Source organism: Falsochrobactrum ovis, from assembly GCF_003259955.1.
Classification (GTDB): Bacteria; Pseudomonadota; Alphaproteobacteria; order Rhizobiales; family Rhizobiaceae; genus Brucella; species Brucella ovis_A.
In genome coordinates this window covers 230,686-288,356 of record NZ_QLMK01000002.1, presented here as the reverse complement: position 1 = coordinate 288,356, position 57,671 = coordinate 230,686, and the positions used below count along the sequence as shown (strand labels likewise).

Sequence of the window (57,671 nt, the reverse complement as noted above, 5' to 3'; positions counted from 1 at the left end):
ATAGGAATTTCATCACCTGGGAAGTCGTAGTTCGACAGAAGTTCACGAACTTCCATATCGACCAGTTCCAGCAATTCCTCATCGTCAACCTGATCGCATTTGTTCAGGAATACGACAAGCGAAGGAACACCAACCTGACGTGCAAGCAGAATGTGCTCGCGGGTCTGCGGCATTGGGCCATCAGCAGCCGAAACCACCAGAATAGCACCATCCATCTGCGCCGCACCGGTGATCATGTTCTTAACATAGTCAGCGTGACCTGGGCAGTCGACGTGCGCGTAGTGACGGTTTTCCGTTTCATATTCAACGTGGGACGTTGAAATGGTGATACCACGAGCCTTTTCTTCCGGTGCAGCATCAATCTGATCATATGCACGGAAGTCACCGAAAAACTTGGTGATCGCAGCCGTCGTCGTGGTCTTACCGTGGTCAACGTGACCAATGGTGCCAATGTTAACGTGGGGCTTAGTACGTTCAAACTTGCTCTTTGCCATCTGAGCTCTCCTAATATCTAGCCTGCTCAGGCTTATTTTACTATTTGGCGCAACCGAAAGTTACGCGAATTTCTTCTGGATTTCCTGTGCAACCGCAGTCGGAACCGGCTCATAATGGTCGAACTGCATCGTGTACTGCGCACGGCCCTGTGACATCGAACGCAGGCTGTTCACATAACCAAACATATTGGCCAGCGGAACCATTGCGTTGACTACCGTGGCGATACCGCGAGCTTCAGTGCCGGAAATCTGACCGCGACGCGAATTCAGATCACCAATCACGTCACCCACATAATCTTCTGGTGTAACAACCTCGACCTTCATAATTGGCTCAAGAAGCTGTGCACCAGCCTTCTGCGCACCTTCACGGAATGCTGCGCGAGCAGCGATTTCGAAAGCGAGCACAGAGGAGTCAACATCGTGGTAAGCACCGTCAACCAGGGTAGCTTTCACGCCGAGCATCGGGAAGCCAGCAAGTGGACCCGCACCCATGACGCTTTCAATACCCTTCTGAACGCCTGGAATATATTCTTTCGGAACTGCACCACCAACGATCTTTGAATCAAAGATGAAATCGTCGCCTTCATGCGGTTCGAATATAATCTTGACGCGTGCAAACTGACCCGAACCACCGGACTGCTTCTTGTGGGTGTAGTCTACTTCTGCCTGACGCGTGATCGTCTCACGGTATGCAACCTGTGGAGCACCAACGTTTGCTTCAACCTTGAATTCACGCTTCATGCGATCAACAAGGATGTCCAAGTGAAGTTCGCCCATACCTGCGATGATGGTCTGACCAGATTCTTCGTCAGACTTAACGCGGAAGGATGGATCTTCAGCCGCCAGACGATTGAGCGCAATGCCCATCTTTTCTTGGTCAGCTTTGGTCTTTGGTTCAATCGCGATTTCGATAACCGGATCTGGGAATTCCATGCGCTCAAGGATAACCGGCTTCAGCGGATCACAAAGCGTGTCACCCGTTGTGGTTTCCTTCAGACCAGCCAGAGCAACGATGTCGCCAGCAAAAGCTTCATCAATGTCTTCACGGCTGTTTGAGTGCATTTGCAGCATACGGCCAATACGTTCACGCTTTCCTTTTACGGTGTTTTCAAGCGAAACACCTTTGGTCAGCTTACCCGAATAAATACGAGCGAACGTCAACGAACCCACAAAAGGATCGTTCATGATTTTAAAGGCCAGCAAGGAAAGCGGTGCCTCATCCGAAGATTCACGCGTGGTTTCTTCTTCGGTCTTTACATCGATGCCCTTGATCGCTGGAACTTCGTTCGGAGCCGGAAGATAATCAACAACTGCATCAAGCAGAGGCTGAACACCACGGTTCTTAAACGCAGTACCGCACAGAACTGGGTGGAACTGAACAGAAATCGTTCCTTTACGGATCAGAGCGCGCAGCTCATCATTCGAAGGCATATTGCCTTCCAGATAAGCTTCCATTGCGGTTTCATCGACTTCAACGGCAGTTTCGATCAGCTTTTCACGGAATTCTTCAGCTTTAGCCTGAAGGTCCGTAGGAACTTCACCAACGACCGTGTCTGCACCGATTGAACCGTCCCAAGTATAGGATTTCATCTCGATCAGATCGACAACGCCTTCGAATTCGTTCTCGGCACCGATTGGCAGCTGGATCACAAGCGGAACAGCACCAAGACGGGTCTTGATCATATCAACGCAGCGATAGAAATCTGCGCCGATCTTATCCATTTTGTTGACGAAAACCATGCGCGGTACATGATATTTCTCAGCCTGACGCCAAACAGTCTCTGTCTGCGGCTCCACGCCAGCATTCGCATCAAGAAGCGCAATTGCACCGTCAAGGACACGGAGCGAACGTTCTACTTCAATCGTGAAGTCAACGTGGCCCGGAGTGTCGATGATGTTAAAACGGCGCTTCTTACCGTCGCGACCGGTCCAAAACGTAGTCGTCGCAGCAGAGGTAATCGTGATGCCACGCTCCTGCTCCTGCGCCATCCAGTCCATCGTGGCAGAACCATCATGGGTTTCACCAACCTTATGGCTCTTGCCCGTGTAGTACAGAATACGCTCTGACGTCGTAGTCTTACCGGCGTCAATATGCGCCATAATACCGAAATTACGGTAGTCTTCGATTTTATATTCGCGGGCCATGTTCTTGCTCTTTGAATAGGGTTCGACGATTACCAGCGGTAATGCGAGAATGCGCGGTTGGCCTCAGCCATGCGGTGCGTGTCTTCACGCTTCTTCACAGCAGAACCACGGTTGTTAGCTGCATCAAGCAGTTCACCCGCCAAACGATCAATCATCGTGGTTTCGTTACGACCGCGCGCGGCATTAATCAGCCAGCGGATAGCGAGCGCCTGACGACGTTCTGCACGAACATCAACCGGAACCTGATAGGTTGCACCACCGACGCGACGCGAACGAACTTCCACGTGCGGAGCCACATTATCGAGCGCCTGATGAAACAGCGCAAGAGGATCGGACTTTGCTTTGGCTTCGATTGAATCAAAAGCACCATAAACGATACCTTCGGCAACCGACTTTTTGCCATGAAGCATGATCGCATTCATGAACTTAGTTATGACGAGATCACCGAACTTTGGATCCGGATTAATCTCACGCTTTTCTGCTCTATGGCGTCTGGACATTTCGTCTCAACTTTCAATTACATCGGGCTCAACTCGCCATTTTGGCGGCCGGTATCCCCGGAAAATTCTTACTTCGGACGCTTTGCACCGTACTTGGAACGGCGCTGTTTACGGTTTTTGACACCCTGCGTATCAAGAACACCACGAACAATGTGATAACGCACACCTGGCAAGTCCTTTACGCGACCGCCACGGATCATAACCACAGAGTGCTCCTGAAGGTTGTGCCCTTCACCTGGAATATAACCAATAACTTCAAAGCCATTAGTCAAACGAATTTTGGCAACCTTACGAAGAGCCGAGTTCGGCTTCTTTGGGGTTGTCGTATAAACGCGGGTGCAAACGCCGCGCTTCTGCGGGTTGGCCTGCAGAGCAGGAACCTTATTACGCTTCACCGGGGCAGTGCGCGGCTTGCGGATCAGCTGGTTTACGGTAGGCATCCAAACCTTCCTCTATATAAAATCTCGTATCAGCGCCCCAGAAGGGCCGTTTCACCGGAGTGCTCATGCACAAAATTCGGGACCAGCCACACCATCTGCGGCCACCCCGAACAAAAGCAGAGGAAGCTATTGCTTCATGCGAACGGCAAGTTGCATTTCGATCGTAAAACGAACCCTGTTTGAGGCGAACTTCAGAACGTGTCGCTCCGAAAAAGCCAGCCTCACATCGGCTCAGATGAGGTGCTGATACGTGTTTCTCGGCTTTTCGTCAAGGGCTACGGGTTAAGTTTCTGCTTGCTAGCGCCAGATCGACGTATTTTAGCTTCGTTCTGAGAGCTTCATAGGCTAGTTTCGCAGCATATTTGCATTATTTAGTATCAAATCTGCGAATTTTGCAGCTATTCATGGTCTCTTGCGACTAGCAGGCACTATTTAATCAAAACTGAGTCGACACTCAACACAATGTTAAGGAATCATCAATGTCTTCTTCCACCCAATCCACAGACAACGATTCGCAATCGGTCCACCTCGTCATAGCCGAGGTTTGGAACGAGGGAGAAGAAGAATCTGTTGAAGTTCATTTGCTACTACAATCAGATGAAAACGAAGATCTTGTTCAAACAGTTCTCAATATCCTAGCAGACGAAGGATATGACCAGGCTGAGCTTCTCGAAATGGCGATCCTTACCGATCAACCAGAAGAAGAACCACACAAGAGTGCTTGGCAAACCGCCCTATCGGGGCAAGTCGCCTTGATAGAATTCGATGGCGACGAGACCGAATAGTTTCAGACAGCCAAATCGTTTGACTAGCCGAAACTGCGCCTCTTCTCATTTCGTCAGACACTAGCAGTCATAAAAAAAGCCGCCTCGACAGGCGGCTTTTTGTTTCGCTAACAGCAGTTTTATTCCGCTGCACTATTGGTCATATCCGTCAACATCGCATTTGCTTCGGACGAACCGGCTGATTTGCGACGCTCGTCGATGATCAGCTCGTCGCGAGCGGTTGCAATACGACGAATCTGGTTCGTCATGCCGCCAGTACCTGCCGGGATAAGACGTCCAACGATGACGTTTTCCTTGAGACCCTGCAACGTATCGACCTTGCCTGCAACTGCGGCTTCGGTAAGTACGCGTGTCGTCTCCTGGAAAGAGGCCGCCGAGATGAATGAAGGCGTTTGAAGCGAAGCTTTTGTGATACCCAACAATACGGGATTGCCGGCACCTGGCTTTTTGCCTTCTTCAATAAGACGATCATTAATTTCATCAAGTTCGATACGATCAACATGATCGCCCGGGATATAACCCGTGTCACCGGATTCGGTGATTTCGACCTTCTGAAGCATCTGACGAACGATGACTTCAATGTGCTTATCGTTGATCAGAACACCCTGCAGACGATAGACTTCCTGGATTTCATTAACGAGGTAAGACGCAAGTGCCTCTACACCCTTAATCGCCAGAATGTCATGCGGTGCCGGGTTGCCATCGAGGATATATTCACCCTTTTCGATAACGTCACCATCCTGAAGATGGAACGGCTTACCTTTCGGGATCAGATATTCAGCGGGTTCGATCGTCTCGTCATTTGGTTCAATAATGATACGACGCTTGTTCTTATAGTCGCGGCCAAAGCGTACGGTACCATCAATTTCCGCGATAACTGCATGATCCTTTGGACGACGAGCTTCAAACAGCTCGGCAACGCGTGGCAGACCACCGGTAATATCCTTGGTCTTCGCGCTTTCCATTGGCAGACGTGCAATCACGTCACCGGCCTTCACATGCGCACCGGGTTCAAACGACAGAATCGTTTCAACCGAAAGCATGAAGCGTGCTTCGCCACCCTTCGACAGCTTGGCGATCTTACCGTTCTTATCCTTAATGACCATAGCAGGCTTGAGATCCGCCCCACGTGGAGTGGAACGCCAATCTATGACCACGCGCTTGGTAATACCGGTAGACTCATCTGTGGTTTCCGAAACCGAAATACCATCAACGAGATCTTCAAATTCGATAGTACCTTCGACTTCCGTCAGGATCGGACGGGTATATGGATCCCATTCCGCAATACGCTGACCACGTTTGACGATATCGCCATCATCAACAAAGAGACGCGAACCATAGGTGACGCGATGGACTGCACGTTCCTTACCGGTTTCATCGATAATGAGAACAGCCATATTGCGGCCCATGACAACCAAGTTGCCATCAGAGTTGCGAACCACATTGCGGTTACGCAGCGTCACCTTACCTTCATAGGAAGCTTCAAGGTAAGAGGAATCGACGACCTGCGCTGTTCCACCAAGGTGGAAAGTACGCATTGTCAGCTGAGTACCGGGCTCCCCGATCGACTGCGCTGCGATAACGCCCACAGCTTCACCCTGGTTAACCGGTGTACCGCGTGCAAGGTCACGACCATAGCACTTCGCGCAAACGCCGTTACGGGTTTCACATGTCAGAGCCGAGCGAATACGGATCGACTGAATTCCGGCTTTCTCGATGATTTCGACGTCTTTTTCTTCAATCAAGCGACCCGCTTCGACGATAACATCTCCCGTTTGCGGATGCAGGATAGGATCAAGCGCCGTACGGCCCAGAACACGCTGTCCAATTGGAGCAACGATCTGACCAGCATCAACGATCGGCTGCATGGTTAGACCAACTTCGGCACCGCAATCGACTTCCGAAATAATCGCATCCTGTGCCACGTCAACCAGACGGCGTGTCAGATAACCCGAGTTAGCCGTCTTCAACGCCGTATCAGCCAGACCCTTACGGGCACCGTGTGTCGAGTTAAAGTACTCGTTAACGGTGAGACCTTCCTTAAAGTTGGAAATGATCGGGGTTTCAATAATTTCACCCGACGGCTTGGCCATAAGACCACGCATACCGCCAAGCTGACGCATCTGGTTGACCGACCCACGGGCACCCGAATGCGACATCATGTAGACCGAGTTCATCTGCTTCTGACGACCAGTCACCGGATCGAATTCAACAGCCTTGATGCGGGCCATCATTTCTTCAGTGATCTTGTCAGTCGCCTTACCCCAGGCATCAACAACCTTATTGTACTTTTCGCCCTGAGTAATCAGACCGTCATTGTACTGCTGTTCATATTCCGTCGTAAGCGCTTCAGTTTCGGCAACGATCTTTGCCTTTGTGTCTGGAATGACCATGTCATCCTTACCAAAGGAAATACCTGCCTTACACGCATGGGCAAAGCCAAGCTGCATGATCCGGTCACAGAAAATGACCGTCTCTTTCTGGCCGCAATGACGATAAACGTGATCGATCATCTTGGAGATGTTTTTCTTCGTCATCTCCTGATTACAGATATCGAACGACACTGCCGCATTTTTTGGCAATAATTCACCAATGATCATACGACCCGGAGTGGTTTCGTAGATCTTGGAAACTGGATTGCCATCGGCATCAATCGTCTTGAACCGACCTTTAATCTTGGCGTGCAGTGTAACAACTTTATGTTCCAGCGCGTGCTGCAATTCACCCATATCGGCGAACGCCATGCCCTGCCCTGGCTCATTCTCTGCTTCAATCGACAGATAATAAAGACCAAGAACCATATCCTGCGAAGGCACGATAATAGGCGCACCATTTGCCGGATGCAGGATGTTGTTCGTTGACATCATCAGCACACGCGCTTCAAGCTGTGCTTCCAGCGAAAGCGGCACGTGGACAGCCATCTGGTCACCGTCAAAGTCTGCGTTAAACGCAGTACAAACGAGCGGGTGCAGCTGAATGGCCTTACCTTCAATCAGTACAGGTTCAAACGCCTGAATACCAAGACGGTGAAGCGTTGGCGCACGGTTCAGTAGAACTGGGTGCTCACGAATAACTTCGTCGAGAATATCCCAAACTTCCGGACGTTCTTTTTCAACGAGTTTCTTCGCCTGTTTAACAGTCGACGAGAACCCCTTGGCATCAAGACGCGCATAGATAAATGGCTTGAACAGTTCCAGAGCCATCTTCTTTGGCAAGCCGCACTGGTGCAATTTCAACTCAGGACCTGTCACGATAACCGAACGACCGGAATAGTCGACGCGCTTACCAAGCAAGTTCTGACGGAAACGACCCTGCTTACCTTTAAGCATGTCGGACAGTGATTTCAGCGGACGTTTATTCGCACCGGTGATCACACGGCCACGACGACCATTATCGAACAGCGCATCAACAGCTTCCTGAAGCATACGCTTTTCGTTACGGATAATGATGCCAGGCGCCCGCAGCTCAATCAAACGCTTCAAGCGATTGTTACGGTTGATCACGCGACGATAGAGATCGTTAAGATCCGAAGTCGCAAAGCGACCGCCGTCTAGCGGAACAAGTGGGCGAAGATCCGGCGGAATAACTGGGACGATCTTCATGATCATCCATTCCGGACGGTTACCGGATTCAATGAAGTTCTCAACGACCTTGAGACGCCTCATCAGCTTTTTAGTCTTGAGTTCCGATGTAGTTTCGGCCAACTCAACGCGCAGATCAGCCGCGATCGATTCAAGCTCCATCGACGCCAGCAGCTCAAAAATCGCTTCCGCGCCGATCAGCGCTGTGAACTGATCTTCACCAAACTCATCAACCGCGATCATATATTCTTCTTCCGAAAGAAGTTGATGTTCTTTCAGTGAAGTCAGACCGGGTTCGGTAACGATATAGTTTTCGAAGTAAAGGACGCGCTCAATATCCTTGAGCGTCATATCCAGCAATGTTCCAATACGGCTCGGAAGCGACTTCAAAAACCAAATATGCGCAACTGGTGCTGCCAGTTCAATATGGCCCATACGCTCGCGGCGGACGCGCGACAAGGTCACTTCGACGCCGCACTTTTCGCAGATGATGCCTTTATATTTCATGCGCTTGTACTTGCCGCACAAGCATTCATAATCCTTGATCGGGCCAAAGATACGCGCACAGAAGAGACCATCGCGTTCAGGTTTGAACGTACGATAGTTGATCGTCTCCGGCTTTTTGATCTCGCCATATGACCAGGACAGAATCTTCTCAGGGCTGGCAATCGAGATTCTGATGGAATCGAACGTCTGTGCCGGAGCCTGAGGATTGAAAAGATTCATGACCTCTTGGTTCATGCCGTTCTCCTTAAGGGCGTTCTGCCGCCCTGTGTCGTCGATAACACGCTGAAAACCCTATCGGTCCAACTGTCATCCAAAATAGAATTCGCGGTATTTTACAGATCAATCTGCTTATCGTGTTAGCATCTCGCGCACAAAGCAATCGCTCTTTACGGATATGCATACCGGCGCGCCATGGCAATTACATGGCGCGCCGTCAAATTCATTCCGCCGCGTCCGGAAGCGCTGGCTGGTGTTCAAGGCGTGTATCGTCCAATTCGACATCAAGGCCGAGCGAACGCATTTCCTTGACAAGTACGTTAAAGCTTTCCGGAATACCAGCTTCAAACGTATCATCACCACGAACAATGGCTTCGTAGACCTTAGTACGACCAGCAACGTCGTCCGACTTGACCGTAAGCATTTCTTGCAACGTGTAAGCTGCACCATATGCTTCCAGAGCCCAGACCTCCATTTCACCGAAGCGCTGGCCACCAAACTGAGCTTTACCGCCCAGTGGCTGCTGCGTAACGAGCGAGTAAGGTCCGATCGAACGAGCGTGGATCTTGTCGTCAACCAAGTGGTGCAGTTTGAGCATATAAATATAGCCCATAGTCACCGGACGGTCGAACGGCTCACCGGTACGTCCATCATAAAGAATGGACTGACCCGATGTTTCAAGACCTGCATCTTCCAACATCGCATTAATGTCGGCTTCAACAGCACCGTCAAAGACCGGAGTCGCGATCGAAACGCCGCGCTTGACTTGGTTTGCTAGCATGAGGATGGATTCATCATCATAAGAGCGCACCGGTTCGTTGCGATCATTATCTGGATAGATATGCTCAAGCGTTTCGCGCAGCGGCTTAATATCAGCCGTCTTGCGATAAGCTTCAATCATATCTCCGATCTTCTTGCCCATGCCTGCGCATGCCCAGCCAAGATGGGTTTCCAGAATCTGGCCCACATTCATTCGGCTCGGAACCCCTAGCGGGTTGAGCACGATATCAGCATGCGTACCATCTTCAAGGAATGGCATATCTTCGACCGGCAGAATGCGTGAAACCACACCCTTGTTACCGTGACGGCCTGCCATCTTATCGCCCGGCTGGATCTTGCGCTTAACAGCAACAAAGACCTTTACCATCTTCATGACGCCCGGAGGCATTTCGTCACCGCGCTGGACCTTTTCGACCTTATCCATGAAGCGCGCTTCAAGCATCTTCTTGGACTCGTCATACTGGCTGCGCAGAGCTTCTAATTCACCCTGAAGCTTTTCGTCTTCAACAGCGAACTGCCACCACTGCGACCGCGGATATTCTTTGATGATTTCCGCAGACAGCGTTGTGCCTTTTTTGAAGCCCTTAGGTCCTGCAACGGCAACCTTGCCGTCAAGCATATCTGTCAGACGACCATAGACGTTGCGATCAAGGATCGCCTGTTCGTCATCCCGGTCTTTCGCCAGACGCTCGATTTCCTCACGTTCGATAGCCATCGCACGTTCGTCTTTTTCAATGCCGTGGCGATTGAAAACACGAACTTCCACAACCGTCCCGTAAGTGCCGGGCGGCATGCGCATTGAGGTGTCACGAACGTCAGAAGCCTTTTCACCAAAGATAGCACGCAGAAGCTTTTCTTCCGGTGTCATCGGACTTTCGCCCTTCGGTGTGATCTTACCGACCAGAATATCGCCCGGTTGCACTTCTGCACCGATGTAAACGATACCGGCTTCATCAAGGTTTTTCAGCGCTTCTTCCGATACGTTCGGAATATCGCGGGTGATTTCCTCAGGTCCAAGCTTCGTATCACGAGCAGCGACTTCAAACTCTTCGATGTGAATCGAAGTGAAGACATCGTCCGAAACAATCTTTTCAGAAAGAAGGATCGAATCTTCGTAGTTATACCCGTTCCACGGCATGAACGCGACAAGCACGTTACGGCCAAGCGCCAGATCACCCAGATCTGTCGACGGACCGTCAGCGATAATATCACCCTTCTGGATGCGATCACCGACACGCACGAGCGGACGCTGATTAATACAGGTGCTCTGGTTGGAGCGCTGGAACTTCTGCAAGCGATAAATGTCTACGCCCGATTTCGAAGGATCAAGGTCTTCCGTTGCACGAATAACAATACGTGTCGCGTCAACCTGATCGACGATACCGCCACGACGCGCACCAATCGCTGCGCCCGAGTCTCGAGCCACAATCGGCTCCATACCCGTACCAACGAACGGTGCTTCTGCCCGAACGAGCGGCACGGCCTGACGCTGCATGTTCGAGCCCATCAGAGCGCGGTTAGCATCGTCATTTTCCAGGAACGGAATAAGCGCTGCGGCAACTGACACCAACTGCTTGGGCGAAACGTCCATAAGGTCGACATTTTCGCGCGGAGTTAACATCACTTCGCCCGCATGACGACAAATCACGAATTCTTCAGCGAAACCGCCTTCGTCATCAAGCAGAACGTTAGCCTGTGCTACCGAATATTTGGCTTCTTCCATTGCTGAAAGATAAACCACCTCATTGGTAACCTTGCCATCAATCACTTTGCGGTACGGGCTTTCAATAAATCCGTACTTGTTAACGCGCGCAAATGTAGCCAGCGAGTTGATTAGACCGATATTCGGACCTTCCGGTGTTTCAATCGGGCAGATACGTCCATAGTGGGTTGGGTGGACGTCACGGACTTCAAACCCTGCACGTTCACGGGTCAATCCGCCCGGTCCAAGCGCCGAAAGACGACGCTTATGCGTAATTTCCGAAAGCGGGTTGGTCTGGTCCATGAACTGCGAAAGCTGCGACGAGCCGAAAAACTCGCGAACAGCAGCCGCTGCCGGCTTCGCATTGATCAAATCTTGCGGCATGACCGTATCGATTTCGATCGAGGACATACGTTCCTTGATCGCACGTTCCATGCGCAACAAACCAACGCGATACTGATTTTCCATCAACTCGCCAACGGAACGAACACGACGATTGCCAAGATTGTCGATATCGTCAATCTCTCCGCGACCATCGCGCAGTTCGACCAAGGTCTTGATAACCGCAAGAATATCTTCTTTGCGCAGAACACGAACAGTATCTTCTGCATCAAGATCAAGTCGCATATTCATCTTCACGCGACCTACCGCGGAAAGATCATAGCGTTCCGGATCGAAGAACAGCGAGTGGAACATCGCTTCGGCCGAGTCGATCGTCGGCGGCTCACCAGGGCGCATTACCCGATAAATATCAAATAGCGCGTCCTGACGGCTTCCGTTTTTGTCAACAGCCAAGGTGTTGCGGATGTAAGCACCGATATTAACGTGGTCGATATCAAGAACATTGATTTCGTCCGCGCCTGCATCCAACAGGGTTTTGAGGACTTTCTCGTCGATCTCATCACCGGCTTCAAGATAAATCTCACCGGTTTCATAATTGACGATATCTTCCGCCAGATACGAACCGAAGAGATCATCTTCCGTCGCTTTGATCGCCTTAAGACCCTTTTCGGCCAATTGACGTGCCGCACGTGCCGTCAATTTCTTGCCGGCTTCCAGAACGACCTCACCCGTATCCGCATCAATGAGATCAGAAATGATCTTCATGCCTTTGAAGCGTTCGGCAGAATAAGGCATACGCCAATCATCACCGTCACGCGTATAGGTGATGGTGTTGTAGAAAGTCGAAAGAATTTCTTCGCCATCCATGCCCAACGCCATCAGTAGCGTCGTTGCTGGCAGTTTTCTACGGCGATCAATGCGGGCATAAACGACGTCCTTGGCATCGAACTCAATGTCCAGCCACGAACCCCGATAGGGAATAATCCGCGAGGCAAACAGCAGCTTGCCCGATGAATGCGTCTTTCCTTTATCGTGATCGAAGAAAACACCGGGCGAACGGTGCATCTGCGAAACGATAACACGCTCAGTACCATTAACAATAAAGGTACCGTTATCCGTCATAAGCGGCATATCGCCCATATAGACATCTTGTTCCTTGATGTCTTTAATGGACTTCGCGCCGGTATCTTCATCAATATCGAATACGATTAAACGTAACGTCACCTTGAGCGGTGCCGAATAGGTCAAATCACGCTGACGGCATTCGTCAACGTCGAATTTTGGTGCCTCAAATTCGTAGCGCACGAATTCGAGCATTGAAGCGCCGGAGAAATCCTGGATTGGAAAAACAGACTTGAAAACCGCCTGCAAACCTTCATCAGAACGCCCGCCAGCAGGTTCCTCAACCATGAGAAACTGGTCGTAGGAAGCCTTTTGAACCTCAATGAGATTCGGCATTTCCGCGACTTCGGGTATCTTGCCGAAAAATTTGCGTACGCGCTTACGACCATTGAATGAATGGGTCTGAGCCATCGTCGCTCCTCGTTCTATCGCCTTACGGCTTGCTCACGCCTTGCGGCCTTTAACCTATGCCGCCATTCGGCGGTCCTTTTGGCGAATCTCTAATCCATCAATCGAAAAGATAATCCGCGATCTCGAAGTCTAGACCAATGAGTACCAACAGTGACACTCATCGCTCTAACGGGCTTAAACCCGTTTCCTGATGACCTAACCAGGCCATCAGGAAAAGGGTTCAATTGGTCAAGACGCATATTACTCGAGCTCATCCTGACTATCCCGACAAACAAACTAACAATTAAACCAATCTGCTTGCCCTTCACCCATTGGGTCAAAACCGGTGGACGCAAGCGCCCACCGGATTTTCGAACTTATTTAAGTTCAACCTTAGCGCCAGCTGCTTCGAGCTGTGCTTTGATCTTTTCAGCTTCTTCCTTAGGAGCAGCTTCTTTGACCGGCTTCGGAGCTGCTTCAACCAGATCCTTAGCTTCTTTGAGGCCCAGACCGGTGATTCCGCGTACTTCCTTGATCACGTTGATCTTGTTAGCGCCACCTTCAACGAGAATAACGTCGAATTCGGTCTTTTCTTCAGCAGCAGCTGCAGGAGCAGCACCGCCACCAGCAGCAACTGCAACAGGAGCAGCAGCCGAAACACCCCACTTCTCTTCAAGAAGCTTCGAAAGTTCTGCAGCTTCCAGAACGGTCAGTGCCGAAAGGTCTTCAACGATCTTTGCGAGATCAGCCATTGTATTAAATCCTATAGTTAAGGTTTGAACTATTGACAGCGAGAAACGGCCTTAAGCCGCCTCGTTCTTCCGGGCGTGCGCGCCGATAACGCGGGCGACCTGGCCCGCCGGAGCGTTGGCAAGCACTGCAAGACGCTGCGCTGGCGTTTGGATCATACCAACCAGCTTTGCGCGCAGTTCGTCGAGCGATGGCAGCGAAGCAAGCGACTTGACACCATCAGCATCAAGCGTCGTTGCACCCATTGCACCACCAAGAATAACGAGCTTATCGTTAGCCTTAGCGAACTCGACAGCTACTTTCGGAGCGGCAATTGGGTCATTTGCATAAGCAATAACCGTCTGACCTGAAAACAGATCAGCAATACCTTCCGATTCCGTGCCCTGAAGAGCGATTTTGGCAAGGCGGTTTTTCGCGACTTTAACGGAACCACCAGCATCACGCATTTTCGAGCGAAGTTCGCTCATTTGCGCAACAGTGAGACCGGTATAGTGGGCCACGATGACCGATCCGGACTCTTTGAAAGTGCCGTTCAGCCACGCGACAAATTCGCGTTTTTCCGCTCTATCCACTGTCTCTCTCCAGTTAGCAGGACCACATGATCCTGCCGGGTTGCCTTTGCCGAAAAACCTTACGATTATTTCAGCGTTCGAGGATCCTGTCCCCTCGGCCTCCTCCACATATTCAGAAGAAACCCAAGGCAACTACGGTTCAAACCTCGCATGCGCTTTCGCGCGAAACTTGGTTATTCCACGTCTCATGCAGGTTATATTTAAGGCTATTACCGTCGGTAAATCACCACCTGCAATCTCGGACAGGATAACCGGATTTTCATCCGGCTATCCGGATCTTGCGATCCGGAATTTTTGCTCTGCGTTTAATCAATATAAACAGGCGAGCCGCCTTTGCTCCCACTTTGGGAGCGTATGGCTCCGGCTTACCGGAGCCATTAAACTTATGCTTCAATCTTAACGGTCGCAGGGTCTACCTTTACGCCAACGCCCATTGTTGAAGAAATGGACACACGCTTAAGATATTCACCCTTAGCTGCCGCTGGCTTAGCCTTAAGAACCGCATCAGCGAAAGCTTTAATATTTTCTTCGAGCTTGTCGTTATCGAAGGAAACCTTGCCAATACCGGCATGGATGATACCAGCTTTCTCAACCCGGAATTCAACAGCACCGCCCTTAGAAGCAGTGACCGCTGCCGCGACATCGACCGTAACCGTACCGACCTTCGGGTTAGGCATCAGACCGCGAGGACCGAGCACCTTACCGAGACGACCTACGAGTGGCATCATGTCTGGTGTAGCAATGCAGCGATCAAATTCGATCTTGCCGCTATTGACGATCTCAACCAGATCTTCTGCGCCAACGATATCCGCGCCAGCCTTCTTGGCTTCTTCAGCCTTGTCGCCACGTGCAAAAACTGCAACGCGTACGGTACGACCGGTGCCGTTTGGCAAATTGACAACCCCACGAACCATTTGATCGGCATGACGCGGGTCAACACCGAGATTCATCGAGATCTCAACGGTTTCGTCGAATTTGGCGACCGCGCGCTCCTTGACCATACCCAGCGCAGTGGTCAGGTCATAAAGCTTCTTGCGCTCTACGCCTTCGCGAATTTTAGCAACACGCTTAGAAATCTTCGCCATCGTCTCAGCCCACCACTTCCAGGCCCATCGAACGGGCAGAACCTTCGATCATACGCATCGCTGAATCAACATCAGCAGCATTCAGATCTTTCATTTTGGCTTCGGCGATCTCGCGAATTTTTTCACGAGCAATCGTACCAGCTTTTTCTTTACCAGGAGCCTTCGAGCCGGACTTCAGATTGGTGGCTTTCTTAAGGAAATAGGTCACCGGCGGCGTCTTCATCGTAAAGGTGAAGGACTTATCCTGATAATAGGTGATTACAACAGGAATCGGTGAGTTCTTTTCCATTTCCTGCGAAGCGGCGTTAAACGCTTTGCAGAATTCCATGATATTAATGCCACGCTGACCAAGCGCCGGACCGATTGGAGGGGACGGATTGGCCGCACCTGCCGGAACCTGGAGCTTCAGCTGGCCTGCAACTTTCTTAGCCATTGCTTTCTGCCTTCATAAAATGCCGGAACCCGGCGACTTCTACATATGTCAGATAAACTGACATTCGACTGACGTCAGATCACCTGACGGGCAGTTCGGTGGTCCGGAGAAGTAGCCGGCTAAGCCACTCACCCTCCCACCATTTCACCATTCGGTGAAATTTCTTACGGAAGACAATCAGAGTTTATCAACCTGACCATATTCCAGATCAACCGGCGTTGCACGCCCGAAGATCGAAACCTCAACTTTGAGACGCGCACGCTCTTCGTCAACCTCTTGAACGACACCGTTAAACGATGCGAACGGGCCATCAGAAACGCGCACTTGCTCGCCAATCTCAAAAGTAACAGACGATTTAGGCCGATCCACACCATCCTGAACCTGGTTCAGAATCTGATCGACTTCTTTCTGCGAAACCGGAACCGGCTTTGAATCACCAAGGAAACCAGTGACCTTCGGCGTATTCTTAATAAGAGAAAAAACTGCGTCCGTTAAGGTCGCACGAACAAGAACATAGCCGGGGAAGAACTTGCGCTCCGCATCCACTTTACGGCCACGGCGCACTTCAACAACCTTTTCGGTCGGAACCACGACTTGTTCAATATAATCAGATAGACCCTTTTGCCGAGCTTTGGTCTCAATATCTTCGGCGACCTTCTTTTCGAAGTTCGAGTAGGCGTGAACGATGTACCAGCGCGCTGTCATCTTATAATCCTTCCAATCCTGCTTAACGACCAAGGCCAAGTATAAATTCTACGCCATAGGCCATAAGCTGATCAGCAACAAAAAAGAATGCAGCAGCCAAAAACGCCATGATAACCACCATAATGGTGGAAATAATGGTTTCACGCCGCGTTGGCCAAGTTACCTTTGCCGTTTCAGCGCGTACCTGTCGAATAAAGGTGATCGGATTCGTCTTGGATGCCATCTGCCGCTCTGTCTTGTCGGAGGATCTAGATTCCGCTCTGAACGAATCAGAATCACAACCCACGCATTTACGGCACGCAAAGCTGATAATCAGCCCCACGCACCGCGTGTCTGTTGATGTTACATAGAATCGATTCCCAAAAAACACAAGCCCATTCATAAAAGAATATTAACGGAGCTTGATCGGAACCATCGATCCTTGCGAACTGGCTTCGTGGCACCATCCATTCGTGCAGAAGCACTTCATCTCTCCAATCAGAATGTTGAAGGAGACTATTCGTATTCCTTGTCAGACTGCCCCTCAAGGGCAATCAATACATGAAATACGACATATCAATAAAAAAACGAACGCTCATAGTCAAGCTATAAGCGTTCGTTTGATTGGCAGGGGCAGCAGGGCTCGAACCCGCGACCTACGGTTTTGGAGACCGTCGCTCTACCAACTGAGCTATACCCCTATCAGCCTATTGGCTGAAATTATTCTTTCGTGACCGTGCGGTCAACCTGTACCGGCGTGAAACGCCGGCACGAACTTATTCGATGATCGAAGCTACGATGCCTGCACCAACGGTGCGGCCACCTTCACGGATAGCGAAGCGAAGCTTCTCTTCCATAGCAATCGGCACGATGAGTGAAACATCAACCGAGACGTTGTCACCAGGCATAACCATTTCCGTGCCTTCTGGCAGCGTCACAATACCGGTCACGTCAGTCGTACGGAAGTAGAACTGTGGACGGTAGTTGGTGAAAAATGGCGTATGACGACCACCTTCTTCCTTGGTCAGAATATAAGCTTCTGCCTTGAACTTGGTGTGTGGCTTAACCGAACCTGGCTTGCAGAGAACCTGACCACGCTCAACGTCTTCACGACCAACACCACGAACCAGTGCACCAATATTGTCACCAGCCTGACCCTGATCGAGCAGCTTGCGGAACATTTCAACGCCGGTAACAGTCGTCTTGGACGTTGGGCGAATACCAACGATCTCAACTTCTTCACCAACCTTAACGATACCGCGCTCAACACGACCAGTAACAACAGTACCACGGCCCGAAATCGAGAACACGTCTTCAATTGGCATCAGGAATGGCTGATCAACTGGACGCTCTGGGGTTGGGATATAGGTGTCAACCGCTTCCATCAGCTTACGAATTGCATCTTCGCCCAGCTCTTTGTTGGAGTCTTCAAGAGCCGCAAGAGCGGAACCACGGATGATAGGAATTTCATCACCTGGGAAGTCGTAGTTCGACAGAAGTTCACGAACTTCCATATCGACCAGTTCCAGCAATTCCTCATCGTCAACCTGATCGCATTTGTTCAGGAATACGACAAGCGAAGGAACACCAACCTGACGTGCAAGCAGAATGTGCTCGCGGGTCTGCGGCATTGGGCCATCAGCAGCCGAAACCACCAGAATAGCACCATCCATCTGCGCCGCACCGGTGATCATGTTCTTAACATAGTCAGCGTGACCTGGGCAGTCGACGTGCGCGTAGTGACGGTTTTCCGTTTCATATTCAACGTGGGACGTTGAAATGGTGATACCACGAGCCTTTTCTTCCGGTGCAGCATCAATCTGATCATATGCACGGAAGTCACCGAAAAACTTGGTGATCGCAGCCGTCGTCGTGGTCTTACCGTGGTCAACGTGACCAATGGTGCCAATGTTAACGTGGGGCTTAGTACGTTCAAACTTGCTCTTTGCCATCGCCGTTGTTCACTTTGTTCTAGAACCGCTCAAGCGCCAATACGGAAACTCGTTGAATTTCCGAATCAACATTTATGCCAAAACGGAACGGCGAGCCGCCCGTCGATGATTCCTTACTCGCCTATCCGCTATAGAAAATCTGGAGCGGGTAGCGGGAATCGAACCCGCATATTCAGCTTGGAAGGCTGCTGCTCTACCATTGAGCTATACCCGCGCACTCATAACTCTATCCGACAGTGGTGGAGGAAGTTGGATTTGAACCAACGTAGGCATAGCCAACGGATTTACAGTCCGTCCCCTTTAACCACTCGGGCATTCCTCCGGATATCACTATCAGCAGAGTCGAGCGACTAGGCATTTTACGTTCTTCCGGGTGATTGAGTAACCAACCATCAGTCCGCGATGGGCCTTATGCAGATAAGCTTTACGACTGTCAACAGGGTAATGTGAAAAGAATGCTTATCCATGCACAACTTTGGATAAGTTTGAGCGATCCATCCCCAAAATCAGGGGGTTACCAACATTATTCGCCTCAAAGAGTTTGATTATTTTATTAAACACACCGCTATCCCCAATGATGGGAAAGCGTTATAAGCACCCCATGAACGATAAAAACGCGCCTCTTAAACCAAAAGATTCTCATTATGCCCGCCTGCGTCGCCAGCATCGCGACCAAAAGGCTGCTGCAGAAGGCAGACCCGTGCCTAAACCACAACGTCCGACAATCGAAGGCGCGCCCGTCCCGGAAGGCGTTATTCGGCTTTACGGCCTTCATACCGTCCGCGCGGCTTTGGGAAACCCTCAGCGCAAAGTGCTACGCATGCTTGCGACTCGCAATGGTTTCGCGCGACTAGAAGTTGGTGAGATCGGAGACCTCCCCTTCCCGGTCGAGATTGTAGACCCGCGCGATATCGATAAACAAACGGGTTCTGATGCTGTTCATCAGGGGGTGATGATTGAAACAACTCCGCTCCCTACCAAAAAACTCTCTGACCTTGGAAATAGCCCGCTTTTGCTCGTATTGGATCAGGTCACGGATCCACATAATGTTGGCGCCATCATGCGCTCGGCGGTGGCGTTTGGCGCGGGTGCCCTCATCACGACAAGCCGTCACAGCCCTCAAGAAAGCGGCGTTCTAGCTAAAGCTGCGTCAGGGGCATTGGAAATGATTGCGCATATTGAGGTGCGTAATCTAGCTGAAGCTATCGGTGAATTACACAATCTCGGTTTCATGACCATCGGGCTTGATTCGGAAGGCGAACAGGAGATGGAAGCTTCGCTGCATGGCGAACGAATCGCTCTTGTTTTAGGCGCGGAAGGTAAAGGCCTGCGTCAGAAAACCCGCGAAACGGTGTCCGCCCTCGCCCGATTGGACATGCCCGGCAAAATTAAATCACTCAATGTGTCAAATGCTGCGGCCATTTCACTTTATGCAGCCGAGAGATATCTTCGCGCTCGGTCGTAATTGACCGAGCGTTTTTGAGAGAATCACGCGCTTGCAATGTAAGTGCGAATCTCTTCGGCTTCTCGCTCTACATCCTCAATCCGCCGCTTAACAACGTCACCTATGGATATGATTCCAACCAATTTTCCGTGTTCCTCTACCGGCATATGGCGGAAGCGGTGCCGCGTCATCGTCTCCATGACTTGGTTTATGGTGTGATGCTCTCGGCATCTTTGAACATTGGTGGACATAAATCGCGAAACAGGTTCCCTAAAAATACGCTCCTGTTCCAGAGCAAACGCTCTAACGACGTCGCGCTCAGATAAAATTCCACGAATCTGTCCGGCCGAATCGCAGACGACTAGCGCGCCGATTCTGTGCTCGGCCAATTTGGCTATTGCTTGCGCAAGCGAATCTCCCGGTTCGATTGACACAACGTCTCGACCCTTCAGCTCTAGGATAGATCTAACAGTCATGCCAAATTCCTCCTCGATCAAAATGGCGAGTTCACCCACCAATAATTGAACGTAAAGCCTCCCTTTACGTTCCAAGATCGTGCCATATAGCGGGCCTTTTGCAAGTGCACTTAAATGTAGGCTATTTTTTATACCTTAATACTGCATCATAACTGCGCGGCTTATCCAAGAAGACAATCCCAAAAAATCCAGCTACAAACCCGCCAATATGCGCCTCCCAAGCAATGCTGGCAAATTCACCGCTACCTGCCGAATAAATGCCGGTCACTATATTGATAAGAAACCACACCCCCACGAAAGTCAGAACGGGCCTCAATCTCAGCGTAAGTAGCACCGGCAGAATCGGACCCGCAAATTCTGATATTCGCCCATAGGCGACGCGTCGAAATCCGTATCGAGCAGCCGCTCCCATCATGCCCGACACGGCACCGGAAGCGCCCACAAGCGGCGTGGCACTTTCAGGATAAAGCGCGTAATGCGTCAATCCAGCGGCGATAGCCGTGAGTAACCAAAAAACTATCATCCGCAATGTACCGAGTCGCCCCGCAAGCGGAGACCCGAAGGCGACAAGCCAAATCGTATTGATCATGATATGCGCAAACCCGCCATGCATGAACGAATAGCTGATAAGCGTAAAAAGCGCTGCCGGATTTAGAAAACCATCTGGCATCGATAAGCGAGCCGGTATCAGCGCAAAATTCAGAATAAAAAGATAATCCGACTGCGCGCTTAATATATAATTCTCATAAAGATAAACGGCAGCGCAAAGTCCGATAAATAGAAAAATAACGCCTGGAATATTGAATATCGGCTCTGACCCACCGGGCCTTTTATCATCACGCGTTGCGTGCTGGGACATGGACATGGCTTATCGCTTTCATAAGGCAAAAATAATGCGTCACAAGCCGGTACGCGTCTCGAAACACAAATTTGATACGTGACAAAGCTTTAAAAATAAAGGCCTGCAGCTCTTCTCGTAACTCATTCAGAGATTTAGGTTTTCACAATAAGTCAATTGCGACCCAAGTTAGCTGAACATTTCCAACTTCCAGTCACGCATTATAGTCCTTTTATTTCAATCTTTACCCCTCGTTAACTTTAACAGCCAGACCTCGTGGATGATTGGCCAGCGAGGCTGGAACAATTGCGTTAATCCGATTTTAATGAGCTGAGCATTGGCGGTCACCGCCAAACTGCAATTTAGGGCATTCACCAAAATGATGAAACACCCCAGCACAATCGCAATTTTCAGCGAGTGGCAGCGCTTGGCTTTCGCAATGAATGGCAATCTTCAAGCTCCGCAGCGTGCATCACTCTCGCCCCGAAGATTAGGGCGCCACCTATCGGAGCTTTTTCTACTGGAGATCGACCAGCCTTGCGAGCCGGTGTTTCGCCTGGCCGGTACACAAATTTGCAAAGTTTTTGGCCGAGAACTCAGGGCGAAAGCTTTTCTCTCACTGTGGCCAGACCAGCATCATATGGCCCTCAAAGAAATGATCGGCAACGTAAATCAATTATTGATCCCCACTCTCAGCCACCACTCAGCTATCAGCTTTGCCGGGCGCCGATTATCATTTGAAATGATGCTCGCACCACTTGCGGCCAGTAGTGAGCAAAAGATTAATATGTTGGGAAGCCTCTCTATTTTGGATGAAGTAAGCTGGGTTGGATCCGACTCTCTCTTATTGGCCGACCTTCAAACAATTATGCCACTATCCCCGGACTTAACCATCCGCCCGAATAATAAGCCTATCCCACCGGCGCTCCGGGTTAACGCACGATCTCAGACAGCGCTAAACAAGACGATTCTTGGCCGTTCTGAAAAGCCTCGCCTTAAACTCATTAGCGGTGGGAAAATTTAACGACAGGCCAGTCACCATCAAACTTACCAATCTGCAATGCTAATCGCCACCGCATCATTCGCAGAGATCTATAATGGCGACCCTAAAGAGCGAGGTCGTCCACCAGTTCCACATTACGCATAAAGGAATGGGCTTTTTCTACATAGTGCTGAGCCGAAATACGCAATTGTTCTACCGCTTGTTCGTCGAGTTCGCGAATTACACGCGCAGGCGAACCAACTATTAGCGAATTGTCGGGAAACTCCTTTCCTTCTGTCACCAAAGCTCCGGCACCCACCAGACAATTATTGCCAATTTTTGCCCCGTTGAGCACAATCGCTCCCATTCCAATCAGTGTATTATCACCAAGAGCACAGCCATGCAGAATTGCGCGATGGCCGATAGTGCATCCCTTACCGATCGTCAACGGATACCCCAAATCCGTATGCAACACACAATGTTCCTGAATATTACTGTTCGCGCCCACGGTGATAAATTCATTATCCCCACGCAACACAGCACCATACCAAAAGCTGGCATTTTCTCCCGCAACGACCTTGCCGATCAGCGAGGCATCGGGTGCGACCCAGTTTGATTTTTTATCATGAAATTCAGGCTTATGGCCGTTATATGAGTAGATTGGCATCCTTACCCCTCCATTGGTCTTGCGCAGGATTAATCTAACGCGGAATTTTGGCAAATAAAAACGCCCTCTCCGGAACCGGAAAGGGCGCAAATATTCCAAGTAAACCCGTCTCAGAGATCAACGTCTAGAATAGCCATTGAGAAATTATAAGACAATTCACCTTCATCCTCGTCCTTATAGACTAGGCCAAGAAACTCGTCATTGAGATAAAGCTCAGCAGAATCATTTTTACGAGGGCGTGCCTTCACCTGCAGGCCAGGATTATTGAAGGTCCGCTTGAAATAGGCATCAAGTTTTTTGAGTTCTTCGGGTTTCAACCGGATTCTCCTGATATAGTGTGGAGCCGGTGTAATGCACCCGGCGCTGAATGATGTAAAGAGCGGTTTGTTTCTTCTGCAAAGGATTATACCGTTATTCTGCCCCCTGATATGTAGGACGTCTCGGGTGTAAGCCTAGCCAGATATGATAAAATTCAAGGCTAAAAACCGTTTAAATGCCTTCACCGTCTAAATGGGTTCCATATGCTTGTTCGCAAAGGGTCTGATCCATAATTCTTGATGGCTCCGCGCAACCACTTTCCCCTACGACCTTAGCCGGCACTCCGGCGACAGTGCTATTAGCGGGCACTGGTTTAAGAACGACCGACCCTGCCGCGACCTTGGAACAATGTCCAATCTCAATATTCCCTAATATTTTAGCTCCCGCACCGATCAGCACGCCTTGACGAATTTTTGGATGGCGATCGCCACCGGCCTTTCCAGTACCGCCCAATGTCACGTTGTGGAGAATCGAAACATTATCCTCAATGACCGCTGTTTCACCAACAACCAGCCCGGTTGCATGATCAAGAAACAAACCACTGCCCATTTTTGCAGCCGGGTGAATATCGGTTTGAAAAACGGATGATGAACGGCTTTGCAGATAATAAGCAAAATCACGCCGCCCCTGATGATAAAGCCAATGAGCTAGACGATGTGTCTGGATCGCATGAAAACCCTTCAGATAAAGAACCGGATCCATAAAGCGGTTATAAGCGGGATCGCGATCATAAACCGCTTGAATATCCACCCGCAGGATCTGAGACCACTCAGGACTGGAATTCAACATACTTTGAAAAGTTTGACGTAAAATATCGGCGCTCAAATCCGCATGGCCAAGACGCTCCGCTATCCGGTGCATTACTGCATCTTCCAGAGTGGGCTGGTTAAGGATAGTCGCATAAACGAACGAAGCAATCATCGGGTCATTTTTCGCCGCCTCTTGGGCTTCGTCGCGAATGGAATGCCAGATTGGATCCAGCTTACCTAAATTGCCAGACGCTTTGAGCGTCGAAGGAGCCGACATCTTGATTACTCCGCTTTACATAGTGCAGAAAATCGGAGACCCAGTCTCACCCATCCGCATGTTTTGGAACGTGCACATCATATCGCAAACAGGAGCCTGAGCGCCAGAAGTATGATGATCTAGGTCACAAGGCCAGTAGCCGTTTTATCAAAGGGCATTTTCCCGCAGAAAATCCAACACCCCCTGTTTATAAACCTTATCACCCACCGCCAACATATGATCACGGCCTGGAATTTCAAGAACCTGTCCATGGGGCAATAGGTCTACCAGCTTATATGGATTTCCTGCAATATCATCGGTTTCACCCACCGCCACAAGTACCGGCTGTAAAATCCGTTCAATCGCAACGGCGGGCAATAGTTCTTTCGAGGTAATAACACAAGCCGCTAGCGCGATACGATCACTTTTGGTTTGATCGGCAAATTTGCGAAACATCTGAGCCCGCGGCAGGGTAATAGTTGACGGGTCTTCTGCAAGCAATGCCTCACCGATCGGCTCCCAATCTCCTGCCCCTGTGACCATGCCGATGCCCAGACCACCAAAGACCGCGCTATGGACCTGGTCGGGATGTTCAATCGCCATAAACGCGCTTATACGCGCGCCCATAGAATATCCCATGACATGCGCTTTTTTTATGCCCAAATGGTCAAGCAGGGCTGATGCATCACTCGCCATCTTACTTGGCGTATAGTCCTCTTTATTATGACTTTTCGTTGAAAGCCCGTGGCCGCGATTATCGATGGCTATGACCCGATACCCTGCTTCCGTAAGAGTACGGAACCACCCCGGCGACACCCAATTGACGAGACTTGAAGACGCAAAGCCATGAATGAGTAAGATCGGATCGCCCTTGCCTTCCTGACGATAAGCCAAACGCATACCATCATGGTCGAAATATTCGATATCAAGCGCGCTCAATTTTTCATTCCTTAATATTCAGTTCTTTACCGGAGTGACAGGCAATTCAATGGCGGCATTCGCCGCAGATAATCCGATGGATCGCCCTATCGCCAATTTTTATGCCGTTGCTTTTAACAGTCCCGGCTAAAACTTCAACGACATAGGCCGCCGGGCCTTGGGAGGAAATAATATCTTCGGAAAATGGGACAGCATTTTCATGGATCGATGTCACTCGACCCTTGTCATCCAAAAACACCATATCGAGCGGTGACGGAGTATTCTGCATCCACATAAGGACTTCGTTCATCCGTCCAAAAACAAACAACATTGCGCGATTGCTAGGAAAATCTCTTCGCCACATCAGGCCGCGCATACGGGCTTCACCTGAATTTGCAATTTCCACCTCGAATGACGCTCTCCCATTCTGAGTTTCAAACTCCAGCAACTGCGGATCTACGGGCAAGAGCATAGGTTTGGACTCCTGCGCCTCTGCCCCGACGGCCCAAAAGATAAGAGCTAATACGAAAAAAATGCGATGCATGAAGGCCGTCCCTGATTGGGGAAACACAGCGATATTGAAAACTATCAATCAGCGTTCAACAGACAAATCTGTGTAAAAAAATCGTCTTCCGACACACGTGACACTGAAAGCGCCCAGTTAAGCACCGAACCCGCCTCAATGCGATGCGGGGATAACGGTCCCAATATCCGGATGAATTTCCGCTGCCATCAAGCCTTTTTCGCCCTGACCAAAACGGATAAGCACCACCTGTCCGGGCCGCAGCTCCATCATTCCGAAGCGGCGCAGCGTTTCCATATGGATGAAAATATCTTCGGTACCCTCACCTCGTGTAAGAAAGCCAAACCCCTTTGTACGGTTGAACCATTTAACGATCACTCGTTCCAAACCGCTCGACGGGGTAACCTTTACGTGAGTGCGCTGTGGTGGCAGCTGGGCCGGATGAACAGCGGTTGAAGTATCCATCGACAAAACACGGAAGCACTGCATACCCCGCTCGGCTTGTCGCACTTCGCAGACAACCCTTGCTCCTTCAAGCGCAGTTTGGAATCCATCCCGGCGCAGCGATGTGACGTGTAAAAGTATATCCGAAAGTCCTGGCTCGTCAGGAACGATGAAACCATAGCCTTTCGCAACATCAAACCACTTGATATAGCCAGAAACTTCGATGAGTTCGCCCAGTTCTTCCGAGGAGTTCAGGTTGCTGAGCTGGTCATTCGACGCAGATTTGTCCGCCATGCGTTCACCCCTCCTCTATTCTTTAGGTGCAATTTCGACCTGATTCTTAGCCGAAGAATAACACTTCCTTAACGGGATGCGGCAAGCCCTATCTTCTACAGTTGCATCACTGACCACAGGCTTTATCATTAATCGCCAATTTCTTAGATCTAAAATCCGGTGCTACTTACTGCAACATATACCAACCGTTAGCGTCGGCAATGGCTATTCTACCCTTAAAATCCGCGCTCCATTCGGCTACCCAACAAAGCAGGTAGGAGAATCAAAGTCTGCTACAACATGTTACATGCTGATCTTAAACATCACGAATCAGGAGGAAAATAATGCGTTATCTGCACACAATGGTCAGAATTCGCGATATTGAAGAATCACTCGATTTTTATGTGAATAAGCTGGGATTAGAAGAAATCCGGCGGACGGAAAATGAAAAAGGACGTTTTACGCTCATTTTTCTTGCAGCCCCCGCTGATGCCGAGCGCGCTAAGGAAGAGAGGGCGCCAGAGCTGGAGCTTACCTATAACTGGGACCCAGAAACCTATACAGGCGGCCGCAATTTTGGCCATCTCGCTTACATGGTCGACGATATTTATGCGACTTGCGAAAAATTGCAAAAGGCTGGCGTAACCATTAACCGGCCTCCACGCGATGGTCATATGGCTTTTATTAAATCGCCGGACGGTATCTCTATCGAACTTATTCAGAAGGGCGAAAGCCTACCACCTCAGGAACCATGGGCATCTGCCGAAAATATTGGCACCTGGTAAAATAAGAAGGCCCGGTCATGACCGGGCCTTTGGTTATTCTACGCCTTGAATGGCTGATAATTTCCAATCTTCGCCAATTTTGCGGCTGAATGTCCAGATCTCCACAGTTTCTTGGGGGTTGTCCGGATCTCCTTCGACAACAGCGCCAGTATTCCGATCCCGCATAATATCGATGGCTGAATAACGAATAGCGACCGTCGCATATTCGACATCTCCTTCGCGCCACGCTTCAGAGATATCCCCCTGAAGAAGCTTAACGTCGCGCACCTCATTACGCATTCCGCTGGACGCAATTTCACCTAATTCTTCTGCGAGATATGACATTGCTTCTGGTGTTGCGAGTGCACGTAGCGCCGCATAATCCTCATTGGCATATGCGTTTTGCACATCGGTAAGCATTTCTTCAAATCTATCGAGATCCGTCTGGGAGACTTCTATCGCTTCATCGTCAACCTCAGGTGCTGCGCTAACATTTTGCTGACTAGGCGACGCTGATGGCGTGCTAGCACCAAAGCCTGTTGGCGGAACACTCGAACGGGCAGACCCAAAAGCCTGCCGCGCATCAAAGCCAGCACCGGACACCGGAGCCGACCCTCCTGCCGCAGCAGTAGCCTGGCGCCGATTGGCAAACATCCGCATAACGAACATTGCAATCAATGCAATGATCGCAACTTGCAATATCAGCCCGAACATTCCCGCTAGGCCACCAAAGCCATTGCCCAGCAACATGCCGATCAAGCCGCCTACCAAGAGCCCGCCCAACATTGAGCGTCCGAAATTACCAAACATTCCGCCGCTGCGTTGGGCAGCAGCAGGAGCCTGCGTCCCCGCTGCGGGACGGTTAGCTTGATTGCCGGCACCCGGATTGGGTGTCATTGACCGTTCGATTGGTGCCGCTTTATTCGGCGCGGTACGTGTGGGCGCCGGCGCTTGATAGGTACGTACACCGCGACTGCCAAAGCCGCCTCCGCCGCGACGCGCCTCGGCATAATCAACAGCAGCAAAAGAGGCTGCAAGCCCCAATATGAGCGCTGCTGTTAGTTTAGTCAGGCGTTTTGCTGAACCTGGCATATATTTCTCCCAATCTGCTGGTCGTAATTCTATTCTTTCCCGATATGGGAATAGTGCATCGCGTTTCACAGATGCCTTATGCACGAATTGATATTTTTTCAAACCGGTAAAGCGGCATCCAGAATTTGAATTTGCGGGGATACTGAGCCATTCCAATGATTAAGCGAAAGATTGCCGGCCACATGAATATTTTGTCCAATATTGTTGAACAAAAACTGCCCCAAATCACCGCTTGCCGCTCTAAAGGCTATGCCATTGACCCGCTTACCATCTGCCCCACGAAGGCCCACGCGAACGTGATCCCGACCAACCGTTTGCGCATCAATAAGAATGTGTCGCGGCAAAGCCAGAATCGGTTGGGGATGCGCTGAACCATATGGCCCAGCTTTTTGCAGGGCTTCATAAAGTCCTATCGTCGCGCCGGATGCAGCCACTGCACCATCAATTGAAAGGCGCTGTTCAGCCCGCAGGCTGGCTATCGTTGATGCCGCCTCATCTTCGAAAAATGCCCGTAACGCGCCAAGCTTGCTTCGCTCCACCGTAATACCGGCTGCCATCGCGTGCCCTCCGCCTTTGATGAGCAACCCATTTTCAACTGCACGGCGTACCAGCCTACCCAAATCCAGACCAAAGATTGAACGTCCCGATCCAGTACCAATGCCGTTAGAGTTGAACGCAATTGCGAAGGCCGGACGGCGTGCTTTGTCTTTCAATCGCGAAGCTAAAAGCCCCACAATGCCCGGATGCCAGTCATCACTTGCAGTGACAATAACTGACGCCCCGGCTCCGCCCGAAAGCTCAAGCGAAGCCTCCGCTTCCGCCTCCATCAACATCACCGCTTCCATTGCCTGACGTTCCTGATTGAGCCGATCAAGCTCAACTGCAATCGGCTCGGCAAGCGACGGGTCATCAATGGTTAGCAGGCGCGCACCCAATCCCGCATCTCCGATCCGTCCTCCAGCATTGATGCGCGGTCCAATCAAAAAACCTAAATGAAATATATTTAGCGGTTCGCCAATTCTGGCAATACGCGCAAGTGCAGCCAATCCCGCATTGCTCTGGCTTCGCGCCACGAGAAGCCCCTTCACGACAAATGCGCGGTTCACGCCCTTAAGAGGCACGACATCACAAACAGTCGCAAGTGCGACAAGATCAAGCATGCCCAGCAAATCAGGCCCCGGCCCTCTGCCACGTTCACGCAGAACTCTGGCGACCTGTACCAAGGTCAGAAAGACGACACCTGCCGCACAAAGATGGCCCTGTTGAGAAATGTCATCTTCACGATTGGGATTGACCACCGCGCAAGCATCGACTGGCAATTCTCCGGCCAACTGATGGTGATCAAGCACCACAACATCTGCGCCCGCTTCTTTTGCTGCTGTAATAGATGCACCGCTATTGGTGCCGCAATCGACCGTGATGATCAGTGTCGCGCCCTTAGCCGCCAATTCCCGCATCGCGGTGGGATTGGGTCCATATCCCTCAAATATCCGGTCAGGTATATAAATCGAATGAGCAACTGCGTAATGCTTAAAAAACCGCGCCATCAGCGCCGATGAACATGCTCCATCCACATCATAATCGCCGAAAATCGCGACCGTTTCCCGCCTGTCTATAGCATCAGCGATACGCTCGGCCGCTTTTTCCATATCCGTTAACCGGATCGGATCTGGCATCAAATTACGCAGACTTGGATTAATAAATTCCGGGGCAGCTTCAACGCTCACCCCCCGCCCTGCCAACACACGCGACACGAGATCCGGAATGCCGTGATGCTGCGCAATTGCAAGCGCTGTATTGGCCTCTCTAAGGCCAAGGCGCTCGACCCATTTCTGGCCTGTAGCAGATTGCCGAACCCCAAGAAAAAAACGTTCTGTTGTCATACCCCTGTTAAGACATCAAATGTGGTATCATGCAATGCCACCTTCGCACATCAATAGCCAAGACAACTAGAATTTAGACATATCTTGATGTCGTGCCTTAATTTCGCGGATCGTCTGCGAGCTGGAGCGCATAACAATTGTATGAGTTTGGATATAATCGCGTGCGAATTTGACGCCAGAAAGCATATTACCGTCGGTTACGCCCGTTGCCGCAAACACCACATCGCCCTTGGCCATTTCTTCCATTGTATAAATCTTTTTTGGATCCGAAATGCCCATTTTAGCGGCGCGCGCAATCTTTTCTTCGGTATTGAGCTGCAAGCGACCTTGCATCTGACCGCCAATGCAGCGAAGCGCCGCAGCCGCCAATACTCCTTCCGGAGCCCCACCAATACCGATATAAATATCAATGCCGGTTTCGTCAGGATCAGTTGTGTGCATCACTCCAGCCACGTCACCATCTCCAATCAAGCGGATGGCGGCACCTGTCGCCCGCACCTCTTCAATAAGACGAGCATGGCGTGGACGATCCATAATACAGGCAGTAATTTCCTCTGGCTTGACGCCTTTGGCCTTGGCAACGGAAAGAATATTTTCCGTCGGCGTGGCGTCCAGATCAACCACACCTGCAGCATAACCCGGACCAACTGCAATTTTTTCCATATAAACATCGGGCGCGTAAAGCAGATTACCTTTTTCTGCAATAGCGATCACAGCGAGCGAATTTGGCAAGTTTTTCGCGCAGATCGTGGTGCCTTCCAGCGGATCTAGCGCAATATCGACTTCCGGTCCCTGTTTAGTGCCCACTTCTTCACCAATGTAGAGCATCGGAGCTTCATCACGCTCACCCTCGCCGATGACGACCGTACCAGTGATCGGCAAACGGTTGAGTTCCTGACGCATTGCATCGACCGCGGCCTGATCCGCAGCCATTTCATCACCGCGACCACGCAAACGAGCCGCTGCCACAGCAGCGCGTTCCGCCACGCGTGCCAGTTCCAGGGTCAGAATACGATCCAGTCCTTGAGATTGCTGCTCTACAGTCTTGGCCATGTGAACAAGTCCCGAGTTTAAATTGCGTAAGTTGCGACCGAGATCTCGCCAAGTCAATCTTGTGGCGACATCACGAGGACCTTTGTCAAACTCTACTTCCCACCGCAAGGGGATAAAGCAAAAAACAATGTGCCCTCAAACACTTAATCGATTTAAGTCTATCTGTTTGATCAATCGGCCCGCTGGATAAGCATACTAACCCGCACGCTCAATCCGGATCATCTGCGGTTTGCTTACCAAGTGATCATCATTCAAAATCGCCTCCAGCGACCTGCGAACCGCAGCTTCCGTTGTCTCATGGGTTACCAAGATGACTGTCTTGATCCCATCTTGCAAATCGCTGTCCATTTGTGGTCGCTGAACAATAGACTCAAGCGAAATGTCATTCTCCGCCATCCGCTTGGCAATAGCAGCGAAGGCACCAATCCGATCATGAACCGTCAGCCGAATGAAATATCCGCCTGCGTGTTTGCGCATTTTAGCACGTTTATAGGGGCGTAATGCCGTGGCTGGAGTGCCAAAAACCGGGCCATGCTGAAAACCGGGACGGCTTTTTGCAATATCCGCCAAATCACCAATCACGGCCGATGCAGTTGCATTGCCACCTGCACCCGGGCCTGAAAGCAGAAGTTCGCCCAAAAGATCAGTCTCAATAGCAACCGCATTGGTCACGCCATGCACCTGAGCAATAACGGACGACACCGGAACCATAGTTGGATGAACCCGCTGTTCAATGCCTGAATCCGTCTGTTGTGCCACGCCCAGAAGCTTGATGCGAAAGCCCAATTCATCCGCTGCTCGAATATCGGCGAGCGAAATATTGCTGATACCTTCCATATAGATATCGTCAGCCGCAATTTCCGTACCAAATGCCAAACTAGTCAGCAAAGCCAGTTTGTGGGCCGTATCATTGCCTTCAATATCAAAAGTGGGGTCCGCTTCAGCATAGCCAAGACGCTGCGCATCTTTGAGGCAATCTTCAAAAGAGATACCTTCCTCGCCCATGCGCGTCAGGATATAATTGCAAGTGCCGTTGAGAATACCATAGACGCGCGAAACACTGTTTCCGCTCAATGATTCTCGCATTGCCTTAATCACGGGAATTCCACCAGCAACCGCCGCCTCGAAATTGAGCAACACCCCTTTTTCTTCAGCAATTTTTGCCAGTTTGACACCGTGTTTTGCAAGCAAGGCTTTGTTAGCGGTGACCACATGATGCCCGGCATTTAGCGCTGCCTCAACCGCAACTGCCGCTGGCCCGTTATCCCCACCTATCAGTTCAACGAAAACGTCAATATTATCACTTTTGGCAAGATCGACCGGATTATCAAACCATGCGAGGCCAGATAAATCTACGCCGCGATCCTGTGAACGGTTGCGCGCACTGACGCCAACAACCTCAATCGGACGACCGCATTGACGAGTGAGCATATCAGCCTTGTCACGTAATATACGCAACACTGAAGCACCAACGGTGCCCAGTCCGGCAACGCCGATCCGCAATGCATCACTCATTATTTCGACCTTCTTGATTGTTTACGATTAAGGATAGATTGCAAGGCCAGAAGCACCCCGGCCCTGCAAGCAAAACAATGCACCTTTAACGGCGCCCGTCCAGCGATACTATATTGTCTAGCCCATCATCTGCGGTGGACAAAAAGCGTTTAATATTGCGCGCAGCCTGCCGAATACGATGTTCGTTTTCGACCAGCGCAATACGCACATAATCATCGCCATGTTCACCAAAACCAACGCCGGGCGCAACTGCAACATCGGCCTTTTCGACGAGTAACTTGGAAAACTCAAGCGACCCCATCGAACGAAAGCGCTCAGGAATAGGAGCCCATGCAAACATAGTCGCCGCCGGTGGTGGCACTTCCCATCCGGCGCGGCCAAATGATTCAACCAATACATCTCTGCGCTGTTTGTAGACATTGCGCACATAAGCAATATCAGAACCATCACCATTCAATGCTGCGGTTGCCGCAACTTGGATAGGTGTGAACGCGCCATAATCAAGATAAGACTTTACCCGGGTTAATGCCGCGATAAGACGCTCATTACCCACCGCAAACCCCATGCGCCAGCCGGGCATAGAGTAAGTTTTAGACATTGAGGTGAATTCCACCGTCACATCCATTGCGCCTGGAACTTCCAGAACGGATGGGGGCGGATTATCGTCAAAATAAATTTCGGAATAAGCAAGATCCGAAAGAATAATCAGATCATGCTTGCGTGCGAAGGCTACAACTTCCTTATAGAAATCCAGCGTTGCGACATAAGCGGTCGGATTGGATGGAAAGCTGAGAATAAGCGCCAGAGGCTTTGGAATCGAGTGTTTAACAGCACGCTCCAGGGCGGGAATAAAGTGGTCATCAGGCTTGGCTTGAATAGAGCGGATTACACCGCCAGACATAATAAAACCAAACGAGTGGATTGGATAAGTTGGATCCGGGCACAGCACCACATCTCCCGGAGCGGTGATCGCCTGTGCCATATTGGCAAAGCCTTCTTTGGAACCAAGCGTTGCAACCACCTGAGTATCTGGATTGAGTTTCACACCAAACCTGCGCGCATAATATTGCGCTTGCGCACGGCGTAAGCCCGGAATTCCCTTGGATGCGGAATAACGATGAGCACGCGGATCTTGCACCGCTTCACAAAGCTTATCGACAATATTCTGGGACGTCGGCAGATCGGGATTTCCCATGCCAAGGTCAATAATGTCGGCCCCGCCCGCTCGCGCCGATGCCTTCAGACGATTGACCTGCTCAAAGACATAGGGTGGTAAACGGCGGACTTTATGAAACTCTTCCGACATGATCCTGTTCCAGAAAGGAGTTGAAGAATAGTGCTTTTTGCACCGGTTGTTTGCTATACACCTGATATTAGGGTGGGTCGAGCCTTGTTGGTGAGGTTAGCGCGCCGAATAATTGCTATTCGGCACCCGATTCGATCTGCTTGAGGGTCGCCTCGGCTTCCGCTTGCGCTTGTCGACGCAACTCCGCCGCTTGCGCGGCCGTTACAGCGCCATTGGCTTTACTCGTGCTTGCAAGCCGTGTCCGATCAGAATCAAGCGATGAAGAGATTTGCTCTTTTTCACTTGGACTAAATTGTTGCGTTGCCGCTTTCGGCATCCGACCAAAAGTCGGGTAAACCCCGGTTCGCGCAGCCCCTTCTTGGGGCACTCCCTGAAACTCTGGGCCAGCCGCACACCCGGTCAGCAATGCTGCAACAGTTACTGCCAGCATCCAATTGGAGTTCTGCCGCATGCGCTTCTTCATAACACTGAATCCCGATCCAACTCGTCAGCGCTCACTCATACTGCGCCTGTCAAACTTTTTCTACCGTAAAGGGATAGCACCATCACAGCCTCTCCTGTCAACAAGGGAGTTTATCAGCATTCGCTCAAAGCGATCGATCTGAGTTAATCCAAATAAGTATAACCTCAAATTAATGAAAGTAATATTGCGTGATAATACGGTATAAAACCCTCGCCTCTCCCATACTCATAGCCAATTGTTAAGAATAGTTGCGTTTCGCTATTAAAAAGCTTAAAAATGCATAGGATTTACCTAAGTTCGATTGAGATTCTGACACGTTTTTAAGCGTGCCATCTTATTGAGATCGATCTAACTGTTTGTACATAAAGGTAAATCGGTCCTTGCTAGGGACGGACTTAGTTGACCTTGTCTTGCTGCATTGAGGCAAGAATCGCACGGGGGAAAGATCTCCCGACACCAGGCGGAACCAAATATTGGCTCGCCAGACTGGTCAGGGAAATCGAACCGGAGCAGACAGTTGTTTTTTTTAAAAACTCCGCCCCAAAAAAACCGTGGACTTTTTACCGGTAGCGCTGCGATTTTAGCTCTTATCCTGTCATCTTGCACGTCAACCGGTGATGGCACCGCATCGCTCAAGCTAAACGCTGGGACAGAAGAATCCATTGTAGCGGAAGCACTTCAAAGCGCAGCAGACGAAACTCAGCGCGATGATGCAATCGCCACAAACGACAACCCACCCGAACAAAAAACAAGCAATTCCACAGTTGAAAAGCCTAAGCAAGAGCAACTGGCCGACACAACTCTTCCCACAGACGAAACCAATCAGAAGACGGTTGAAAAACCTTCCCAACTAGATAAGAAAGTAGCCGAAGCCGCTCCCGCACAAAAATCCTCACTCTTCTCCATCTTTGGTAAGAAGTCGGATAACGCTCAGAAGCCAGAGAGCCCGGGTAGCCCCGAAAGCCCCGAAAATTCTGAGAACTCAGAGGGCCGCACGACCAGCAAGAACGCCGAGAGCAGGGATATAGCCGCTCAAGAGGCAACCAAAGGGGCCAAATCTGGTGAAACCACCGATACTGCCCAAAAACCCGCTCCAGAAACTGACGTGATTAAAGCCGCGTCCGCCGAGAAGCCAGCTGAGCCAACTTCTCTTTTTGGTCCGTCCAAAAATGCGAACGCCTTCGTTACCCCTCAGCGTCCTCAACAATCGCAAGGAAGTATTGCAAGGCTGTTTAACGATGAAACCTCTAGCGGATCGCCTCGCACGCAGGGCAAGAAAGTTGCAGTCGTAAGACCCGCTCCTTCCTCACGCAGTTATAATTATTCTCTCCCCGGCGTGCGCGCCAATGCAGGTATTGAGATTACACACCGTTCCAGCCTGGCTGATGACAGTGACATTGATGCGAACGAATATGATGACTATGCATCGCTTCAACTCGCATCCGCTCCTGGCCTTGCTCGCCTTGCACCTAACGGTTTGAGAGTGCAGCGCGAAACCGTGGACGTAGCTTGCCTCAAACCGGAATTGGTCAAAATGCTGAAAACGATAGAACGTCATTTCCGTCGACCAGTCATGGTGACATCCGGTTACCGTAGCCCTTCTTACAACCGCAAAGTAAATGGCGCGCGCCGGTCCCTACACATGATTTGCGCGGCGGCTGACATTCAGATTGATGGCGTATCAAAAACCGAAATTGCTCGCTTTGCGCGCTCTTTACCGGGCCGAGGTGGCGTGGGAACATATTGCCACACAAGATCCGTGCATGTTGATATCGGGCCGGAACGCGACTGGAACTGGCGCTGCCGGAGATAAATTTTTCCGCAGTTTCAACACGATAACGGGCACAGACCCCAATTTTTGTGGGAAAACTCACATTCCAAAGAATATTTTTGGAGAAAACATGCATTAGGGGCTTGCGTGTCAGAAATAACCTGCCTATAAGCCCAATCACACCAGCAACGGGCGCCCATCGTCTAGCGGTTAGGACGCCGCCCTTTCACGGCGGAAACAGGGGTTCGATTCCCCTTGGGCGTACCATCTTGCTGGTTTTTCTTTTTCCCACACAATCCATGAACCCGCAGAGTTGATTTAATCAGCTTGCTTGCTGACATTTGAGCTTCATCTTGTTTTTATTGTTAGAAACATTGCAAAAAGCACTTGCGCAAGAAAAATTTCCTGCCTATAAGCCACTCGCACCAGCAATGGGCGCCCATCGTCTAGCGGTTAGGACGCCGCCCTTTCACGGCGGAAACAGGGGTTCGATTCCCCTTGGGCGTACCAATTTGCAGAATTTTTAGCCTATATCTGCTGATAATGACGACAGGGTCCCCAGAGCCGTGTAAACAGCACACGAATGCAATTGGGATTTGTTATGTCTGAAATTACTGTGGTCGGTTCGACCACTCACGCTGGTCGTTATTTCCAACAACTTCGCAAATATTGTGCGCATAGTTTCACGCCCAGCTTTTATAAGCGCTACTATACGCTATCCAGCTGATTAAATGCTTTTTCCAACTCCCCTGATAAGCGGCCGTTTAGAACGGCGTTATAAGAGATTCCTTGCGGACGTCACGCTGGATGACGGCACATTTTTGACCGCATCTGTTCCCAACACAGGCTCGATGAGAGGATTGACGGAGCCTGGTTCGCGGGTCTGGCTGAGCGTATCCGACGCACCTCATCGAAAATATGCACACACACTGCAAATTGTCGAAGCCGACGACACTTTAGTTGGTATCAATACGGGGTTACCCAACCGGATTGCCGAAGAAGCCATCCTTTCCGGTCTGATTCCTGAATTATCAGGGTACCGCAATCTCAAGCGGGAACAAAAATATGGCCAAAATTCGCGTATAGATATTTTATTGGATGAAGGCGATGCGCCCCCCGCCTATGTCGAGGTCAAAAATGTGCATTTCATGCGCGAAAAAGGATTGGCTGAATTCCCCGATACAGCCACTCTGCGCGGGACTAAGCATTTAGAAGAGTTAATCAACGTGGTCTCAACTGGCCATCAGGCTGTTATGTTGTTTATTATCCAGCGGAATGACTGCGATAGGTTCAGCATCTGCGCCGATCTTGATCCAGTATTTGCACTCAGTTTTGAACGGGCGCGTTCCTTCGGGGTTGAGGCGTGGGCTGTTCGATGCCAAATAACGGTTACAGGCATTCATGCAGCCGCCTTGGTGCCAATAGAATAGAAAGACAGGTCGGAAGATGGTGACTTATATCGAAGCAGCAAACGCACCGCTGAAATATACGGGGCAAATCAGGCTCTATGGGCCTGAAGCGTTTGAAGCAATGCGGAAGGTTTGCAATCTTACCTCCCGTTGTTTGGATGCACTCAACGAAATTGTTAAGCCCGGCGTTACGACAAACGAAATTGATCGGTTTGTGTTTGAATTCGGTATGGATCACGGCGCATTTCCTGCGACGCTGAACTATCGCGGTTACACAAAATCCACTTGTACATCGATCAACCACGTCGTTTGCCACGGTATTCCCGATAATAAAGCGCTGCGCGAGGGGGATATCGTCAATATTGATGTAACCTATCTGCTTGATGGCTGGCATGGAGATTCCAGCCGCATGTATGCGGTCGGCGAAATCAAACGCGCTGCCGAGCGGCTGCTCGAAGTAACTTATGAAAGCCTTATGCGGGGCATTAAAGCCGTAAAACCCGGTGCTAAAACCGGCGCAATCGGCGCAGCTATACAGACTTACGCTGAAAGTGAGCGATGTTCAGTGGTCCGGGATTTCTGCGGCCACGGCGTGGGCCAGCTTTTTCACGATACCCCCAACATTCTCCATTATGGTACACCCAATGATGGTGTGGAGATGAAGGAAGGTATGATCTTCACAATCGAGCCAATGATCAATTTAGGCAAGCCCGGCGTCAAAGTTCTCTCGGATGGCTGGACCGCTGTTACGCGCGATCGGTCTTTGACTGCCCAATATGAACATACGGTTGGCGTTACCAGCAACGGTTGTGAAATCTTCACACTCTCCCCAAATAATATATTTGGACCGCCGTCTATGCGATAAGCGCATACTGATAAGCGTATATTATTATTGTTGTCTGTCTGTGGAAACGGGGGTGAAACAGAATGGCCAGTGACAAGAAAAAGCCGGGAGGTTTTGAGATTCCCGGCTTCAGTGATGGGGTCCAGATGGCTGCCCCCATCGAAAAGCCCCACCATTTAGGCCATCGTCAGAGATTGCGCCAACGTTTTAAAGCGGCTCCCGACACTCTTGCCGACTACGAATTGCTCGAACTCCTCTTGTTCCGCGTTGTTCCACGCGCTGATACGAAACCGCGCGCCAAAGCACTGCTGAACCGTTTTGGCTCTCTCGCGGAAGTGTTGGGCGCTCCTGAAAATTTGCTTGCAGAAATACCCGGCGTGGGTCCGTCAATCGCATTTGATCTCAAAATCATTGAAGCTGTCGCAAAGCGCTCGGCGCGTAGTGCAGTCATGGAACGCGAAGTGCTTGGCTCATGGAGCAAAGTGGTGGAATATTGCACGGCCGCCATGGCGTTTGAGGAACGGGAACAGTTTCGCATTCTGTTTCTTGATAAGAAGAATCGTTTAATCGCCGATGAGGTGCAACAGCAAGGCACCGTCGATCACACCCCTGTTTATCCGCGTGAGGTGATGAGACGTGCGCTGGAACTCTCTGCCTCTGCGCTGATTCTCGTGCACAATCATCCGTCTGGCGACCCCACCCCGTCACGGGCTGATATTGAAATGACCAAAGTGCTTCTTGAAGCAGCCAAACCTCTCAACATCGCCGTTCACGACCATATTATCGTCGGCAAGCACGGCCATATCAGCATGCGAGGCCTAAAGCTGATTTGATTCCAGCAATCGCAGTCGTGGCCCCGTCTTACTGGTTTCCTAGCTCTGCCCCGATCCTGCCTCATCCTGCCTCTGTTTCTGCCCCGACTTCATAACCACTTGTTAAGCATAGACTGCAATTGGTCGCGCTAAACACTCTTTTTATGCCGTTTTTGATAAATTTGAACACAATTGCGGGCAACAAAAGACGATAAAAATGGCACCCGCTATTCGAGTTTCATGCGTAGTACCCTGTCCAATTGAGCAGGTTTCGGAGTAACAATGTTCAAGCGTATCCCATTTGCTGCGGCGCTCGGAGCCGCATTATTCGCATATGTCGGCCAGTCTTCTGCAGCTGATATCTACGGCAGCTCAGATTATGGTTATAGTGATCCAATTGCATCTGGCCCGCACGATTGGTCTGGCAATTACGTTGGTGCGCAGATTGGCGCGTCCTCTGCCAGTTTTCCAAGCCCTTTCTCCAGCCGCACTGATGTGTTGCTAGGTGCTGTGGTCGGCAAAAACATGCAAAGCGGTAATGTTGTGTTCGGCGGTGAACTGGAAGGTAACTTTGCCGAGGCAGAACATCGGATCGGCAACGGCGGCCGTCTCCAACAGTCTTGGAATGGAAATCTGAAGGCTAAGGTCGGTTACGCTTTTGATAAGACGATGGTTTACGGAACAGCCGGCTATGGGGTTACTCGTTTCAAACCAAAGGGTAACACAACCTCGGGATCAGGTTGGGACGGCGGCGCATTGATCGGCGCTGGCGTTGAACACGCACTTTCCGGGCCGATTTCAGTAAAAGCAGAATATAACTTTCAGCGCTTTAACGACGTAAAATCCCGGGTAGATGGTATCCGTCAAAGAAATGACCTGAAGAACCACTCCCTCAAAGCTGGGGTAAATTATCGCTTTTAACTGCTTTATTTTAGCTAGCGATGTAAAGCTCTACATTAAGGCCGCACCAATAATGCGGCCTTTTCTTTATGTATATTAATATCAATTATGCAGAGATAAACTCTTCCCCCACCCGCTTGACACGGCTCAATCCCCCCCTCTTAATGGCACCCAACGAACAGGGGTTTACTCCCGCGTATCGGCTATAAAGTTGGGACAATGCATGCAACAAGTATTTGATGGGCACAATGATGTCCTGCTTCGCCTGTGGGAAAATCGTCGTAGCGGTAAAGATCCAATCAAGGAATTCATTGATGGAACGACGCAAGGTCATCTAGACCTGAAGCGGTCCAAAAAAGGCGGCGTGATCGGCGGTATTTGTGCAATTTTTGTTCCTTCGACTCATCAGATCGAATTGGCAGGCCCCGACCTAAACGGCCATTATGAAACACCCTTAGCCGACCCTTTACAGCGCGCGCCCTCTCTCGACGTGGCCTTGGAAATCACCGCTCTTGCATTACAGCTCGAAGAGGCAGGCGCCTGGAAGCTTTGTCGCACCGGGCGCGATCTTGATGAGGCAATTGCCAACAATATCTTCGCCGCCGTGCTGCATATGGAGGGATGCGAAGCCATTGATGCCGATCTCGCAGCGCTCGAAGTGTTTTACGCGGCTGGCTTGCGTTCGCTCGGTCCGGTTTGGAGCCGTCACAATATTTTTGGCCATGGTGTGCCGTTTGCCTATCCAAAGTCGCCAGATTCGGGTCCAGGCCTCACGGATGCGGGAAAGCGTCTTGTGCGCGAATGTAATCGCAAAGGCATACTCATAGACCTTGCTCATATTACGGAAAAAGGTTTTTGGGATGTTGCCGAAATCAGCGATCAGCCTTTGATCTCAAGCCATTCAAATGCTCACGCTCTTACTCCTGTGGCTCGCAATTTGACCGACCGTCAGCTAGACGCCATTCGAGAACGAAAAGGGGTTGCAGGGCTTAATTATGCAACCACCATGCTGCGCGCTGACGGGCAGGAAAACACCGCCACGCCGCTTTCCGATATGGTTCGTCATATTGATTATATGGTGGAGCGGATGGGCATTGAATGCGTCGCACTTGGATCGGATTATGATGGTGCGTCTATCCCAGCCGAGATAGGTGACGCCGCTGGTACCCAAAATCTCGTGAAGGCCTTACAAAAAGCCGGATACGGAGACGATGATTTATCAAAACTCTGCAGAGAAAACTGGTTACGTGTTTTAAAACAAGCTTGGCACGAACCAGCCTGATACTGCAATTTAATAACAAAGAAAAATTTTGAAAGGGGACTAAAAATGATGCATTTCGGACGTTTTCGCATTCTCGCGGCGGGAGTTGCAGTTTCGGCGCTCTTTGCCATGAGCCCGGCCTGGGCAGCGACGCCAGCAGACACTTTGGTCCAAGCTTTGGCGATCGATGATATCATCACTCTTGATCCGGCAGAATCATTTGAGTTCAGCCCGGCAGAAGTTCTCGGCAATTCCTATGATATGCTGGTGCGGCTGGACCCAAACGACACCTCAACCGTGATGCCCGGAATAGCAGAAAGCTGGACAGTTTCTGATGACGGCCTCACCTTTACTTTTAAGCTGCGTGAAGGCGCGCTTTTTGCGTCGGGCAACCCGATCACCGCTACAGATGTTGCCTATTCATTTGAACGCGCTGTGCGTCTGGATAAAAGCCCCGCATTTATCCTAACCCAGTTCGGCATTACGGGTGATAATGTCACCGAAAAAGCCAAAGCTATCGACGATCTGACGTTCCAATTTACCGTGGATAAAGCTTATGCGCCAAGCTTCGTGCTTAATTGTCTGACCGCCACCGTTGGCGCCGTTGTTGATAAGCAAGTGCTCGAGCAACACGCGGAAAAGGTCACTCCATCTGACGATTACAAATATGATACCGATTACGGCAATGCGTGGCTGAAAACCGGATATGCGGGATCGGGTCCATTCAAGATCCGCGACTGGCGCGCCAATGAGGTTGTCGTTTTAGAGCGAAACGATAATTATTACGGCGAAAAAGCCAAGCTGGCCCGCGTGTTTTATCGCCACGTAAAAGAAAGTGCGACGCAACGTCTGATGCTTGAATCTGGCGACATCGACGTGGCTCGCAATCTGGAACCCGGCGATTACGAAGCAATTCAGAGTAATACCGATTTACAGACCACCAGTGCGCCAAAGGGAACTGTTTATTACATTAGCCTCAATCAGAAACATCCTGAACTTTCCAAAGCTGAAGTGCGCGAAGCATTCAAATATCTGGTTGATTATGATGCAATTGGTGCAACCCTGATCAAAGGCATTGGAGATATTCGCCAAACTTATCAACCAAAAGGGGTCCTCGGTGCACTCGATTCGAACCCATATAAATTTGATATCGCTAAAGCCAAAGAGCTGCTTGAAAAAGCTGGCTTGAAAGATGGCCTTTCCATCACTTTTGACGTGCGTAATACGGAGCCTGTCACCGGTATCGCTGAATCATTTCAGCAAGCCGCTGCCCAAGCTGGCGTGAAAATCGAGATTATCCCCGGCGATGGCAAGCAAACCCTCACCAAATATCGTGCCCGCAATCACGACCTTTATATTGGTCAATGGGGTATGGATTATTGGGATCCTCACTCTAATGCAGAAGCATTCACCAGCAATCCTGATAACAGCGATGACGCTTCGGTGAAAACGCTTGCCTGGCGCAATTCCTGGGATATCCCAGAGCTGACGAAACAAGCACAGTCGGGACTGTTGGAGCGCGACAACGAAAAGCGCGCGGATATCTATCGAAAGCTGCAACAGGAAGCACTTGAAGATAGCCCATTTGTCATGATCTTCCAGCAGACAGAGGTGGCTGGACTTGGTGGCAATGTGAAAAATTTCAAGCTCGGACCGACTTTCGATTCAAACTTCCTCGCCCCTGTCAGCAAGGATTGATAGAAGAGCGATGTAACATTGAGTACCATCGAAAACGTACCAAAACAAAGGAGCGCCCCTAGGCGCTCCTCCACTCTCATCGCCGCAATCGCCAGTTTTTTGGTCATTGTAGCGACCACTTATCTCGGCCTTTTGGCTATTACTTTTTTCATAGGGCGAGTTGTTCCCATCGATCCTGTTCTAGCCATTGTGGGTGACCGTGCGCCAACTCACGTGGTTGAACGTGTGCGCGAAGAAATGGGGCTTAACCTGCCCTATTATCAGCAATTTTTCATTTACGTTAAAGGCGTGTTGCAGGGCGATTTCGGAACTTCTGTTCTGACCACTAATCCCGTCATGACCGATATTCGCCGCGTTTTTCCTGCCACGATGGAACTGGCAACTGTCGGCACTTTAATCGGTGCATTGTTTGGCATTCCATTAGGTGTACTTGCTGCCGTCAAGCGGGGCAGTCTAATTGACCAGATCGTGCGTATTATAGGTCTCATCGGCTATTCGGTTCCGATTTTCTGGTTAGGCTTGCTTGCACTTTTGATTTTCTATGCCCGTCTGGGTTGGACATCTGGGCCAGGTCGGATCGACATTATGTTCGAATATACGTTCACACCCATTACCGGTTTTTATCTGATCGATGCCTTAATCCAGGGCGATTGGCCAGCATTACGCAATATTGTCTCTCACCTGGTTCTTCCGGCGGCGTTATTGGGCTATTTCTCGCTTGCCTATATTAGTCGTATGACACGCTCATTCATGCTCAATGAATTAGAGCAAGAATATATCATAGCTGCCCGCGCCAAAGGCCTTTCAGAAAATCGCATCGTCTGGGGACATGCGCTTCGCAATGCCGCTGTCCCATTAATCACTGTTATCGTGCTGTCCTATGCTGGCCTGCTTGAAGGCTCTGTGCTTACCGAGACGATTTTTTCCTGGCCCGGCCTTGGCCTTTATATCACCAATTCGCTACAAAACGCCGATATGAACGCGGTTCTAGGCGGAACGATCATTATCGGTTCAGTCTTTATTGCACTTAATCTTTTGTCCGATCTTTTGTATCGGTTTCTCGATCCAAGGACGCGTGCAAAATGAGCCAATTAACGAACTCATCAAATGTCTCTTGGCGAGACTGGCTTCTTTCCGAGCGCCCTCAATCACGTCTACAAGCCCGCCTGGGCCGGTCCTATATGATATGGCGTCGTTTCACCGCCAATCGGTTGGCCGTGATTGGGCTTTTCATCATCATCGCTCTATTGTTGGTAGCGGCGTTTGCGCCTTATCTAGCTCCTCACTCCCCTTATTCGGGTAATCTTGCCGATGCGCGACTGTTACCACCCGGAACCCCCGGCCATATACTCGGAACCGATGATCAGGGCCGCGATATTCTCTCGCGGTTGATTTATGGCTCTCGGCTCACACTCTATGTGGTTTTGCTCGTCGCCATTATTGCTGCGCCAATAGGCCTGTTGGTCGGAACGGTTGCTGGTTACGCGGGTGGTTGGTTAGACGCAGTTTTGATGCGTCTTACGGATATTTTCCTTGCCTTTCCCAAATTAATTCTCGCATTGGCCTTTGTCGCGGCATTAGGTCCGGGCATTGAAAATGCGATCATCGCTATCGCCATCACATCTTGGCCACCCTATGCACGCATTGCCCGAGCGGAAACGCTTACTTTGCGCAATTCGGACTATATTTCAGCCGTTCGTTTGATGGGTGCGTCACCTTTTCGGATCGTATTGCGCCACATTATGCCACTTTGCACATCGTCACTGATCGTGCGCGTTACGCTCGACATGGCCGGCATCATCCTTACTGCGGCAGGGCTGGGTTTTCTTGGCCTCGGTGCACAGCCGCCCTTACCCGAATGGGGTGCAATGATCGCATCTGGTCGGCGCTTTATCCTAGACCAATGGTGGGTTGCCGCAATGCCGGGCATCGCAATTCTTATCGTCAGCCTTGGCTTCAACTTCCTAGGTGATGGCCTGCGTGATGCACTTGATTCAAGGGGGAACAACCAGTGACCTTATTAAAGGTAGAAGATCTTCGCGTCACTTTTCCCACCCGCACCGGCGTGATTGAAGCTGTTCGGGGCGTGAGCTTCACTTTAGGCCGTGAACGACTGGGTATCGTGGGCGAATCAGGGTCTGGAAAGTCCCAAACCGGCCGCGCTATCATGGGACTTACCCCGCCACATGCGCAAATTACTGCAAAAACATTGCAGTTTGACGGTATTGATTTGTTGAACATTTCACCAAAAGAACGTCGTGCTATGCGCGGCGGACGTATCGCCATGGTGTTGCAGGATCCCAAATATTCTCTTAACCCGGTGATGACAATCGGCAAACAGATCGCCGAAACCCTGCGAGCTCACGGAAAATACAGCGGTCAGGAAATTCACCAGCGTTCGGTGAAGATATTGGAGGCCGTGCAAATCCGTGATGCAGAGCGCGTTATGAAACTCTATCCGCATGAAATCTCAGGCGGCATGGGCCAGCGCGTTATGATCGCTATGATGCTGGTCGCCGAACCTGAAATGTTGATCGCCGACGAACCCACTTCAGCGCTTGATGTCACCGTACAGCTCGAAGTTCTGAGTATCCTTGATCAGCTTGTTGAGGAAAGAGGCATGGGGCTGATTTTCATCAGCCATGACCTTCGTCTTGTTTCGTCATTTTGCGATCGCGTCATCGTTATGTATGCCGGTCGGATCGTCGAGGAAATAGCCGCTAGCGATCTGGCAAATGCCAAACACCCATACACGCAAGGATTGCTCGACTGTATGCCAAAGATTGGCGCCAACCAACATCCGCTGCCAACCTTGCAGCGACAGGAGGCATGGCGCCAATGAATGCTGCTCAAAGTGCAACAACTGGCGTGAACTCCCGCTCTGCTCTCGCATTAAATATCGAAAACCTCAACGTGTTTTTCGACAACTTTCACGCGCTCAAATCGGTAAATGTTGCGGTCTCTCGCGGCGAATCCTTCGGCCTGGTCGGAGAGTCCGGCTCTGGCAAGTCTACGCTTCTGCGCGCCGTAGCAGGCCTTGCACCTGTTGATAGCGGAACAATTCAAATCAATGGCGAGCTGCTCTCCTCATCCCGAGACAAGAGCTTTTATCGCACGGTCCAAATGGTTTTTCAGGACCCCTATGGCTCGCTTCATCCGCGACAAACGGTGGATCGGCTACTGCTTGAACCCTTAGCCATTCACGGGATCGCCGATAGTGAAAAGCGCATCGTCCGAGCGCTTGATGAGGTAGGCTTAGGATCCGGATTTCGCTTTCGCTATCCTCATCAGCTTTCTGGCGGTCAGCGCCAACGTATTGCTATTGCCCGCGCATTGATTATTGAACCAAGCATTCTCCTGCTTGATGAACCGACTTCCGCATTAGATGCATCCGTCCAAGCGGAAGTGCTCAATCTTCTTGAACAGGTCCGTCGTGACCGCAATCTAACATTTGTTATGGTAAGCCATGATCTGGCGGTCATCACCCATATGTGCGACCGCCTGGCGGTTATGCGCAACGGCGAAATCGTGGAACAATTAGACGCAGACGCGCTTGTTCAGGGCAAATTCGGTGCTGATTATACCAAAATGCTCATGCGGGCGAGCGAGGGATTTCGCCGTTAATCGACTCTAGGCGAGATAAATTAAGGCAGGGACTTCCCTGCCCTCTCTGCCTCTATTAAGTTAGCTAGTCGTCAGTTCACTGTCTCTAAGGATTTTTCGCACTCGAGACCGCAAGTTTTGCGGATTCAGCCTTTGCAGCGGCGGCTTCCGCTGCAGCCTGATCCGCACTTTTCGGCATAGTATCGATAACACTTGTAACATTACCGCTAGCCGAAACCTGACAAACGGCTGTGCGCAGATCGACCTGCATATCAACATCCGTGCCGCCGCCTGATCGTGGTCGGGAATTCACCACTCTGATCACACTTACCGGCAAGAAATATTTATTAGCGGCGGCATTGATGCAGGATTCAGCTATTATTGGATCAATCGATACCACAGGTGTAAAACGCGGCACGGCAAAGCGCGGAGCCGATGCGGCGTTTTCATTGCTGGTCGTAGCCGTAGAGTTTTGTGTGGTCGTCGTACACGCCGCCGCTAACGGAGCGAGCATTGCGACAATCAGAAATCGAGCGCCTTTTCCCAAGGATCCGCGCATAAACAACCTCACAAGTTTGATGATAACTTAAGTTAGTTCAGCTCTATTCAGTTTTTCTGGATTGTCGAGTGCAGGAACGCCACATTAACGGTTTTTGTTCGCTTCTTCCCAAGGCTTAAATCATTGGTTTTCCAAAATCCAATTGATCATCTCACGCCAATCGCTCATCCGGATCGGTGTGCCATGATTACCGCTTTCAAATCTACGAAATTGCACCGGATAGGTTGGGGAGCGCTTGCGGATCTCGCGATAAAACGCTTCCTGACGGTCAATCGGAAATACCGGATCCCGGCTGCCATGTGTGAAAAACACCGGAACTTTTTTCTTAAAAGCTGGCGATTTAAAGAACCCTTCATCCCAAAGCGACCCAAGCAAAATCAACCCAGCCAATTGATCTCCAACACGCGGATTTGCTGCAACACGCCAACAAAGTGCCCCTCCTTGCGAGCCGCAGGCAAGAATAAGCGGGGCGGCAGGCGACGAGGCTTTAAGTTCTGCCACAAGCGCAGCGATTTGAGCCTCGCCCGTAGCAGCAAAATCCTTGAAGTCCGGTGTCACATAAAGCCCACCATTCGAACTTGCCAGATTTTTTATGCGGTTGAAGTTGCCCCCAAATGTGAAATCATTGACCCCTTGAAAGCGGTTACCGCCTCGGCCATGCAAATATACCACGATGAAAGATGCGTTCTTTAGCTTGCCCACTGCAACCGATTTGACCCGACCGGCGGAAGTTTGAAAAGCGACCTCTTTTTGTTGTGCGCGAGCTCTGAGGGAAACGTAAACATCCTTGGCGCGTTTTTCTGGCACCGCATCGCGACCATTAATATCGCGCATTTCGTTATAATCGACGATTTTATAATCGCCATTATCAGCACTTCCTAAAATTGCGGGATAGGCAAAATAATTATCCTTAAATGGAGACAGCAATTTTTGTGCAAAGGCCGAGACCGCAGACATAAACAGCATTACCGCAACCAGACCTAACCGCATTACAATTCCTTCCTGCCATTAGGGCTAAAGTTCCAGGCGATGATAACGCCGGTTAAGATAAATCAGCGCCTCATCGTCGGTACTTGCACGCAAGGCCGCGACTTCGCCAAAAAGAACATAATGAGTAGAATGATCTTGAACGCTAGTCACACGACAGTCAAAAACGGCAAGAGCTCCAACCAAAGCTGGCGCGCCGGTGGACAATATATCCCATTCGGCCAATTCAAAACGCTCGTCCTGCGTTAAGCCTATACGACCAGAAAATGCTTCTGCCAATTGTTCTTGCGAGCCTGAAAGCGTGTTGATCGCGAATACGCCATTCTCCAGAAAGAGCCGGTTTTCCTCATGAATTTTTTGTAGGCAGATCAGTACAGTCGGAGGATTATCAGAAACCGAGCACGACGCCGTCAATGTGACCCCTCGCCTTCCGGCGGTTCCGTCGGTTGTGACCACTTGCACCGCCCCCGCATAATGACTCATAGCATCGCGATAGGCCTGGGATTGGACTGGCGCCACATTTAAAAAAGTGTTTTTACCCGTTTGCACTTGAATAGCATCCGTTTTGACTTGCTTGCATCGGGGCTCAGTGCGCCCCGACAACTTCAGGGGCATTGCACAAAGGTGAAGAAACCGCTACCCACTTTTGAACAATTGCCAAGAAATATGAAAGAAGATCGCCTGAGTGATTGAACCTATCCAGATTAGGAAGAAGCTTGAGATGGCGTTCCAATTCGCCACACTAGCATGTTTTCGTCTCGACCGTCTGATCGCTATCCTCTCGATCTTCGCGCTCTACACTCTCGCGGTTATTCCTTCCTTTGCACAAGAACTACGCGTTGGACTTGCAGCGCCGTTAAGCGGTGGGTTTGCACCGCTCGGCCAGCAATTTCTTGAAGGAGCAAAAACTGCGGCCAATAACAAAGACCTAACACTTATTGTTGCCGATGATCAATGCAGCGCAGATGGTGGCCGCGCAGCAGCACAAAAATTTGTCCAAGAAAGTGTTGTGATTGCGTTAGGTTTTCATTGCACCGAAGCATTGGAAGCCGCGCTGCCAATCCTTGCGGAAAAAAATATCGCTATTCTCACTACGAGCACCAGCGGCCCTACCCTCACCGAACGCCGGTCTGGCGCTACGATGCCGGTTTTCCGTGTGACGACCGGACTTGAAAAAGAAATGCAGACTACCGGAAGTTTCCTAGCTAGTCTTTGGCGGTCAGAACCCTTTGCCATCATTGACGACGGCACAATCGAAGGCAGAGTGCGCGCAGCTCATCTTCTAAACTATCTCAAAGAGCAACAACTCGAACCGGTCTTTACCGACACCTATCGTCCGGGATTAGAAAATCAGAACGCTTTGGTAGCACGCCTTCGCCGTGCCGGCGCCACCCATGTTTATGTCGGCGGTGAGCGCGACGATATTGCGGCGATTAGCGCAAGTTCTGATGCGCTTAACTATCCATTGGTCGTGGCTGGCGGAAGTATGCTCAACGCGGCGCCCGGCCCTTTGCCTTTAAAAGAAAATACGCTGATGATCGCTCCCTTGAACCCGCTGGACCTTCCGTCCGCAGGTTCGGCGCTTGATGCCCTGCGGCAGGCTCAAATTATACCCGATGCCAATGCGGTCAGGGGTTATGCAATCCTCGAACTTGCAGCCTTGGCAGCTCAACAGTCACAAAAACAAAACCGCCCGATTATAAGCATTTTATACAATGACAGCTTTGAAACCGCACTCGGGACGCTTAAATTTGATCACCAGGGCACGCGGACAGACAACCCAAATCGTTTGCAGCGTTATGATGGCAAACGTTTTAAACCCGCTGACCGATAAACCAGCTAACAGCTATCATTATAGTAATCGCACTCAATAAATTCATTTGATCCGAAACAGTGCCTGTGTCCCTAACGCAGCCACCATTGGCGCATCATCATCAACCTCTTAATCGCGCAGCTGACAGCGTTTCTGAAGCTTTGAATCGGGCAGACGGTTCCAAATTTCTAAGTCGACTTGCAATAGAGCGAACGATCCCGGGTTGATACCGGTTGAAAGGTCCAGCCAATCTCGTGCAATTCCGCCATATCGACGAACCGCCTGATCACGTGCGCCGCCATGTTCAATCCGTGCCCTCAACTACTCTCCGGCAATATCCATCACCCGAACAAAAGAACCGCTAACATTACCAATCCGATGACCAATATAGCCCAATTCGTTCCCGCTTTCGTCTCTCACCTTAAAAAGCGCTTGTGTGGATTGTTCCGAGATCAGACGCGCATGATGACATTCATGTCCCCTTAACGTGGTCGTCCACGGTCCACCTTCGAGCGGCTCCAATTCTCGATAACCGGAATATTCCGCACTCTCTTTGACCGAAGTTTCCACCGGCAAAAGGCCCAGCATCTGATGTCGGACCCCAAGCTTGTCCGTTAACCCCTCTCCCAGAACCATATATCCGCCGCCCTCGCCATAGATGGTCGTTCCGCGAGCAGCCGCCTCTCTCATTCCATCTCGAAATCGCTGCGATGCTGCCAATCTTGCGGCAAAGATTTCAGGATATCCTCCAGGAAGATAAATAGCATCGGCATCTGGCTTTGGGGCTTCATCCAAAAGCGGGGAGAAGAAATGAAGCTCTGCCCCTCGTCTCCGCCAAGCTTCAAAAATATGAGCAAAGGCAAAAGCGAAAGCTTCGTCTTTTGCGATGGCTATCCGGCTTCCTAGCGGCGGCAGGCGAGTGACATTGGCCATTGCGGGAAGACGTTTGGTGCCTTGCCAAATATGGCGCAGCATCTGCAAATCCATATGCGTTTCGATCACAGTCGCAGCATGATTTAGAAACTCTTCCAACGCTATTTCAGCCTCAGCACCCAATTTACCCGCACTGATGACCGGTAAAGTCAGACCGAGATCAAAAGGTAAAGCCCCCAGAACTGGAATACCCGATGGTTCAAGAGCCGTTCTCAGCATCGTTTCGTGGCGATCACTTATGACTCGGTTGAGTACCACGCCCGCAATCAAGACATTCCTGCGAAACTGGCTGAAACCCGCAACGATTGCCGCAACTGAATGGGTTAAGTTTTCACAATCTACCACTAAGATCACCGGCAAGCCAAGCAGTTGCGCGAGTTCAGCGGAAGAGCCTTCTGTTGCGGTTGCGCCATCGAACAGCCCCTTCCGGCCCTCGACAACGAGCAATTTTCCACCTTCGGTTATTCGAGATGAAACCGCACTGATGAGTTCTGGCCGCATAGCCCAGCTATCAAAATTAAAACTTTCGGCATCACTTGCGGCTTGGTGATAGGCAGGATCAATATAATCTGGGCCCGATTTAACCGGTGTCAACGCTACATTCATACGCTCCAAAGCGCGCAGCAGCCCCAACATAATTGTGGTCTTTCCTGCGCCCGACGACGGGGCCGCGATCATAAATCCATTCATATTCTGTCACTCCGCCCCTGATCTTACTTATATGAGCTACTCAACCATGGTAAATTCGCATTCCAACTATAGCGCCAGAGCTAGCAGATAGGATATATGCCGTCATGAATGATGAAATTGCACCAGAAAACAACCCGTCAGAAGACTTCGAAACTTCTTATGCTGACAGCTTGGGCGCTCGCGCAACTGCGGCAGCGAAATCTGCACTTCTCGCTCTTATAACTGGAGAGTTTGCGGATCCCGTTGGCATAATTCTTCCAGAAGGCGACGTGCCTTATTTTCAACTATCCTATGAATCCATCGGCGAATACTATGCGACGGCTGGCATTGTCTGGCATGAGATAAGCCAAGAACAGGCAGTAGAACTTACCGTCATATCAACAGTTTTTCCCGCCCCGCCCGGCAGCGGAATTATGTTTCAGCCAGGCGATGGTATGACAGAAACTGATATTGACCCGCTTACCCGTCAGCTAACCACCAGCATATGCGAAGAAATTTGCAATGAGCACCAACTTCCGACGGATTTGCTCATCACCATTTCAGTACCGGAGCGCGGCCAAGCATCATCACTCGGCGGGTGATGCGGCACGCGCCTCTCGAAGTTCCTGCGCAGTCACACCCAAAACCTTAGCAATACGCTGGATCATAGCGGTTTCAGACTGATCAATACGATTATCAGCACAGGCGATTTTCAACAGATTGCTAAGGAGTGACAAGCGGCGCTCAGGGGCCATTTCGGCCAACATGGTCGCGGCCTGTGTCGTCGTTGTTTCATACGCAAAATCTTTCAGATATTCCGCAACCTCCGGAAGTTCATCGCTTTCAATCCCAAAGTTTTTGGAAACAATTTCCTTAAAAGTTTCGATTTCGGCTGGATGTCTATCCCCATCTGCAAAAACCACATGTAATAAAAGCAATAATTCGGCAGCCAGTGCCGGGTCTTCCGCCACACGTTGAACCGCGCTTTTTTTACTCAAAAATGCTGTAATGCGTTCAAAAATGCTTTCGCCCATCGATATCCCAGTCCGGTTTGATATGCCCTGATCATTTTTGCCCCAACGCCAAAACAACGCAAGCGTATAAAGTCCCGCCAGTAAAAAACATCCAAAAGCAGAACTGCGTCTGGCCTAATTAGTCTCTCTAATCTATGGTGCCCAAAGGCCCGCCGGATTCCCTTCATGCTCGAATTTTTCGATACTCTCACTATCATATTAATCAGTGCTGCCTTTGTTGCAGGCATTATTGATTCGATCGCCGGCGGTGGAGGCATGATTACGATTCCTGCGCTGCTCCTTGCGGGAATCCCACCGGTGGAAGCGCTCGGCACGAACAAATTGCAAGGACTATTTGGTTCATCTTCAGCAACCATTGCCTATGCGCGAAAAGGCTATGTAAATATTTACGAACAATGGCCCGAAGCCATTGCGTCCTTAGTCGGTTCAGTATTAGGCGCATTTTTAGCGACGATAGTGCCGGTCGATATTATGCGTGCGGCTTTGCCCGCATTACTCGTAACCATCGCCATCTATTTCGCCGCAAAACCAAATATCGGCGACCTCGACCGGGCACGCAGAATGGGATCATTCGCTTTCGGGTTCACAATAGTTCCGCTAATTGGCTTTTATGACGGCTTATTCGGACCAGGAACCGGCTCTTTCTTTATGATGGCATTTGTCGCACTCGCCGGTTACGGCGTCTTAAAGGCCACCGCCCATACAAAGCTGCTCAACTGCGCGTCCAATGTCGGCGCGTTCGCAACATTTGCCATCTTTGGTGTAATAAATTGGAAGATCGGCATTACTATGGGAATTGCGCAGTTCTTGGGTGCCCAAATTGGCGCTAATGTCGCTATGAAGGTCGGCTCACGCATCATCAAGCCATTGCTGGTTGTGGCTAGCATCGCTTTAGCCGTACGCCTTCTGATTGACCCTACCAATCCAATTAGAGTGCTGATCGGTTTTTAAACCTCAAAGCTACTAGACCCGCGGGATCGGTTAAGGAAGCGGACACGGGCCATAACGCATGTGCCCATTATCTAGGCAGAGAAATAAGTTCATATATCAAAGACTTAACTTTGTTTTCGGAATCATATTCTAAGGCAGTTAAACTATCCCTTCATCTTCAATGGCAACCCAGCTGCCATGAAGTAAACCTCATCCGAACAAGATGCGACATCCTGGTGCAGAAACCCCGCATAATCGCGAAAATCTCGTGCCATTTGATTGTCCGGTACGATCCCAAGCCCTACTTCATTAGAGACAAATACCACCGGCCCGTTAAGTTGCGGCAGCGCATCTAAAAGTGCAGCAACTTCAGTTTTTATATCTCGCTCCTCCAGCATCAGATTGGTAAGCCAAAGCGTCAGACAATCGACAAGTACGAAACAATCCGGAGCGCAATGATTTGAGAGCGCATCGATAAGTGCCAATGGCTCCTCAATAGTGCGCCAATGCTCCGACCGCCCTGCACGATGAATGTCAATTCGCTCTTCCATCTCACTGTCGAAAGCGCGTCCTGTCGCGAGATAAATTGGCTTCAGTCCTGATGCTTCTATAAGCCCTTCTGCATATGAGGATTTTCCCGACCGTGCCCCGCCAAGAACAAAGATTATTCTGCCTTTAGCAGCCATGACCTAATCATCCTGATTTTTCTAAACTCGAGGGCCAATCTCATCCACATCTGAAGTTTTAAGATGCGAGAGAAAACAATCCATCAATATCGAGGGAAGTTTCCAGCCCGTCTGCCAGCTCATTTAAGGCCGTCTCGACTTCATCATGATAATTTGAATACCCGGAAAGCTCAGCTCCAATCGACGAGAGGAAATCTCGCCGAAACGCATCTGAACGGAAAACACCGTGCAGATAAGTTCCTATAACGCGCCCATCCGCCGATATGGCGCCATCAGCTCGACCTTCAAGAATTGCAAAAGGTCGCTGACTATCCGCACCATCCGTACGACCGACATGAATTTCATAGCCTTGCAGGCTTGCTTTGTTGAGCGAGGAATACCCTTCGACATTGCGCACATATTTTTCGCGCACCATAACTGTTTCGACTTCGAGTAGCCCCAGCCCCTTCTCTTGGCGCACTTCTCCTTCCAATCCGTCAGGGTCAGAAATGGTCGTGCCCAACATCTGATAGCCACCACAAATACCAAACACATGCCCACCGCGACGCAAATGTAAGTAGATATCTTTGTCCCAACCATATCCACGCAATGCTGCGAGATCAGCAATCGTTGATTTGGTCCCAGGCAGAATAATCAAATCTGCGTCCTCTGGGATCTTCGAACCCGGCGGCACCATAATCAACTGCACGCCCGCCTCGGCTTTCAGGGGATCAAAGTCATCAAAATTCGATATTCTGGGCAACATAGGCACTGCGATTTTAAACATGCCTTGGCAAGTTTTTGCATTGCGCTCTAGTACAACAGCATCCTCTGCCGGAAGTTTTGATACCGCTTCAAGCCAAGGCACGACACCAAATGAAGGCCAGCCCGTAAAGCGCGTAATCGCCTGAAGCCCCTCATCAAAAAGCCCAATATCCCCGCGAAACTTATTGATCAAAAAACCGCGGACCTGTGCCCGGTCTTCATCTGATAAAATGGCATGGGTGCCAACCAGCGAAGCAATCACCCCGCCTCGATCAATATCGCCAATCAAGACAACCGGAACATTTGCGCGCGTGGCAAAGCCCATATTCGCAATATCACCTGCGCGAAGATTGATTTCCGCTGGTGAGCCCGCGCCCTCCACAATGACAAGATCGGCTCCCTTGCTCACATTCGCGAAAGAATCCATGACGGCAGAGAGCAATTTCGGCTTTAACTCCCGGTAATAATTGCCCCCGGCTTCACCATACACCCGCCCCTGAACGATGATCTCGCTTCCCATATCCGATTTGGGCTTTAAAAGGACGGGGTTCATATGAATAGAACTAGGAGTGCCGCATGCCATGGCTTGCAACCACTGAGCACGGCCAATTTCGCCACCATCATCAGCAACTGCAGCATTATTAGACATGTTCTGTGGCTTGAAAGGCCGCACGATCAAACCGCGATTCCGTGCAGCACGACAAAGCCCGGCAACAAGGACACTCTTGCCAACGTCAGAACCGGTACCTTGAAGCATAATTGCGCGCGACATGGGTCGTTGCCTAACCTAACTTCCGCCGGCTGGCAATCTGCGATTACACTCTTTGCGGAAGGAATTTGCGAACGCGCCCGATTAATAAATAGAGCCGCGGCCCGACGCTCCTGAAATCCAGGCAACCGCAAACTTCCGAATCTTCACTAAAAAGAACCTTGGAAAATGTGAAACTCATTCAGTGATCAATATTCTGCGCCTAATTGAGATTAAAAATGAAAAATAAGGGCCAGAAACAGCTAAAAAAGCGCGATGTTTAGAATTGCTTAAGGCTCTGATAACTGTCCGGTAACGATGTTGGGTTAAACAGGAGCAAGAGACGGCCTCAACCCTCTCGACGCTCCGGATCAGGTACTGCGTACCGGAGTGAATTCCCTGCCGAGTATTGATGCAGGTCGCCATGCGTATTTTGGCAAAACCGTGCCCCTAAAGGGAAGCGCGGTTTTTGCCATTGGTGAATATTGAATCAAATAAAGTCGATTCTTGTCAAAACCTTTATTTTCTCATTGAATTTAGGCCGCACACCTGTGAATGCTCTCTACAGATAAATAAGAGCGAATATCAGGACTGAAATATTGACTTCCCATATTTTCGTGCAGACTTCAAAAACCGATAAAAAAATATTTGGATTGCCGTGGGCTGTTCTGTTCGTCCTGCTTTATTTCGTCTTTCAGGTCTTATGGGTTTCTTTTATCTCAAACGGCGCTGGCGTTGATGATGCCGAACAGCTAGCAAACAGCACTTATCTTGACTGGGGATATGGCGGGTCCCAGCCGCCGCTTTATACCTGGATTACAAGTCTGACGACTTCGTTACTTGGCACTTCTATGCTCACGCTGCAACTTGTGAAGTTCAGCATTCTCGCCAGCCTTTTCGTCAGTGTTTTCGTTGGCTTACGCCTTTTGGGACTTTCTCAAGCAGTAGCCTCAGCAGGTATGCTTGGCCTATTCCTAATCCCTCAAATCGGTTGGGAATCCCAACGCGCCTTGACCCATTCCGTTGCCGGGACAGCGGCATGTGGATGGGTATTTTGCGCCTTTGCTTGGCACATGCGCCGACCCAGTATCGCTAGTGCGCTAATTCTAGGCGTCGCCATGGTTGCAGCGATCTTGGGCAAATTTAATGCATCAATATTCGTAATAACGGTGATCCTAACCGGCTTAACGATACCCGAATATCGCAAAATATTATCTTCAAGATTGTCAGTTTTTACTTTTCTGGCCTTTATTGTGAGCATATCACCCACCGCGCTTTGGATGTCGCGACATTTGTCAAACGTCTTAGAACGGGCAGAAAAGTTCCAAATCGGCGTCGCCGCCAATCCTTTTTTAGACCGTATCGTCGGCATCGAAAGCCTTTTCGTGGCCGCGTTCCTATTTTCAATTTTAGTTTTAGCGACAGCAGGTATAATTGCCCTCATCCATGTGAAAAGCCGGACCCAACTTCAACACACACTTTCGCCCGGCGAACGCTTTATGCGCCGCATCATCGGGGTGGGACTATTGGTTGTTCTTGTAGGGGTCGTTGTGGTGGGCATGACCAATATCAAAGACCGATGGTTACAACCGGTCTTGTTTTTATTACCTGCAGCAATTGCATGTTTATTTGGTCTCTATCGAGCCCAGAGCCGAGCGCTTAATGACTTTGCAATCATTAGCATAATTGCCGCCCTCATCGTGCCACCGGTGCTTGGCTATTATTTAACCTACGGATCAAGCGCTCCCCCATATGGTCAGCTGGATTTTGCAAAACTATATTCTGACATTAAAGGCCAAGGCGCGTTTACGACGATATTGACCGAT

The 57,671-nt window shown here is 50.4% G+C and carries 55 protein-coding genes and 5 tRNA genes (2 of these 60 only partly in view); 22 read left to right on the top strand and 38 right to left on the bottom strand.

Annotated elements, in window-relative coordinates:
• From tuf (C7374_RS05010) to rpsL, 4 genes are all read right to left on the bottom strand, one after another.
• Positions 1-494: the 5' portion of an elongation factor Tu gene (gene tuf / locus C7374_RS05010; RefSeq protein ID WP_111574493.1), read on the bottom strand. 682 nt of this gene lie to the left of the window's left edge; only the first 494 of its 1,176 coding nucleotides appear in the window; the start codon lies at positions 492-494; the stop codon falls past the left edge of the window.
• A 60-nt stretch (positions 495-554) separates the two neighbouring features.
• Entirely contained in the window at positions 555-2,639 is a 2,085-nt protein-coding gene (gene fusA / locus C7374_RS05005) for an elongation factor G (RefSeq protein WP_111574505.1), read from the bottom strand.
• A gap of 29 nt (positions 2,640-2,668) precedes the next feature.
• Positions 2,669-3,139, bottom strand: coding sequence for a 30S ribosomal protein S7 (rpsG, locus tag C7374_RS05000; RefSeq protein ID WP_111574504.1), 471 nt, complete (start codon positions 3,137-3,139; stop codon positions 2,669-2,671).
• A gap of 68 nt (positions 3,140-3,207) precedes the next feature.
• Complete coding sequence (rpsL, locus tag C7374_RS04995) at positions 3,208-3,579, bottom strand: 30S ribosomal protein S12 (RefSeq protein WP_111574503.1); 372 nt, start codon at positions 3,577-3,579, stop codon at positions 3,208-3,210.
• Positions 3,580-4,058: 479 nt separating this feature from the next.
• On the opposite strand from rpsL, the gene C7374_RS04990 reads away from it, so the two are divergent.
• On the top strand, positions 4,059-4,364 hold the full coding sequence (locus tag C7374_RS04990; protein WP_111574502.1) for a hypothetical protein: 306 nt from the start codon (positions 4,059-4,061) through the stop codon (positions 4,362-4,364).
• Between the two features lie 119 nt (positions 4,365-4,483).
• Here the strand turns inward: C7374_RS04990 and rpoC are convergent, their stop codons facing one another.
• The 12 genes from rpoC to C7374_RS04925 form a co-directional block, all read right to left on the bottom strand.
• Positions 4,484-8,686: a DNA-directed RNA polymerase subunit beta' gene (gene rpoC / locus C7374_RS04985; protein WP_111574501.1), complete on the bottom strand. Its 4,203-nt coding sequence runs from the start codon at positions 8,684-8,686 to the stop codon at positions 4,484-4,486.
• A 205-nt stretch (positions 8,687-8,891) separates the two neighbouring features.
• Positions 8,892-13,025: a DNA-directed RNA polymerase subunit beta gene (gene rpoB, locus C7374_RS04980; protein WP_111574500.1), complete on the bottom strand. Its 4,134-nt coding sequence runs from the start codon at positions 13,023-13,025 to the stop codon at positions 8,892-8,894.
• Between the two features lie 356 nt (positions 13,026-13,381).
• Entirely contained in the window at positions 13,382-13,756 is a 375-nt protein-coding gene (gene rplL / locus C7374_RS04975; protein WP_111574499.1) for a 50S ribosomal protein L7/L12, read from the bottom strand.
• A gap of 51 nt (positions 13,757-13,807) precedes the next feature.
• Positions 13,808-14,326, bottom strand: coding sequence for a 50S ribosomal protein L10 (rplJ, locus tag C7374_RS04970; RefSeq protein ID WP_111574498.1), 519 nt, complete (start codon positions 14,324-14,326; stop codon positions 13,808-13,810).
• Positions 14,327-14,709: 383 nt separating this feature from the next.
• A complete protein-coding gene (gene rplA, locus C7374_RS04965; RefSeq protein ID WP_111574497.1) occupies positions 14,710-15,411 on the bottom strand; it encodes a 50S ribosomal protein L1 in 702 nt (233 codons plus the stop codon).
• Positions 15,412-15,415: 4 nt separating this feature from the next.
• Entirely contained in the window at positions 15,416-15,844 is a 429-nt protein-coding gene (gene rplK, locus C7374_RS04960; protein WP_111574496.1) for a 50S ribosomal protein L11, read from the bottom strand.
• Between the two features lie 177 nt (positions 15,845-16,021).
• Positions 16,022-16,549 (bottom strand): transcription termination/antitermination protein NusG, encoded by a 528-nt coding sequence (gene nusG, locus C7374_RS04955; RefSeq protein ID WP_111574495.1) that lies wholly within the window; start codon positions 16,547-16,549, stop codon positions 16,022-16,024.
• Between the two features lie 22 nt (positions 16,550-16,571).
• Positions 16,572-16,772 (bottom strand): preprotein translocase subunit SecE, encoded by a 201-nt coding sequence (gene secE, locus C7374_RS04950; RefSeq protein WP_111574494.1) that lies wholly within the window; start codon positions 16,770-16,772, stop codon positions 16,572-16,574.
• Positions 16,773-17,153: 381 nt separating this feature from the next.
• Positions 17,154-17,229, bottom strand: a tRNA-Trp gene (locus C7374_RS04945).
• 75 nt (positions 17,230-17,304) lie between these two features.
• Positions 17,305-18,480: an elongation factor Tu gene (tuf, locus tag C7374_RS04940; protein ID WP_111574493.1), complete on the bottom strand. Its 1,176-nt coding sequence runs from the start codon at positions 18,478-18,480 to the stop codon at positions 17,305-17,307.
• A 140-nt stretch (positions 18,481-18,620) separates the two neighbouring features.
• Positions 18,621-18,694, bottom strand: a tRNA-Gly gene (locus C7374_RS04930).
• A 23-nt stretch (positions 18,695-18,717) separates the two neighbouring features.
• A tRNA-Tyr gene (locus C7374_RS04925) sits at positions 18,718-18,802 on the bottom strand.
• 279 nt (positions 18,803-19,081) lie between these two features.
• Between C7374_RS04925 and rlmB the strand changes: the two genes are divergently transcribed.
• Positions 19,082-19,945, top strand: coding sequence for a 23S rRNA (guanosine(2251)-2'-O)-methyltransferase RlmB (rlmB, locus tag C7374_RS04920; protein WP_111574492.1), 864 nt, complete (start codon positions 19,082-19,084; stop codon positions 19,943-19,945).
• Between the two features lie 23 nt (positions 19,946-19,968).
• On the opposite strand, the gene C7374_RS04915 is transcribed toward rlmB, so the two are convergent.
• Together C7374_RS04915 and C7374_RS04910 are read right to left on the bottom strand one after the other, a co-directional pair.
• Complete coding sequence (locus C7374_RS04915) at positions 19,969-20,400, bottom strand: CBS domain-containing protein (RefSeq protein ID WP_111574648.1); 432 nt, start codon at positions 20,398-20,400, stop codon at positions 19,969-19,971.
• Positions 20,401-20,521: 121 nt separating this feature from the next.
• Complete coding sequence (locus C7374_RS04910; protein ID WP_111574491.1) at positions 20,522-21,265, bottom strand: rhomboid family intramembrane serine protease; 744 nt, start codon at positions 21,263-21,265, stop codon at positions 20,522-20,524.
• A gap of 352 nt (positions 21,266-21,617) precedes the next feature.
• Here C7374_RS04910 and C7374_RS04905 point away from each other — a divergent pair, with 352 nt between their 5' ends.
• Positions 21,618-22,262 (top strand): PAS domain-containing protein, encoded by a 645-nt coding sequence (locus C7374_RS04905; RefSeq protein ID WP_245412583.1) that lies wholly within the window; start codon positions 21,618-21,620, stop codon positions 22,260-22,262.
• Between the two features lie 82 nt (positions 22,263-22,344).
• Here C7374_RS04905 and C7374_RS04900 read toward each other — a convergent pair whose 3' ends face one another.
• From C7374_RS04900 to C7374_RS04875, 6 genes are all read right to left on the bottom strand, one after another.
• Entirely contained in the window at positions 22,345-22,887 is a 543-nt protein-coding gene (locus C7374_RS04900) for a gamma carbonic anhydrase family protein (protein WP_111574490.1), read from the bottom strand.
• Positions 22,888-22,997: 110 nt separating this feature from the next.
• A complete protein-coding gene (locus tag C7374_RS04895) occupies positions 22,998-23,204 on the bottom strand; it encodes a DUF3126 family protein (protein ID WP_010659890.1) in 207 nt (68 codons plus the stop codon).
• Positions 23,205-23,376: 172 nt separating this feature from the next.
• Positions 23,377-24,231: a serine O-acetyltransferase gene (gene cysE, locus C7374_RS04890; protein ID WP_111574489.1), complete on the bottom strand. Its 855-nt coding sequence runs from the start codon at positions 24,229-24,231 to the stop codon at positions 23,377-23,379.
• A 147-nt stretch (positions 24,232-24,378) separates the two neighbouring features.
• Positions 24,379-25,149 carry an alpha/beta fold hydrolase gene (locus tag C7374_RS04885; protein WP_111574488.1) on the bottom strand — a complete coding sequence of 257 codons (771 nt, stop codon included), beginning with the start codon at positions 25,147-25,149 and terminating at the stop codon, positions 24,379-24,381.
• A gap of 46 nt (positions 25,150-25,195) precedes the next feature.
• A complete protein-coding gene (locus C7374_RS04880) occupies positions 25,196-25,672 on the bottom strand; it encodes a DUF192 domain-containing protein (protein ID WP_111574487.1) in 477 nt (158 codons plus the stop codon).
• Between the two features lie 135 nt (positions 25,673-25,807).
• Positions 25,808-26,389: a cold-shock protein gene (locus C7374_RS04875; RefSeq protein ID WP_111574486.1), complete on the bottom strand. Its 582-nt coding sequence runs from the start codon at positions 26,387-26,389 to the stop codon at positions 25,808-25,810.
• A gap of 323 nt (positions 26,390-26,712) precedes the next feature.
• Here C7374_RS04875 and gloA point away from each other — a divergent pair, with 323 nt between their 5' ends.
• Positions 26,713-27,153 (top strand): lactoylglutathione lyase, encoded by a 441-nt coding sequence (gene gloA / locus C7374_RS04870; protein ID WP_111574485.1) that lies wholly within the window; start codon positions 26,713-26,715, stop codon positions 27,151-27,153.
• Positions 27,154-27,186: 33 nt separating this feature from the next.
• Here gloA and C7374_RS04865 read toward each other — a convergent pair whose 3' ends face one another.
• From C7374_RS04865 to C7374_RS04840, 6 genes are all read right to left on the bottom strand, one after another.
• The gene (locus C7374_RS04865) at positions 27,187-28,224 is read right to left on the bottom strand and encodes a Tim44 domain-containing protein (protein ID WP_111574484.1); all 1,038 of its coding nucleotides are present in this window, start codon (positions 28,222-28,224) and stop codon (positions 27,187-27,189) included.
• A gap of 98 nt (positions 28,225-28,322) precedes the next feature.
• The gene (recJ, locus tag C7374_RS04860; RefSeq protein WP_111574483.1) at positions 28,323-30,107 is read right to left on the bottom strand and encodes a single-stranded-DNA-specific exonuclease RecJ; all 1,785 of its coding nucleotides are present in this window, start codon (positions 30,105-30,107) and stop codon (positions 28,323-28,325) included.
• 66 nt (positions 30,108-30,173) lie between these two features.
• A complete protein-coding gene (gene glpX / locus C7374_RS04855; protein ID WP_111574482.1) occupies positions 30,174-31,160 on the bottom strand; it encodes a class II fructose-bisphosphatase in 987 nt (328 codons plus the stop codon).
• 195 nt (positions 31,161-31,355) lie between these two features.
• Positions 31,356-32,675 (bottom strand): homoserine dehydrogenase, encoded by a 1,320-nt coding sequence (locus tag C7374_RS04850; protein WP_111574481.1) that lies wholly within the window; start codon positions 32,673-32,675, stop codon positions 31,356-31,358.
• 85 nt (positions 32,676-32,760) lie between these two features.
• Positions 32,761-33,981, bottom strand: a complete 1,221-nt coding sequence (locus C7374_RS04845; RefSeq protein WP_111574480.1) for an LL-diaminopimelate aminotransferase — start codon at positions 33,979-33,981, stop codon at positions 32,761-32,763.
• 115 nt (positions 33,982-34,096) lie between these two features.
• Positions 34,097-34,444 (bottom strand): hypothetical protein, encoded by a 348-nt coding sequence (locus C7374_RS04840; protein WP_111574479.1) that lies wholly within the window; start codon positions 34,442-34,444, stop codon positions 34,097-34,099.
• Between the two features lie 589 nt (positions 34,445-35,033).
• Here C7374_RS04840 and C7374_RS04835 point away from each other — a divergent pair.
• The 14 genes from C7374_RS04835 to C7374_RS04775 all read left to right on the top strand — a co-directional run bounded on the left by C7374_RS04835 (position 35,034) and on the right by C7374_RS04775 (position 46,763).
• Positions 35,034-36,257 carry a D-Ala-D-Ala carboxypeptidase family metallohydrolase gene (locus C7374_RS04835; protein ID WP_425358001.1) on the top strand — a complete coding sequence of 408 codons (1,224 nt, stop codon included), beginning with the start codon at positions 35,034-35,036 and terminating at the stop codon, positions 36,255-36,257.
• A 150-nt stretch (positions 36,258-36,407) separates the two neighbouring features.
• Positions 36,408-36,482, top strand: a tRNA-Glu gene (locus C7374_RS04830).
• A gap of 168 nt (positions 36,483-36,650) precedes the next feature.
• Positions 36,651-36,725: transfer RNA gene (locus C7374_RS04825), tRNA-Glu, on the top strand.
• Positions 36,726-36,816: 91 nt separating this feature from the next.
• Complete coding sequence (locus tag C7374_RS16480; protein ID WP_280969041.1) at positions 36,817-36,942, top strand: hypothetical protein; 126 nt, start codon at positions 36,817-36,819, stop codon at positions 36,940-36,942.
• 4 nt (positions 36,943-36,946) lie between these two features.
• Positions 36,947-37,645, top strand: coding sequence for a DNA/RNA nuclease SfsA (gene sfsA, locus C7374_RS04820; protein ID WP_111574477.1), 699 nt, complete (start codon positions 36,947-36,949; stop codon positions 37,643-37,645).
• A gap of 16 nt (positions 37,646-37,661) precedes the next feature.
• The gene (gene map / locus C7374_RS04815) at positions 37,662-38,489 is read left to right on the top strand and encodes a type I methionyl aminopeptidase (RefSeq protein ID WP_111574476.1); all 828 of its coding nucleotides are present in this window, start codon (positions 37,662-37,664) and stop codon (positions 38,487-38,489) included.
• A 62-nt stretch (positions 38,490-38,551) separates the two neighbouring features.
• Positions 38,552-39,301 carry a RadC family protein gene (gene radC / locus C7374_RS04810; protein WP_111574475.1) on the top strand — a complete coding sequence of 250 codons (750 nt, stop codon included), beginning with the start codon at positions 38,552-38,554 and terminating at the stop codon, positions 39,299-39,301.
• A 261-nt stretch (positions 39,302-39,562) separates the two neighbouring features.
• A complete protein-coding gene (locus tag C7374_RS04805) occupies positions 39,563-40,201 on the top strand; it encodes an outer membrane protein (RefSeq protein WP_111574474.1) in 639 nt (212 codons plus the stop codon).
• Positions 40,202-40,403: 202 nt separating this feature from the next.
• Positions 40,404-41,462 (top strand): dipeptidase, encoded by a 1,059-nt coding sequence (locus C7374_RS04800; protein WP_111574473.1) that lies wholly within the window; start codon positions 40,404-40,406, stop codon positions 41,460-41,462.
• A gap of 45 nt (positions 41,463-41,507) precedes the next feature.
• On the top strand, positions 41,508-43,139 hold the full coding sequence (locus C7374_RS04795) for an ABC transporter substrate-binding protein (RefSeq protein WP_111574472.1): 1,632 nt from the start codon (positions 41,508-41,510) through the stop codon (positions 43,137-43,139).
• A gap of 27 nt (positions 43,140-43,166) precedes the next feature.
• Complete coding sequence (locus C7374_RS04790; RefSeq protein ID WP_111574646.1) at positions 43,167-44,225, top strand: ABC transporter permease; 1,059 nt, start codon at positions 43,167-43,169, stop codon at positions 44,223-44,225.
• Positions 44,222-45,154, top strand: a complete 933-nt coding sequence (locus C7374_RS04785; RefSeq protein WP_111574471.1) for an ABC transporter permease — start codon at positions 44,222-44,224, stop codon at positions 45,152-45,154. The genes C7374_RS04790 and C7374_RS04785 overlap by 4 nt, the downstream gene beginning before the upstream one ends.
• Entirely contained in the window at positions 45,151-45,981 is an 831-nt protein-coding gene (locus tag C7374_RS04780; protein WP_111574470.1) for an ABC transporter ATP-binding protein, read from the top strand. Before C7374_RS04785 ends, C7374_RS04780 begins: the two co-directional genes overlap by 4 nt.
• Positions 45,978-46,763 (top strand): ABC transporter ATP-binding protein, encoded by a 786-nt coding sequence (locus C7374_RS04775; protein ID WP_111574469.1) that lies wholly within the window; start codon positions 45,978-45,980, stop codon positions 46,761-46,763. The genes C7374_RS04780 and C7374_RS04775 overlap by 4 nt, the downstream gene beginning before the upstream one ends.
• Before the next feature lie 85 nt (positions 46,764-46,848).
• Here C7374_RS04775 and C7374_RS04770 read toward each other — a convergent pair whose 3' ends face one another.
• The 3 genes from C7374_RS04770 to C7374_RS04760 all read right to left on the bottom strand — a co-directional run bounded on the left by C7374_RS04770 (position 46,849) and on the right by C7374_RS04760 (position 48,903).
• Positions 46,849-47,301 (bottom strand): hypothetical protein, encoded by a 453-nt coding sequence (locus C7374_RS04770; protein WP_111574468.1) that lies wholly within the window; start codon positions 47,299-47,301, stop codon positions 46,849-46,851.
• A gap of 120 nt (positions 47,302-47,421) precedes the next feature.
• Positions 47,422-48,267 carry an alpha/beta hydrolase gene (locus C7374_RS04765; protein WP_374850195.1) on the bottom strand — a complete coding sequence of 282 codons (846 nt, stop codon included), beginning with the start codon at positions 48,265-48,267 and terminating at the stop codon, positions 47,422-47,424.
• Between the two features lie 48 nt (positions 48,268-48,315).
• The gene (locus C7374_RS04760) at positions 48,316-48,903 is read right to left on the bottom strand and encodes a flavin reductase (RefSeq protein WP_111574466.1); all 588 of its coding nucleotides are present in this window, start codon (positions 48,901-48,903) and stop codon (positions 48,316-48,318) included.
• A 106-nt stretch (positions 48,904-49,009) separates the two neighbouring features.
• Here C7374_RS04760 and C7374_RS04755 point away from each other — a divergent pair, with 106 nt between their 5' ends.
• Positions 49,010-50,122, top strand: a complete 1,113-nt coding sequence (locus C7374_RS04755) for a branched-chain amino acid ABC transporter substrate-binding protein (RefSeq protein WP_111574465.1) — start codon at positions 49,010-49,012, stop codon at positions 50,120-50,122.
• 108 nt (positions 50,123-50,230) lie between these two features.
• On the opposite strand, the gene C7374_RS04750 is transcribed toward C7374_RS04755, so the two are convergent.
• The gene (locus C7374_RS04750; RefSeq protein WP_111574464.1) at positions 50,231-50,422 is read right to left on the bottom strand and encodes a hypothetical protein; all 192 of its coding nucleotides are present in this window, start codon (positions 50,420-50,422) and stop codon (positions 50,231-50,233) included.
• Entirely contained in the window at positions 50,423-51,724 is a 1,302-nt protein-coding gene (locus C7374_RS04745) for a cobyrinic acid a,c-diamide synthase CobB (protein ID WP_111574463.1), read from the bottom strand.
• 104 nt (positions 51,725-51,828) lie between these two features.
• On the opposite strand from C7374_RS04745, the gene C7374_RS04740 reads away from it, so the two are divergent.
• Positions 51,829-52,305 (top strand): cobalt-precorrin-5B (C(1))-methyltransferase, encoded by a 477-nt coding sequence (locus C7374_RS04740; RefSeq protein ID WP_111574462.1) that lies wholly within the window; start codon positions 51,829-51,831, stop codon positions 52,303-52,305.
• Here C7374_RS04740 and C7374_RS04735 read toward each other — a convergent pair.
• A complete protein-coding gene (locus C7374_RS04735) occupies positions 52,291-52,737 on the bottom strand; it encodes a tellurite resistance TerB family protein (RefSeq protein WP_111574461.1) in 447 nt (148 codons plus the stop codon). The two genes, C7374_RS04740 and C7374_RS04735, sit on opposite strands and share 15 nt — an antisense overlap.
• Before the next feature lie 165 nt (positions 52,738-52,902).
• Here C7374_RS04735 and C7374_RS04730 point away from each other — a divergent pair, with 165 nt between their 5' ends.
• On the top strand, positions 52,903-53,688 hold the full coding sequence (locus C7374_RS04730; RefSeq protein ID WP_111574460.1) for a TSUP family transporter: 786 nt from the start codon (positions 52,903-52,905) through the stop codon (positions 53,686-53,688).
• A 143-nt stretch (positions 53,689-53,831) separates the two neighbouring features.
• On the opposite strand, the gene cobU is transcribed toward C7374_RS04730, so the two are convergent.
• Together cobU and C7374_RS04720 are read right to left on the bottom strand one after the other, a co-directional pair.
• Positions 53,832-54,353, bottom strand: coding sequence for a bifunctional adenosylcobinamide kinase/adenosylcobinamide-phosphate guanylyltransferase (cobU, locus tag C7374_RS04725; RefSeq protein ID WP_111574459.1), 522 nt, complete (start codon positions 54,351-54,353; stop codon positions 53,832-53,834).
• Positions 54,354-54,411: 58 nt separating this feature from the next.
• A complete protein-coding gene (locus C7374_RS04720) occupies positions 54,412-55,869 on the bottom strand; it encodes a cobyric acid synthase (RefSeq protein WP_111574458.1) in 1,458 nt (485 codons plus the stop codon).
• Positions 55,870-56,444: 575 nt separating this feature from the next.
• Between C7374_RS04720 and C7374_RS04715 the strand changes: the two genes are divergently transcribed.
• Positions 56,445-57,671 carry the 5' portion of an ArnT family glycosyltransferase gene (locus C7374_RS04715; protein WP_210205069.1) on the top strand. 261 nt of this gene lie beyond the right edge of the window, so only the first 1,227 of its 1,488 coding nucleotides appear in the window; its start codon is at positions 56,445-56,447; its stop codon lies off the right edge, out of view.

Excerpts from the sequence above, each read along its gene's own strand:
- fusA (WP_111574505.1), bottom strand. The coding sequence starts at position 2,639 with ATGGCCCGCGAATATAAAATCGAAGACTACCGTAATTTCGGTATTATG.
- rpsG (WP_111574504.1), bottom strand. The coding sequence starts at position 3,139 with ATGTCCAGACGCCATAGAGCAGAAAAGCGTGAGATTAATCCGGATCCA.
- rpsL (WP_111574503.1), bottom strand. The coding sequence starts at position 3,579 with ATGCCTACCGTAAACCAGCTGATCCGCAAGCCGCGCACTGCCCCGGTG.
- C7374_RS04990 (WP_111574502.1), top strand. The coding sequence starts at position 4,059 with ATGTCTTCTTCCACCCAATCCACAGACAACGATTCGCAATCGGTCCAC.
- rpoC (WP_111574501.1), bottom strand. The coding sequence starts at position 8,686 with ATGAACCAAGAGGTCATGAATCTTTTCAATCCTCAGGCTCCGGCACAG.
- rpoB (WP_111574500.1), bottom strand. The coding sequence starts at position 13,025 with ATGGCTCAGACCCATTCATTCAATGGTCGTAAGCGCGTACGCAAATTT.
- rplL (WP_111574499.1), bottom strand. The coding sequence starts at position 13,756 with ATGGCTGATCTCGCAAAGATCGTTGAAGACCTTTCGGCACTGACCGTT.
- rplA (WP_111574497.1), bottom strand. The coding sequence starts at position 15,411 with ATGGCGAAGATTTCTAAGCGTGTTGCTAAAATTCGCGAAGGCGTAGAG.
- rplK (WP_111574496.1), bottom strand. The coding sequence starts at position 15,844 with ATGGCTAAGAAAGTTGCAGGCCAGCTGAAGCTCCAGGTTCCGGCAGGT.
- nusG (WP_111574495.1), bottom strand. The coding sequence starts at position 16,549 with ATGACAGCGCGCTGGTACATCGTTCACGCCTACTCGAACTTCGAAAAG.
- secE (WP_111574494.1), bottom strand. The coding sequence starts at position 16,772 with ATGGCATCCAAGACGAATCCGATCACCTTTATTCGACAGGTACGCGCT.
- tuf (WP_111574493.1), bottom strand. The coding sequence starts at position 18,480 with ATGGCAAAGAGCAAGTTTGAACGTACTAAGCCCCACGTTAACATTGGC.
- rlmB (WP_111574492.1), top strand. The coding sequence starts at position 19,082 with ATGAACGATAAAAACGCGCCTCTTAAACCAAAAGATTCTCATTATGCC.
- C7374_RS04915 (WP_111574648.1), bottom strand. The coding sequence starts at position 20,400 with ATGACTGTTAGATCTATCCTAGAGCTGAAGGGTCGAGACGTTGTGTCA.
- C7374_RS04910 (WP_111574491.1), bottom strand. The coding sequence starts at position 21,265 with ATGTCCATGTCCCAGCACGCAACGCGTGATGATAAAAGGCCCGGTGGG.
- C7374_RS04905 (WP_245412583.1), top strand. The coding sequence starts at position 21,618 with ATGATGAAACACCCCAGCACAATCGCAATTTTCAGCGAGTGGCAGCGC.
- C7374_RS04900 (WP_111574490.1), bottom strand. The coding sequence starts at position 22,887 with ATGCCAATCTACTCATATAACGGCCATAAGCCTGAATTTCATGATAAA.
- cysE (WP_111574489.1), bottom strand. The coding sequence starts at position 24,231 with ATGTCGGCTCCTTCGACGCTCAAAGCGTCTGGCAATTTAGGTAAGCTG.
- C7374_RS04880 (WP_111574487.1), bottom strand. The coding sequence starts at position 25,672 with ATGCATCGCATTTTTTTCGTATTAGCTCTTATCTTTTGGGCCGTCGGG.
- C7374_RS04875 (WP_111574486.1), bottom strand. The coding sequence starts at position 26,389 with ATGGCGGACAAATCTGCGTCGAATGACCAGCTCAGCAACCTGAACTCC.
- gloA (WP_111574485.1), top strand. The coding sequence starts at position 26,713 with ATGCGTTATCTGCACACAATGGTCAGAATTCGCGATATTGAAGAATCA.
- C7374_RS04865 (WP_111574484.1), bottom strand. The coding sequence starts at position 28,224 with ATGCCAGGTTCAGCAAAACGCCTGACTAAACTAACAGCAGCGCTCATA.
- recJ (WP_111574483.1), bottom strand. The coding sequence starts at position 30,107 with ATGACAACAGAACGTTTTTTTCTTGGGGTTCGGCAATCTGCTACAGGC.
- glpX (WP_111574482.1), bottom strand. The coding sequence starts at position 31,160 with ATGGCCAAGACTGTAGAGCAGCAATCTCAAGGACTGGATCGTATTCTG.
- C7374_RS04850 (WP_111574481.1), bottom strand. The coding sequence starts at position 32,675 with ATGAGTGATGCATTGCGGATCGGCGTTGCCGGACTGGGCACCGTTGGT.
- C7374_RS04845 (WP_111574480.1), bottom strand. The coding sequence starts at position 33,981 with ATGTCGGAAGAGTTTCATAAAGTCCGCCGTTTACCACCCTATGTCTTT.
- C7374_RS04840 (WP_111574479.1), bottom strand. The coding sequence starts at position 34,444 with ATGAAGAAGCGCATGCGGCAGAACTCCAATTGGATGCTGGCAGTAACT.
- C7374_RS16480 (WP_280969041.1), top strand. The coding sequence starts at position 36,817 with ATGTCTGAAATTACTGTGGTCGGTTCGACCACTCACGCTGGTCGTTAT.
- sfsA (WP_111574477.1), top strand. The coding sequence starts at position 36,947 with ATGCTTTTTCCAACTCCCCTGATAAGCGGCCGTTTAGAACGGCGTTAT.
- map (WP_111574476.1), top strand. The coding sequence starts at position 37,662 with ATGGTGACTTATATCGAAGCAGCAAACGCACCGCTGAAATATACGGGG.
- radC (WP_111574475.1), top strand. The coding sequence starts at position 38,552 with ATGGCCAGTGACAAGAAAAAGCCGGGAGGTTTTGAGATTCCCGGCTTC.
- C7374_RS04805 (WP_111574474.1), top strand. The coding sequence starts at position 39,563 with ATGTTCAAGCGTATCCCATTTGCTGCGGCGCTCGGAGCCGCATTATTC.
- C7374_RS04800 (WP_111574473.1), top strand. The coding sequence starts at position 40,404 with ATGCAACAAGTATTTGATGGGCACAATGATGTCCTGCTTCGCCTGTGG.
- C7374_RS04795 (WP_111574472.1), top strand. The coding sequence starts at position 41,508 with ATGATGCATTTCGGACGTTTTCGCATTCTCGCGGCGGGAGTTGCAGTT.
- C7374_RS04785 (WP_111574471.1), top strand. The coding sequence starts at position 44,222 with ATGAGCCAATTAACGAACTCATCAAATGTCTCTTGGCGAGACTGGCTT.
- C7374_RS04775 (WP_111574469.1), top strand. The coding sequence starts at position 45,978 with ATGAATGCTGCTCAAAGTGCAACAACTGGCGTGAACTCCCGCTCTGCT.
- C7374_RS04770 (WP_111574468.1), bottom strand. The coding sequence starts at position 47,301 with ATGCGCGGATCCTTGGGAAAAGGCGCTCGATTTCTGATTGTCGCAATG.
- C7374_RS04765 (WP_374850195.1), bottom strand. The coding sequence starts at position 48,267 with ATGCTGTTTATGTCTGCGGTCTCGGCCTTTGCACAAAAATTGCTGTCT.
- C7374_RS04760 (WP_111574466.1), bottom strand. The coding sequence starts at position 48,903 with ATGCCCCTGAAGTTGTCGGGGCGCACTGAGCCCCGATGCAAGCAAGTC.
- C7374_RS04755 (WP_111574465.1), top strand. The coding sequence starts at position 49,010 with ATGGCGTTCCAATTCGCCACACTAGCATGTTTTCGTCTCGACCGTCTG.
- C7374_RS04745 (WP_111574463.1), bottom strand. The coding sequence starts at position 51,724 with ATGAATGGATTTATGATCGCGGCCCCGTCGTCGGGCGCAGGAAAGACC.
- C7374_RS04740 (WP_111574462.1), top strand. The coding sequence starts at position 51,829 with ATGAATGATGAAATTGCACCAGAAAACAACCCGTCAGAAGACTTCGAA.
- C7374_RS04735 (WP_111574461.1), bottom strand. The coding sequence starts at position 52,737 with ATGGGCGAAAGCATTTTTGAACGCATTACAGCATTTTTGAGTAAAAAA.
- C7374_RS04730 (WP_111574460.1), top strand. The coding sequence starts at position 52,903 with ATGCTCGAATTTTTCGATACTCTCACTATCATATTAATCAGTGCTGCC.
- cobU (WP_111574459.1), bottom strand. The coding sequence starts at position 54,353 with ATGGCTGCTAAAGGCAGAATAATCTTTGTTCTTGGCGGGGCACGGTCG.
- C7374_RS04720 (WP_111574458.1), bottom strand. The coding sequence starts at position 55,869 with ATGTCGCGCGCAATTATGCTTCAAGGTACCGGTTCTGACGTTGGCAAG.